This window comes from Ruegeria sp. CDSC068 (assembly GCF_059610545.1).
On the sequence record NZ_JBXWNV010000009.1, the window covers coordinates 1 to 57,671 of the forward strand.

At 57.2% G+C, this 57,671-nt stretch carries 53 protein-coding genes, 1 other RNA gene and 1 riboswitch (1 of these 55 running past the window's edge); of the genes, 19 read left to right on the plus strand and 35 right to left on the minus strand.

Translation table 11 applies throughout. The features are described from left to right. Positions 1–137: 137 nt before the first annotated feature. From fusA to rpsL, 3 genes are read right to left on the minus strand one after another with little or no spacing between them, the layout of a single operon-like run. Positions 138–2,255 (minus strand): elongation factor G, encoded by a 2,118-nt coding sequence (gene fusA / locus AC2FID_RS17160; RefSeq protein WP_282120247.1) that lies wholly within the window; start codon positions 2,253–2,255, stop codon positions 138–140. Between the two features lie 18 nt (positions 2,256–2,273). Further along, positions 2,274–2,744 carry a 30S ribosomal protein S7 gene (gene rpsG / locus AC2FID_RS17165; RefSeq protein WP_008756926.1) on the minus strand — a complete coding sequence of 157 codons (471 nt, stop codon included), beginning with the start codon at positions 2,742–2,744 and terminating at the stop codon, positions 2,274–2,276. Between the two features lie 15 nt (positions 2,745–2,759). Next, positions 2,760–3,131, minus strand: a complete 372-nt coding sequence (rpsL, locus tag AC2FID_RS17170; RefSeq protein WP_005621086.1) for a 30S ribosomal protein S12 — start codon at positions 3,129–3,131, stop codon at positions 2,760–2,762. A gap of 385 nt (positions 3,132–3,516) precedes the next feature. On the opposite strand from rpsL, the gene AC2FID_RS17175 reads away from it, so the two are divergent. After that, positions 3,517–4,323, plus strand: coding sequence for a putative rhamnosyl transferase (locus AC2FID_RS17175; protein WP_496837902.1), 807 nt, complete (start codon positions 3,517–3,519; stop codon positions 4,321–4,323). On the opposite strand, the gene AC2FID_RS17180 is transcribed toward AC2FID_RS17175, so the two are convergent. The 6 genes from AC2FID_RS17180 to rplJ form a co-directional block, all read right to left on the minus strand. Next, positions 4,308–5,177 carry a DMT family transporter gene (locus tag AC2FID_RS17180; RefSeq protein ID WP_496837904.1) on the minus strand — a complete coding sequence of 290 codons (870 nt, stop codon included), beginning with the start codon at positions 5,175–5,177 and terminating at the stop codon, positions 4,308–4,310. The genes AC2FID_RS17175 and AC2FID_RS17180 overlap by 16 nt on opposite strands. Positions 5,178–5,263: 86 nt before the next feature. Continuing rightward, positions 5,264–5,719: a macro domain-containing protein gene (locus AC2FID_RS17185; RefSeq protein WP_496837906.1), complete on the minus strand. Its 456-nt coding sequence runs from the start codon at positions 5,717–5,719 to the stop codon at positions 5,264–5,266. 135 nt (positions 5,720–5,854) lie between these two features. Then, positions 5,855–10,096 (minus strand): DNA-directed RNA polymerase subunit beta', encoded by a 4,242-nt coding sequence (rpoC, locus tag AC2FID_RS17190; protein ID WP_496837908.1) that lies wholly within the window; start codon positions 10,094–10,096, stop codon positions 5,855–5,857. 49 nt (positions 10,097–10,145) lie between these two features. Further along, positions 10,146–14,279, minus strand: a complete 4,134-nt coding sequence (gene rpoB / locus AC2FID_RS17195) for a DNA-directed RNA polymerase subunit beta (protein WP_282120251.1) — start codon at positions 14,277–14,279, stop codon at positions 10,146–10,148. A gap of 252 nt (positions 14,280–14,531) precedes the next feature. Continuing rightward, positions 14,532–14,906, minus strand: a complete 375-nt coding sequence (gene rplL / locus AC2FID_RS17200) for a 50S ribosomal protein L7/L12 (RefSeq protein ID WP_037314964.1) — start codon at positions 14,904–14,906, stop codon at positions 14,532–14,534. A gap of 79 nt (positions 14,907–14,985) precedes the next feature. After that, complete coding sequence (rplJ, locus tag AC2FID_RS17205) at positions 14,986–15,504, minus strand: 50S ribosomal protein L10 (RefSeq protein ID WP_058272482.1); 519 nt, start codon at positions 15,502–15,504, stop codon at positions 14,986–14,988. Between the two features lie 481 nt (positions 15,505–15,985). Between rplJ and AC2FID_RS17210 the strand changes: the two genes are divergently transcribed. After that, a complete protein-coding gene (locus tag AC2FID_RS17210) occupies positions 15,986–16,960 on the plus strand; it encodes a phosphotransferase (protein WP_496837910.1) in 975 nt (324 codons plus the stop codon). 160 nt (positions 16,961–17,120) lie between these two features. After that, complete coding sequence (locus tag AC2FID_RS17215) at positions 17,121–18,161, plus strand: Hint domain-containing protein (protein ID WP_282170440.1); 1,041 nt, start codon at positions 17,121–17,123, stop codon at positions 18,159–18,161. Between the two features lie 161 nt (positions 18,162–18,322). Here the strand turns inward: AC2FID_RS17215 and rplA are convergent, their stop codons facing one another. Beyond that, positions 18,323–19,021 (minus strand): 50S ribosomal protein L1, encoded by a 699-nt coding sequence (gene rplA, locus AC2FID_RS17220; protein WP_113791693.1) that lies wholly within the window; start codon positions 19,019–19,021, stop codon positions 18,323–18,325. Position 19,022: 1 nt separating this feature from the next. Then, positions 19,023–19,472, minus strand: coding sequence for a 50S ribosomal protein L11 (gene rplK / locus AC2FID_RS17225; RefSeq protein WP_037314971.1), 450 nt, complete (start codon positions 19,470–19,472; stop codon positions 19,023–19,025). A 312-nt stretch (positions 19,473–19,784) separates the two neighbouring features. Between rplK and AC2FID_RS17230 the strand changes: the two genes are divergently transcribed. Both AC2FID_RS17230 and AC2FID_RS17235 read left to right on the plus strand, forming a co-directional pair. Beyond that, positions 19,785–20,645, plus strand: a complete 861-nt coding sequence (locus AC2FID_RS17230; protein WP_496837913.1) for a hypothetical protein — start codon at positions 19,785–19,787, stop codon at positions 20,643–20,645. After that, the gene (locus AC2FID_RS17235; RefSeq protein ID WP_496837915.1) at positions 20,642–21,406 is read left to right on the plus strand and encodes a hypothetical protein; all 765 of its coding nucleotides are present in this window, start codon (positions 20,642–20,644) and stop codon (positions 21,404–21,406) included. Before AC2FID_RS17230 ends, AC2FID_RS17235 begins: the two co-directional genes overlap by 4 nt. Before the next feature lie 133 nt (positions 21,407–21,539). On the opposite strand, the gene nusG is transcribed toward AC2FID_RS17235, so the two are convergent. The 11 genes from nusG to ccoN all read right to left on the minus strand — a co-directional run bounded on the left by nusG (position 21,540) and on the right by ccoN (position 31,614). Beyond that, the gene (gene nusG / locus AC2FID_RS17240) at positions 21,540–22,073 is read right to left on the minus strand and encodes a transcription termination/antitermination protein NusG (RefSeq protein ID WP_058272488.1); all 534 of its coding nucleotides are present in this window, start codon (positions 22,071–22,073) and stop codon (positions 21,540–21,542) included. 200 nt (positions 22,074–22,273) lie between these two features. After that, complete coding sequence (gene secE / locus AC2FID_RS17245) at positions 22,274–22,471, minus strand: preprotein translocase subunit SecE (RefSeq protein ID WP_058272489.1); 198 nt, start codon at positions 22,469–22,471, stop codon at positions 22,274–22,276. 68 nt (positions 22,472–22,539) lie between these two features. Further along, on the minus strand, positions 22,540–22,698 hold the full coding sequence (gene ccoS, locus AC2FID_RS17250; RefSeq protein WP_058272490.1) for a cbb3-type cytochrome oxidase assembly protein CcoS: 159 nt from the start codon (positions 22,696–22,698) through the stop codon (positions 22,540–22,542). 5 nt (positions 22,699–22,703) lie between these two features. Next, a complete protein-coding gene (locus AC2FID_RS17255) occupies positions 22,704–24,881 on the minus strand; it encodes a heavy metal translocating P-type ATPase (protein WP_496837917.1) in 2,178 nt (725 codons plus the stop codon). 3 nt (positions 24,882–24,884) lie between these two features. Then, positions 24,885–25,343 carry a FixH family protein gene (locus AC2FID_RS17260; protein ID WP_496726646.1) on the minus strand — a complete coding sequence of 153 codons (459 nt, stop codon included), beginning with the start codon at positions 25,341–25,343 and terminating at the stop codon, positions 24,885–24,887. 1 nt (position 25,344) lies between these two features. Further along, positions 25,345–26,772 (minus strand): cytochrome c oxidase accessory protein CcoG, encoded by a 1,428-nt coding sequence (gene ccoG / locus AC2FID_RS17265; RefSeq protein ID WP_058279818.1) that lies wholly within the window; start codon positions 26,770–26,772, stop codon positions 25,345–25,347. Positions 26,773–26,872: 100 nt separating this feature from the next. Next, a complete protein-coding gene (locus AC2FID_RS17270; protein ID WP_496837919.1) occupies positions 26,873–27,748 on the minus strand; it encodes a LysR family transcriptional regulator in 876 nt (291 codons plus the stop codon). Positions 27,749–28,156: 408 nt separating this feature from the next. Continuing rightward, entirely contained in the window at positions 28,157–29,020 is an 864-nt protein-coding gene (ccoP, locus tag AC2FID_RS17275; protein ID WP_496837921.1) for a cytochrome-c oxidase, cbb3-type subunit III, read from the minus strand. Continuing rightward, the gene (locus AC2FID_RS17280; RefSeq protein WP_282120260.1) at positions 29,017–29,253 is read right to left on the minus strand and encodes a cbb3-type cytochrome oxidase subunit 3; all 237 of its coding nucleotides are present in this window, start codon (positions 29,251–29,253) and stop codon (positions 29,017–29,019) included. Before AC2FID_RS17280 ends, ccoP begins: the two co-directional genes overlap by 4 nt. Before the next feature lie 11 nt (positions 29,254–29,264). Then, a complete protein-coding gene (gene ccoO / locus AC2FID_RS17285; RefSeq protein WP_282120261.1) occupies positions 29,265–29,993 on the minus strand; it encodes a cytochrome-c oxidase, cbb3-type subunit II in 729 nt (242 codons plus the stop codon). Between the two features lie 13 nt (positions 29,994–30,006). Continuing rightward, complete coding sequence (gene ccoN, locus AC2FID_RS17290) at positions 30,007–31,614, minus strand: cytochrome-c oxidase, cbb3-type subunit I (protein WP_108861216.1); 1,608 nt, start codon at positions 31,612–31,614, stop codon at positions 30,007–30,009. A 195-nt stretch (positions 31,615–31,809) separates the two neighbouring features. On the opposite strand from ccoN, the gene AC2FID_RS17295 reads away from it, so the two are divergent. Then, on the plus strand, positions 31,810–32,649 hold the full coding sequence (locus AC2FID_RS17295) for a universal stress protein (RefSeq protein WP_496837922.1): 840 nt from the start codon (positions 31,810–31,812) through the stop codon (positions 32,647–32,649). A 44-nt stretch (positions 32,650–32,693) separates the two neighbouring features. Here the strand turns inward: AC2FID_RS17295 and AC2FID_RS17300 are convergent, their stop codons facing one another. Together AC2FID_RS17300 and fnrL are read right to left on the minus strand one after the other, a co-directional pair. Beyond that, on the minus strand, positions 32,694–32,948 hold the full coding sequence (locus tag AC2FID_RS17300; RefSeq protein ID WP_496837924.1) for a GlsB/YeaQ/YmgE family stress response membrane protein: 255 nt from the start codon (positions 32,946–32,948) through the stop codon (positions 32,694–32,696). Between the two features lie 64 nt (positions 32,949–33,012). Further along, entirely contained in the window at positions 33,013–33,753 is a 741-nt protein-coding gene (gene fnrL / locus AC2FID_RS17305; protein ID WP_282120264.1) for a transcriptional regulator FnrL, read from the minus strand. 64 nt (positions 33,754–33,817) lie between these two features. Here fnrL and hemN point away from each other — a divergent pair, with 64 nt between their 5' ends. Beyond that, complete coding sequence (hemN, locus tag AC2FID_RS17310; RefSeq protein ID WP_496837925.1) at positions 33,818–35,173, plus strand: oxygen-independent coproporphyrinogen III oxidase; 1,356 nt, start codon at positions 33,818–33,820, stop codon at positions 35,171–35,173. Positions 35,174–35,350: 177 nt separating this feature from the next. After that, positions 35,351–37,279, plus strand: a complete 1,929-nt coding sequence (locus tag AC2FID_RS17315; protein ID WP_496837927.1) for an elongation factor G — start codon at positions 35,351–35,353, stop codon at positions 37,277–37,279. A gap of 20 nt (positions 37,280–37,299) precedes the next feature. Here the strand turns inward: AC2FID_RS17315 and AC2FID_RS17320 are convergent, their stop codons facing one another. The 5 genes from AC2FID_RS17320 to AC2FID_RS17340 form a co-directional block, all read right to left on the minus strand. Then, positions 37,300–38,877, minus strand: coding sequence for an ABC transporter ATP-binding protein (locus tag AC2FID_RS17320; RefSeq protein ID WP_282170449.1), 1,578 nt, complete (start codon positions 38,875–38,877; stop codon positions 37,300–37,302). Then, complete coding sequence (locus AC2FID_RS17325; RefSeq protein WP_496837929.1) at positions 38,874–39,980, minus strand: ABC transporter permease; 1,107 nt, start codon at positions 39,978–39,980, stop codon at positions 38,874–38,876. The genes AC2FID_RS17320 and AC2FID_RS17325 overlap by 4 nt, the downstream gene beginning before the upstream one ends. Next, on the minus strand, positions 39,981–41,066 hold the full coding sequence (locus tag AC2FID_RS17330) for a microcin C ABC transporter permease YejB (RefSeq protein ID WP_058279808.1): 1,086 nt from the start codon (positions 41,064–41,066) through the stop codon (positions 39,981–39,983). Between the two features lie 9 nt (positions 41,067–41,075). After that, on the minus strand, positions 41,076–42,980 hold the full coding sequence (locus AC2FID_RS17335; protein ID WP_496837931.1) for an extracellular solute-binding protein: 1,905 nt from the start codon (positions 42,978–42,980) through the stop codon (positions 41,076–41,078). A 174-nt stretch (positions 42,981–43,154) separates the two neighbouring features. Further along, on the minus strand, positions 43,155–43,661 hold the full coding sequence (locus tag AC2FID_RS17340; RefSeq protein ID WP_058272647.1) for a c-type cytochrome: 507 nt from the start codon (positions 43,659–43,661) through the stop codon (positions 43,155–43,157). Positions 43,662–43,780: 119 nt separating this feature from the next. On the opposite strand from AC2FID_RS17340, the gene AC2FID_RS17345 reads away from it, so the two are divergent. Beyond that, complete coding sequence (locus AC2FID_RS17345) at positions 43,781–44,614, plus strand: prephenate dehydratase (RefSeq protein ID WP_058279807.1); 834 nt, start codon at positions 43,781–43,783, stop codon at positions 44,612–44,614. 12 nt (positions 44,615–44,626) lie between these two features. Here AC2FID_RS17345 and AC2FID_RS17350 read toward each other — a convergent pair whose 3' ends face one another. The 3 genes from AC2FID_RS17350 to nudC are packed head-to-tail and all read right to left on the minus strand — an operon-like array spanning position 44,627 to position 46,609. After that, positions 44,627–45,094, minus strand: a complete 468-nt coding sequence (locus AC2FID_RS17350) for a GNAT family N-acetyltransferase (protein ID WP_496837933.1) — start codon at positions 45,092–45,094, stop codon at positions 44,627–44,629. A 26-nt stretch (positions 45,095–45,120) separates the two neighbouring features. Further along, positions 45,121–45,588, minus strand: coding sequence for an SRPBCC family protein (locus tag AC2FID_RS17355; protein WP_496837935.1), 468 nt, complete (start codon positions 45,586–45,588; stop codon positions 45,121–45,123). Positions 45,589–45,628: 40 nt separating this feature from the next. Further along, entirely contained in the window at positions 45,629–46,609 is a 981-nt protein-coding gene (nudC, locus tag AC2FID_RS17360; protein ID WP_282170454.1) for an NAD(+) diphosphatase, read from the minus strand. A 208-nt stretch (positions 46,610–46,817) separates the two neighbouring features. Between nudC and AC2FID_RS17365 the strand changes: the two genes are divergently transcribed. The 3 genes from AC2FID_RS17365 to rsgA all read left to right on the plus strand — a co-directional run bounded on the left by AC2FID_RS17365 (position 46,818) and on the right by rsgA (position 49,972). Continuing rightward, a complete protein-coding gene (locus AC2FID_RS17365; protein ID WP_496838062.1) occupies positions 46,818–48,647 on the plus strand; it encodes a bifunctional 2',3'-cyclic-nucleotide 2'-phosphodiesterase/3'-nucleotidase in 1,830 nt (609 codons plus the stop codon). Positions 48,648–48,686: 39 nt separating this feature from the next. Further along, positions 48,687–48,785: signal recognition particle sRNA small type (ffs, locus tag AC2FID_RS17370), an RNA gene on the plus strand. Between the two features lie 158 nt (positions 48,786–48,943). Beyond that, positions 48,944–49,972, plus strand: coding sequence for a ribosome small subunit-dependent GTPase A (rsgA, locus tag AC2FID_RS17375; protein ID WP_496837937.1), 1,029 nt, complete (start codon positions 48,944–48,946; stop codon positions 49,970–49,972). A 7-nt stretch (positions 49,973–49,979) separates the two neighbouring features. On the opposite strand, the gene AC2FID_RS17380 is transcribed toward rsgA, so the two are convergent. Next, complete coding sequence (locus tag AC2FID_RS17380; RefSeq protein WP_496837939.1) at positions 49,980–50,837, minus strand: alpha/beta hydrolase family protein; 858 nt, start codon at positions 50,835–50,837, stop codon at positions 49,980–49,982. Positions 50,838–50,981: 144 nt separating this feature from the next. After that, positions 50,982–51,201, plus strand: a riboswitch (cobalamin riboswitch). Positions 51,202–51,285: 84 nt separating this feature from the next. Here AC2FID_RS17380 and AC2FID_RS17385 point away from each other — a divergent pair. Next, complete coding sequence (locus AC2FID_RS17385) at positions 51,286–51,693, plus strand: hypothetical protein (RefSeq protein WP_496837941.1); 408 nt, start codon at positions 51,286–51,288, stop codon at positions 51,691–51,693. Positions 51,694–51,700: 7 nt separating this feature from the next. Here the strand turns inward: AC2FID_RS17385 and AC2FID_RS17390 are convergent, their stop codons facing one another. Beyond that, entirely contained in the window at positions 51,701–52,198 is a 498-nt protein-coding gene (locus AC2FID_RS17390) for a protein-tyrosine phosphatase family protein (RefSeq protein WP_496699325.1), read from the minus strand. A 157-nt stretch (positions 52,199–52,355) separates the two neighbouring features. Between AC2FID_RS17390 and AC2FID_RS17395 the strand changes: the two genes are divergently transcribed. The 5 genes from AC2FID_RS17395 (at position 52,356) to AC2FID_RS17415 (ending at position 56,665) form a co-directional block, all read left to right on the plus strand. Next, on the plus strand, positions 52,356–54,107 hold the full coding sequence (locus tag AC2FID_RS17395; protein WP_282120276.1) for a DNA polymerase III subunit gamma/tau: 1,752 nt from the start codon (positions 52,356–52,358) through the stop codon (positions 54,105–54,107). 387 nt (positions 54,108–54,494) lie between these two features. Then, entirely contained in the window at positions 54,495–54,839 is a 345-nt protein-coding gene (locus AC2FID_RS17400; protein WP_108861168.1) for a YbaB/EbfC family nucleoid-associated protein, read from the plus strand. 64 nt (positions 54,840–54,903) lie between these two features. Beyond that, on the plus strand, positions 54,904–55,497 hold the full coding sequence (gene recR / locus AC2FID_RS17405) for a recombination mediator RecR (RefSeq protein ID WP_282170459.1): 594 nt from the start codon (positions 54,904–54,906) through the stop codon (positions 55,495–55,497). Positions 55,498–55,553: 56 nt separating this feature from the next. Then, complete coding sequence (locus AC2FID_RS17410; RefSeq protein WP_496837943.1) at positions 55,554–56,033, plus strand: hypothetical protein; 480 nt, start codon at positions 55,554–55,556, stop codon at positions 56,031–56,033. A gap of 143 nt (positions 56,034–56,176) precedes the next feature. Then, on the plus strand, positions 56,177–56,665 hold the full coding sequence (locus AC2FID_RS17415; RefSeq protein ID WP_496837945.1) for a hypothetical protein: 489 nt from the start codon (positions 56,177–56,179) through the stop codon (positions 56,663–56,665). Here AC2FID_RS17415 and AC2FID_RS17420 read toward each other — a convergent pair. Continuing rightward, on the minus strand, positions 56,662–57,303 hold the full coding sequence (locus tag AC2FID_RS17420; RefSeq protein WP_496726606.1) for a ribonuclease T2 family protein: 642 nt from the start codon (positions 57,301–57,303) through the stop codon (positions 56,662–56,664). The genes AC2FID_RS17415 and AC2FID_RS17420 overlap by 4 nt on opposite strands. Positions 57,304–57,431: 128 nt before the next feature. Here AC2FID_RS17420 and AC2FID_RS17425 point away from each other — a divergent pair, with 128 nt between their 5' ends. Then, positions 57,432–57,671: the 5' end (the start) of a DUF1013 domain-containing protein gene (locus AC2FID_RS17425; RefSeq protein ID WP_108861163.1), read on the plus strand. 522 nt of this gene lie beyond the right edge of the window; 240 of the gene's 762 nt are visible here — the first part of the coding sequence; the start codon lies at positions 57,432–57,434; its stop codon lies beyond the right edge, outside the window.

Below are 57,671 nucleotides of genomic sequence, written 5' to 3' on the forward strand. Positions count from 1 at the left end.
GTCTTGCCGTGGTCAACGTGGCCAATCGTGCCGATGTTGACGTGCGGCTTATTACGCTCAAACTTTTCCTTTGCCATGATGGCCTCCTTTTTCGGTAATGAAGGGAGCCCCTGAACAGAGCTCCCTCAAATCTTCGCTTATGCGTATTTCGCCTGGATCTCGTCCGAGATGTTCTGCGGAACCGGATCGTAATGATCGAACTGCATGGTGAACTGGGCACGGCCCGACGACATCGAACGCAGAGTGTTGATGTAGCCGAACATGTTGGCCAGAGGAACGAACGCGTCGATCGCGATGGCGTTGCCACGGTTTTCCTGACCGGAAACCTGTCCCCGACGTGATGTCAGGTCGCCGATGATGCCGCCGGTGTATTCTTCCGGGGTGATCACTTCGACCTTCATGATCGGCTCAAGCAGTTTCGCGCCAGCTTTGCGCATGCCTTCACGCATACCCATACGAGCCGCGATTTCAAACGCCAGAACCGAGGAGTCCACGTCGTGGTATTTACCTTCGATCAGAGCAACTTTGAAGTCGATCACGGGGAAGCCAGCCAATGGGCCGCTATCCATGACGGATCTGATGCCTTTTTCGACACCCGGGATGTATTCCTTGGGTACCGAACCGCCAACAACGCGGGATTCGAACGAATAGCCTTCACCCGGCTCTGTCGGCGAGATGATCATCTTCACCTCGGCAAACTGACCCGAACCACCCGACTGTTTCTTGTGGGTGTAAACGATCTCGGCTTCGTGACCGATGGTTTCGCGATAGGCCACCTGCGGCGCACCAATGTTCGCTTCAACCTTGAATTCACGCTTAAGACGGTCAATCAGGATGTCCAGGTGAAGTTCGCCCATGCCCTTCATAATGGTCTGACCCGATTCCAGATCAGTTTCCACACGGAAGGACGGGTCTTCTGCAGCCAAACGGCCCAGACCCTGGCTCATCTTTTCCTGGTCAGCCTTGGTTTTCGGCTCAACCGCGATCTCGATAACCGGATCGGGGAAGGTCATGGTTTCCAGAACCACCGGATCGCCGGTCGAACACAGAGTGTCGCCCGTGGTGGTGTCTTTCAGACCTGCCAGTGCGATAATGTCACCTGCGAATGCTTCCGTGATTTCCTCACGATCATTCGAGTGCATCATCATCATCCGGCCGATACGCTCTTTCTTACCCTTAGTCGAGTTCAGAAGCGTGTCGCCTTTGGCCAGAGTACCCGAGTAGATGCGGGTAAAGGTCAGCGAGCCAACAAAGGGGTCGTTCATGATTTTGAACGCCAAGCCCGAGAACGCCATGTCATCATCCGCACGGCGGGCAATGTTACGGGTTTCTTCTTCGTCACCGGGTTTGAAGCCCATGTAATCGACAACGTCCAGCGGGCTGGGCAGATAGTCGATCACAGCATTCAACAGCGGCTGAACGCCTTTGTTCTTGAACGCCGAACCACCCAGAACCGGAACAAACGCGATTTCCAGGGTACCTTTGCGCAGCAGGGCGCGCAGGGTCGGAACGTCGGGCTCATTGCCTTCCAGGTATTCCATCATCGCGTCGTCGTCCATTTCGACGGCCGCTTCGACCATTTTACCGCGCCATTCGTCAGCCATGTCTTTCAGGCTGTCACGGATCGGTGCTTTGACCCAGCTTGCGCCCAGGTCTTCGCCCTGCCACAGCCATTCTTCCATGGTGACCAGGTCGATCAGGCCTTCCAGCTCGGTTTCTGCGCCGATCGGAATACCAACCGGAACAGCACGTGCGCCGGTACGGTCTTCGATCATTGCAACGCAGTTGAAGAAGTCCGCGCCGATCTTGTCCATCTTGTTGACGAACACCATACGCGGAACCTTGTAGCGGTCAGCCTGACGCCACACGGTTTCGGTCTGGGGCTCAACACCGGCGTTTGCGTCCAGAACGCAAACGGCACCGTCGAGAACCGCCAGCGAACGCTCAACTTCAATGGTGAAGTCAACGTGGCCGGGGGTGTCGATGATGTTCAGGCGGTGCTTGGGCGAGTCAGCAGTTTCACCGTCTTCGGTGCGTTCCCAAAACGTGGTGGTCGCAGCCGAAGTGATGGTGATGCCGCGTTCCTGCTCCTGCTCCATCCAGTCCATGGTGGCTGCACCATCGTGCACCTCACCGATGTTGTGGGATTTGCCGGTGTAATACAGGATGCGTTCCGAACAGGTAGTTTTACCTGCATCGATATGCGCCATAATACCGAAGTTACGGTAATGGTTGAGTGTATATTCGCGTGCCATTTTGATAAGCCTCTGGAATTACCAACGGTAGTGGCTGAAGGCTTTGTTCGCCTCGGCCATCTTGTGGGTGTCTTCGCGCTTTTTCACGGCAGTACCGCGGGACTGTACGGCGTCCAGCAGTTCGCCCGCAAGGCGCTCTTCCATGGTGTTTTCGTTACGGCCACGCGCAGCAGTGATCAGCCAGCGGATGGCCAGTGCTTCGCGGCGCTCGGGGCGCACTTCGACCGGAACCTGATAGGTTGCACCACCAACCCGGCGCGAGCGAACCTCGACCGACGGTTTGATGTTGTCGAGCGCTTCGTGGAACACTTCGACAGGAGCGCGCTTGATCTTGCCTTCAACGCGGTCAAAAGCGTTGTAAACGATGCGCTCTGCGACCGACTTTTTGCCGTCGATCATCAGGTTGTTCATGAATTTGGTCAGTACCTTGTCGCCAAATTTGGCGTCAGGCAGGACTTCGCGTTTTTCGGCGGCGTGACGACGTGACATATCAGCCTCTCCTTCTTACTTGGGACGCTTCGCGCCGTATTTCGAACGACGTTGCTTACGGTCTTTGACGCCCTGGGTATCCAGAACACCACGCAGGATGTGGTAACGGACACCGGGAAGGTCTTTTACACGGCCGCCACGGATCAGAACAACCGAGTGTTCCTGCAGGTTGTGGCTTTCACCGGGGATGTACGAGATGACCTCGAACCCGTTGGTCAGGCGCACTTTGGCAACCTTACGCATAGCCGAGTTCGGCTTTTTCGGTGTGGTCGTATACACACGAGTACAGACGCCGCGTTTCTGCGGGCACTGCTCCAGGTGCATGGACTTCGAGCGTTTTACTTTGGGCTGACGCGGCTTGCGGATCAGCTGTTGAATAGTTGGCATTCCGGTTTCTTCCCCGTTTTGCAACACACATGACATGCACGCGCATTGCGTGCGGCTAAACTTGCTGCGTTCGTGCGTCCACAAGCGCAAAACCCGCGAGCGTTCCCATTCCGAGGTGAACGTCGCGGTTTGTTATCAGAGGGCGCGAACGATAAAAGTGTCCGGGCCTTGACCAGTTCATTACTGGAATCGGTTGTGGGGCGGCCCCCGGCACCGAGATGACGCGCGTATATGGGGAGTCGGCCCGAGTGTCAACAGCACATACCCGACAAGCCGATTGACGGCGTTTTACCAAGACTTAGCTGCAGCTTCCAGTGCTACTCGCCCGTTGCCGGCAATTGCGGATTTCTGCATAGTGGCCGCGAAACTTTTCGATGGACGAAACATGCAAGTCATTGGCCTGTGCCGCTTTTCCTACCCCGCGATCGGCGGTTATCAGGTGGAACACGAAACTGTCGAAGAGCGTCGTCAATACCTGTATGACCCAGAGCGGCTGGAAGAACGGTTTCGACTGTTCGAAACCACCACCCTACCCGGTTTTCGGGAACAGACAGACCAGGACTTTGAGCTGGTGGTGCTGATCGGTGAATGCCTTCCCAAAAAGTCCATGGACCGGCTGTATGATCTCACCTCGGGCATCAGGCAGATCCGCATCGTCAAGCGCACACCAGCCCGGCATCGCCCTGTCGTCAAAGAGGTTCTGCACAGCGCCCGCACCGACCCGGATCAGCCATGTCTCCAGTTCCGGCATGATGACGATGATGCCGTCTCGGTAGACTTTGTCGAACGTCTGCGCCTTGCGGCGATTGACGCCAAAGGACTGACCCGGAATAGCCGGACGGTCGGGCTGGATTTCAACAGCGGGTTTCTGGCGCGGTTTGGACCGGATGGCACTCAAGCCCTCCCGGTGTTCCGATCCCTTTTGGGCGTTGGGCTGGGGATGTATATTGCCGGCGGCTGCAAACACACGATCATGAGTTTCACGCACCATAAGATCGGTCGTTTCATGCCCGTGATCAGCTATCCCGACGCGCCCATGTGGGTACGTACGCTGAACACCTTCAACGACTCCCCCCATGCCCGCGCCAGCAAGACCGAGCTGTCCCCACTGACACCGGAACAAGAAGGCGAGTTCATTGCGCGATTTGCCATTGAACAGGACAGGGTGCGGCGGGCTCACTCGGCAGGTTGAGACTGACGTTCCCGGAACAGCGTGAAAAGCCCCGCACCCACGACCAGAACAGCGCCCAACATCGTGATCGTATCGGGCCAATCGCCAAAAATTACCCAACCCAGCCCCAAAGCCCAGATCAGGCTGGAATACCGGAACGGCGCGATAAAACTGACGTCGCCTTCGCGCATGACCATGACGCTGCAAAGATATCCGGTCAGGACAAAGACCGCAGCTGAGGCCACCATTATCCCTGCCCCCAGTGTAACCGGCTCCCACCCTGTGACTGCAGTTGCGATCCCTGCGGCCAATGTAATGGAAACCGTCGTCGCCAAAGTGACCGTCAAGGAAGGAACATGCGTCGACATGCGCCGGGTAATCAGATCACGCGCGGTAACGGATGCCACGGCAATCAGAGCGTAAATCGCGTAAATACTGAACCCATCAGGCCCCGGCCGTACGATCAGCAACATTCCGGCAAAGCCCATCCCGATCGCTAGAATGCGGCGCCAGCCGATATGCTCACCAAAAAACAGTACAGCGCCCAACGTCACAGTAAGTGGCAACGCCTGAAGAACGGCCGTTACATTCGCCAGCGGCATATGCAGAAGCGCTGTCAGAAAGAAGAATGTGGCCGACAACTCGGCCAGGCAGCGTGCAGCAACAAGCCACTTGTCGTGCCGCGGGAAGTTCAGGTGCAGCGCCCCAAGATGACGCGCCATCAGAAACACCAATAACGTCGCCAAGAGTCCACGCATCGCAACCATCTGAAACAGCGGCAAGTCTGCCCCCGCAACTTTGATCAAAGCATCATTCACGGTAAAGGCGGCCATGCTGCCCATCATCAGCACCGCGCCCTTCATATTCGGGTTCATAGTGGCGGAATCCAAAACTTAAAAAAACTTGGCTCATTGGCCGTAAGCCCGTGAAAGATGTCAATATGCAACGTCGAGCCTGCTGATTAGCCAGGCAATATCACCAACGTGTGGTCCATACCCGCAAGAGCTGCGTCGATGCGTGGCGCGACCTCGGCCCAATCGCCACCGGCCTGACCAGCACCGATCATCGGATAGCCGATCCGCGATGCGGGGAATGCGCGTGCAATCTTCGAAAAACAACTCGAGATTGCGTCATATTCCACAAGCGGCCCCGGCCCCTCCCAATGAAACTGGGTATAGGCATTAACCACTACAAATTCGGTCGTGCCCCGCGTGATCTGGACCGAAGAAATCGTTCCGAGTTTTGATCGGGACCCAAGGTCCGTCTGCTTGTCGGCCTCAAGCGCATCAGGGAATTCCGCCGCAATCGCCCGTGCTATCCCGGCCCCCATCGCATGGAAGCAATTGCAACCGTGAACGATGACATCAAACTCACCGTTCAGTGCAAGCTGTATCAAATCACCCTTGATTGTAGGCATCATGCATCCCTTGGTCAGTGGGTCGCTGTCTTCGAGACTATTCAGTTGTATCACGATTGGGCGAAAGCGCACCAAGGGCAAAGGAAAAGGCCCCGCGAAATCGCAGGGCCTTTCCTTATTTCTATGATGAGAAAGTTACTCGCGGCTTTCCGGTGTTTCCACCAGAACGTCCAGCTCGTCACCGACCATGTCGTCATCCATGACCGGCGCAGCCAAGGCAGCGGCCGCTTCGGCCTCTTCCCGGCGAGCTTCGATCACGACGTTGTCGCGGCCTTGCGCAACCTGGCGCACGGCCTGAGTGGCCCCACCGGTACCGGCTGGGATCAGGCGACCAACGATGACGTTCTCTTTCAGGCCAACCAGTTTGTCCTTCTTGCCCTGAACCGAAGCCTCGGTCAGCACGCGGGTGGTTTCCTGGAACGACGCCGCCGAGATGAACGAACGTGTTTGCAGCGAGGCTTTGGTGATCCCCAGAAGGATCGGTTCGCCCTGAGCCGGACGTCCGCCGCGCGAGAGTGTCTTCTCGTTGGCCGCGTCAAACTCCTGCTTGTCGACATGTTCGCCTTTCAGCAGGGTGGTGTCGCCTGAGTCCAGGATCTCCCACTTCTGCAGCATCTGACGCACGATGACCTCGATGTGCTTGTCGTTGATTTTCACACCTTGCAGGCGATAGACGTCTTGCACCTCGTCGATCATGTAATCCGCCAGCGCTTCGACACCCATGATGGACAGGATGTCGTGCGGAGCCGGGTTACCGTCCATCAGGTATTCACCCTTCTGGATGAAGTCGCCTTCCGCAACCGGGATATGCTTGCCCTTGGGCACCATATACTCGATGGTCTCCATGGACTCGTCAGCCGGCTCGATGCTGATGCGGCGCTTGTTCTTGTAGTCGCGGCCAAAGCGCACGTAACCATCGGCTTCTGCAATGATCGCGTGATCTTTCGGACGACGGGCTTCGAACAGTTCAGCCACACGCGGCAGACCACCGGTGATGTCCTTGGTCTTGGCGCCTTCACGCGGAATACGCGCAACGACTTCACCAGCCTCGATTTTTTCACCGTCTTCGATCGACAGGATCGCATCCACCGACATCGGATAGTGAACCGGGTTGCCCGCATCATTGCGGACCGGCTCGCCATCTTCACCAACCAGAATGATCTCGGGCTTCAGGTCGCTGCCTTTGGGGGCGGCGCGCCAGTCGATCACGATCTTCTGGGTCATGCCGGTTGCATCGTCGGTCTCATCGCGGACAGCAATGCCCGAAACAAGGTCAACATACTTCGCGGTGCCGGCTTTCTCGGCGATGATCGGCAGGGTGTAGGGATCCCACTCGTACAGCTTGTCGCCACGAGCCACCTTGGCGCCATCCTTGACGAACAGCTTAGAGCCATAGCCCAGCTTGTGGCTGGCACGTTCTTCACCGTGTTCGTCCTTGATCACCAGCTTCATGTTCCGGCCCATAACCAGGATTTCGCCTGCGGAATTGGCCAGAACCTGCGGGTTCTCGAACGAAACCACACCGTCTTGGCTGGCTTCCTGGAATGACTGCTGACCACCTTGGGCAACACCGCCGATGTGGAAGGTCCGCATCGTCAGCTGTGTACCAGGTTCACCGATGGACTGGGCGGCGATGATGCCGACAGCCTCACCCGTGTTGACCCGCGTACCACGTGCAAGGTCACGACCATAGCAGGTGGCACATACACCTTCCTCGGACTCACAAGTCAGAGGCGAGCGGATGCGCATCGAAGCAACACCGGCCTCGTCAATGGTGTCGGCCATGCGTTCGTCAATCAGCTGACCCGCAGCGACCAGAACCTCTTCCGTACCCGGACGCAGAACGTCATCGGCAGAAACACGACCCAGCACACGTTCGGCCAGCGATGCAACAACCTCACCATCGTTGACCGCAGCTTCGGCGGTGATCGCACGTTCAGTACCACAGTCGATCTCACGAACGATGCAGTCCTGCGCCACGTCCACCAGACGACGGGTCAGGTAACCCGAGTTCGCCGTCTTCAGAGCGGTATCCGACAGACCCTTACGGGCACCGTGGGTCGAGTTGAAGTACTCGAGAACGGTCAGACCTTCTTTAAAGTTCGAGATGATCGGCGTCTCGATGATGTCACCGTTCGGCTTGGCCATCAGACCACGCATACCGCCCAGCTGTTTCATCTGAGTAACCGAGCCACGCGCACCCGAGTGGGCCATCATGTAGACCGAGTTTGGTTCTTGTTCGGAACCATCCTCTGCCCGATCCGAAGACGAGATCGTGCCCATCATAGCATCGGTGACGCGGTCGTTACACTTCGACCAGGCATCGACAACTTTGTTGTACTTTTCGCCCTGTGTGATCAGACCGTCCATGTACTGCTGTTCAAAGTCTTTTACCTGACTGCGGGTCTCATCAACGATGCCCCACTTGTCATCAGGGATGACCATGTCGTCCTTACCGAACGAGATGCCCGCCTTAAACGCTTCTTTGAAGCCCATCGACATGATCTGGTCACAGAAAATGACTGACTCTTTCTGACCGCAGTAGCGGTAGACGGTGTCGATCACCTGCTGCACTTCTTTCTTCCGCAGCAGACGGTTAACCAGCTCGAACGGGGCCTTGTTGTTCATCGGCAGCAAGGCACCCAGGCGCAGACGGCCCGGAGTTGTCTCGAAACGCTTCTGAACTTCGTTGCCTTCGTCGTCGATCTGCGTGATCCGCGCGGTGATCTTGGTGTGCAGGTGCACTTCGCCGGAATCCAGTGCGTGCTGAACTTCGTCGATCGAACCAAAGACCTTGCCTTCGCCCGGCATGCCTTCGCGTTCCAGCGTCACATAGTACAGACCCAGGATCATATCCTGCGACGGAACGATGATCGGCGCGCCGTTTGCAGGCGACAGAACGTTGTTCGTCGACATCATCAGAACACGGGCTTCCAGTTGCGCCTCAAGGCTGAGGGGCACGTGAACCGCCATCTGGTCACCGTCGAAGTCAGCGTTGAAGGCCGAGCAGACCAGCGGGTGCAGCTGAATCGCCTTACCTTCGATCAGAACCGGCTCAAACGCCTGAATGCCCAAACGGTGCAGTGTCGGCGCACGGTTCAGCATGACAGGGTGTTCGCGGATCACCTCGTCGAGGATATCCCACACTTCGGGACGCTCTTTCTCGACCAGTTTCTTCGCCTGCTTCACGGTCGAAGACAGACCCTTGGCTTCAAGGCGCGAGTAGATGAACGGCTTGAACAGCTCCAGCGCCATCTTCTTAGGCAGACCACACTGGTGCAGCTTGAGTTCCGGACCGGTCACGATGACCGAACGGCCCGAAAAGTCGACGCGCTTACCCAGAAGGTTCTGACGGAAGCGACCCTGCTTACCCTTCAGCATGTCCGACAGCGATTTCAGCGGACGCTTGTTGGCGCCGGTGATCACGCGGCCACGACGGCCGTTGTCGAACAGAGCGTCCACGGATTCCTGCAACATCCGCTTTTCGTTGCGGACGATGATGTCAGGTGCGCGCAGTTCGATCAGACGCTTCAGACGGTTGTTCCGGTTGATGACGCGGCGATACAGATCGTTCAGATCCGAAGTCGCGAAACGGCCACCATCCAGCGGAACCAGCGGACGCAGTTCCGGCGGAATGACCGGGATCACGGTCATCACCATCCACTCAGGCCGGTTGCCCGACTCGAGGAAGGATTCAACAACCTTCAGGCGTTTGATGATCTTCTTGGGCTTCAGTTCACCGGTTGCTTCGGCCAGATCAGCGCGCAGCTGCTCGGCTTCGGCTTCCAGATCGATCTGGGCCAACATCTCACGGATAGCTTCGGCACCGATGTTCGCGGTGAACGCGTCCATGCCATAGGCATCCTGCGCGTCCATGTACTCTTCTTCGGTCAGCATCTGGCCATAAGACAGGTCGGTCAGACCGGGCTCGATAACGACATAGTTTTCAAAGTACAGAACACGTTCCAGATCGCGCAGCGTCATGTCCAGCATCAGACCGATGCGGGACGGCAGCGATTTCAGGAACCAGATATGCGCAACGGGTGCTGCCAGTTCGATGTGGCCCATACGCTCGCGGCGGACTTTCTGCAGGGTGACTTCCACACCGCATTTCTCGCAGACAACGCCGCGATACTTCATCCGCTTGTATTTGCCGCAAAGACATTCGTAATCTTTGATCGGGCCAAAGATACGTGCGCAGAACAGACCGTCACGCTCGGGCTTGAACGTCCGGTAGTTGATGGTTTCGGGTTTCTTGATCTCGCCATAGGACCAAGACAGAATCCGCTCGGGCGACGCCAGGGAGACTTTGATCTCGTCAAAGACTTTCGGCGGCGTCAGCGGGTTGAACGGGTTATTGGTGATTTCCTGGTTCATTTTGCGTCCTTACAAATTGGGATGGGATGAGTGTGGGGCGTTGCCGCCCCTACTCTTCCTCCGCATCCAGGAGTTCCATATTCAGGCCGAGGCCACGGACTTCTTTAACCAGAACGTTGAACGATTCCGGTACGCCCGCTTCAAAGTTATCCTCGCCCTTGACGATCGACTCATAGACCTTGGTCCGGCCGGCGACGTCATCCGATTTCACGGTGAGCATCTCCTGCAGGGTGTAGGCGGCGCCGTAAGCTTCCAGAGCCCAGACTTCCATCTCACCAAAGCGCTGACCACCGAACTGCGCCTTACCACCCAGCGGCTGCTGGGTAACCAGGCTGTACGGCCCGGTCGAACGCGCGTGGATTTTGTCATCCACAAGGTGGTGCAGTTTCAGCAGGTACTTGATGCCAACGGTCACAGGACGCGCAAATTGCTCACCCGTACGACCGTCGAACAGAACCGACTGACCGCTTTCCGAGAAGCCCGCACGCACCAGCGCATCGTTGACGTCAGCCTCTTTGGCTCCGTCAAAGACGGGGGTCGCGATCGGAACACCGCGGGTCACGTTGCCCGCCGCCTCGATCAGATGACCTTCGTCCATGCCTGCAATGCCTTCTTCATAGACATTCTCGCCATAGGCCAGCTTCATCGCTTCGCGAACCGGGGTCAGGTCGCCAGAACGGCGGTATTCACCCAGTGCTTCGTCGATGTTCAGACCCAGACCGCGTGCGGCCCAACCCATGTGGGTTTCAAGGATCTGTCCAACGTTCATACGCGAAGGCACGCCCAGTGGGTTCAGACAGAAGTCAACCGGAGTACCATCAGCCAGGAACGGCATGTCTTCCATCGGAACAACCTTGGAGATCACACCTTTGTTTCCGTGACGACCGGCCATCTTGTCGCCCGGCTGCAGCTTTCGCTTCACGGCGATGAAGACTTTAACCATCTTCATCACACCCGGCGGCAGGTCGTCACCACGACGGACTTTCTCGACCTTGTCTTCGAAACGGGCGTCCAGAGCGCGCTTGAGCACTTCGTATTGCTCGTTCAGAGCCTCTACGATCTGTGCGTCCTTCTCGTCTTCCAACGCCAGCTGCCACCACTGACCACGGGTCAGCATGTCCAGCAGTTCCTCGGTGATCACCGATCCTGCCTTGACGCCTTTCGGGCCTTTGACAGCGGTTTTACCCAGGATCAGACCTTGCAGACGCGCATAGATGTTGCGGTCAAGGATGGCCAGCTCGTCATCCCGGTCACGGGCCAGACGTTCGACTTCCTCACGCTCGATCTGCAACGCACGCTCGTCTTTCTCGACGCCGTGACGGTTGAAGACGCGGACTTCCACGACAGTCCCATAATCACCCGGCTTCACGCGCAGCGAAGTATCGCGCACATCAGATGCTTTTTCACCAAAGATGGCGCGCAGCAGCTTTTCTTCCGGGGTCATCGGGCTTTCGCCCTTCGGAGTGATCTTGCCGACCAGAATATCGCCCGGCTCAACATCCGCGCCGATGTAAACGATGCCAGCCTCGTCGAGGTTGCGCAGCGCTTCTTCACCGACGTTCGGAATGTCGCGGGTGATCTCTTCCGGGCCCAGCTTCGTGTCACGGGCGGCGACTTCGAATTCCTCGATATGGACCGAGGTAAAGACGTCATCACGCGCAATACGTTCGCTGATCAGGATCGAGTCTTCGTAGTTGTAACCGTTCCACGGCATGAACGCGACGACCACGTTTTTACCCAGCGCCAGCTCACCGATATCGGTGGACGGACCATCGGCAACAACCTCGCCTTTCGTGACAGTGTCTCCCACTTTCACCAGCGGACGCTGGTTGATGCAGGTGTTCTGGTTCGAACGCTGGAATTTGCGCAGACGGTAGATGTCCACGCCTGCGTCGCCCAGTTCCAGATCTTCGGTAGCGCGAATAACGATACGCTGGGCATCGACCTGGTCGATGATGCCGGCACGTTTCGCCTGAATCGCAGCGCCCGAGTCGATGGCAACCTTTTCCTCGATACCGGTGCCGACCAGCGGCGCCTCGGCCCGCAGCAGCGGAACCGCCTGACGTTGCATGTTCGAACCCATCAGGGCGCGGTTGGCGTCGTCATTTTCAAGGAACGGGATCAGCGATGCAGCAACCGATACCAACTGTTTCGGGCTGACGTCGATCAGGTCCACATTCTCGCGCGGGGCAAGGGTGTAGTCTCCGGACTGACGGGTCGAAACTAGATCGTTAATGAACTTGCCATCCGCATCCAGTGTCGCGTTCGCCTGCGCCACAGTGTGACGCATTTCCTCGGTCGCGGACATGTAGTGAACCTCATCGGTCACCTCGGCGTCTTTGACGACGCGGTACGGTGTTTCGATGAAACCATACTTGTTCACGCGGGCGAAGGTGGCCAGCGAGTTGATCAGACCGATGTTCGGGCCTTCCGGCGTTTCAATCGGGCACATCCGACCATAGTGGGTCGGGTGTACGTCGCGCACCTCAAAGCCCGCACGTTCACGTGTCAGACCACCGGGGCCAAGCGCCGAGAGACGGCGTTTGTGGGTGACTTCCGACAGCGGGTTGGTCTGGTCCATGAACTGCGACAGCTGCGACGAGCCGAAGAATTCGCGAACAGCAGCAGCAGCCGGTTTCGCGTTGATCAGGTCCTGCGGCATGACGGTGTCGATCTCGACCGACGACATACGCTCTTTGATCGCGCGCTCCATGCGCAGCAGGCCAACGCGGTACTGGTTTTCCATCAGTTCGCCGACAGAACGCACACGACGGTTGCCCAGGTGGTCGATATCGTCGATGTCACCTTTGCCGTCGCGCAGTTCGACCAGCGCCTTGATGCAGGCCACGATGTCTTCGCGACGCAGGGTGCGCAGCGTATCGGGAGCATCCAGAGCCAGACGCATGTTCATCTTCACACGGCCAACAGCGGACAGGTCATAGCGCTCGCTGTCGAAGAACAGCGTGTCGAACAAGGCCGAGGCCGCTTCGACGGTGGGCGGTTCACCCGGACGCATAACACGGTAGATATCCATCAGCGCGGTGTCCCGGCCCATGTTCTTATCTGCCGCCATGGTGTTGCGCATGTACGGACCGACGTTGATGTTGTCGATGTCCAGAACCGGAATCTCGGTGACGCCGGCATCGACCAGCTCTTTGACTGTGCCGCCGATCAGTTCGCCGTCCTTGTCATATTCCAGCGTCAGCTCATCACCGGCTTCGACATAGATCGCACCGGTTTCTTCGTTGATGACGTCTTTGGCGACGAATTTTCCAACGATGTGGTCGAATGGAACCAGCAGGTTGGTGACAGTGCCTTCGTCGATCAGTTTCTTGACAGCGCGCGGTGTGACCTTCTTGCCTGCTTCAGCAATCACTTCACCCGATTTCGCATCAATCAAATCATAAGTCGGACGGGTACCGCGCACACGTTCCGGGAAGAACGGAGCGATCCAACCCTTCTTCTTGTCCAGCTTGTAGGACACGGTGTCGTAGTACGCGTCCATGATCGCTTCCTGATCCAGACCCAGCGCATACAGCAGGGTCGTCACAGGCAGTTTGCGGCGACGGTCGATACGGGCGAACACGATGTCCTTGGCGTCGAACTCAAAGTCCAGCCAGCTGCCGCGATACGGGATGATGCGGCAAGCAAAGAGCAGTTTACCCGAAGAGTGGGTCTTGCCCTTGTCGTGGTCAAAGAACACGCCGGGCGAACGGTGCATCTGGGACACGATCACACGCTCGGTGCCGTTCACGATGAACGTACCATTGGGCGTCATCAGGGGCATGTCGCCCATGAATACGTCCTGTTCTTTAATGTCTTTGACGGATTTGGCGCCGGTGTCCTCATCAACATCGAACACGATCAGACGCAGAGTGACCTTCAGCGGCGCGCTGTAGGTCATGTCGCGCTGCATGCACTCTTCGACGTCATATTTAGGTTTTTCCAGATCGTATTTCACGAACTCCAGAACGGAGGTTTCGTTGAAATCCTTGATCGGGAAGACCGATTGGAACACGCCTTTGATGCCTTCGCCGTCTGTGGGCACATCTGCATCGCCGGAGCGCAGGAATAGATCATAAGAGGATTTCTGGACCTCAATGAGGTTCGGCATCTCCAGCACTTCGCGGATTTTGCCGTAATATTTACGAAGACGTTTCTGGCCAAGGAACGTTTGAGCCATGTCAGATGTCACCTTTCGATGTTCTCAGCGGACAAAGACACCGTCGGGCCCCGGTGCCTTGCACATTAGAGACGACACGTCCGGATCAATTCGTGGCCACCGTCCCGAATGGCAGCCTCCCGATCCGCGAACCGCGTCTTAGAAAACACCCCAATTTTCAGAGGCCCTTTCTAAGACAGGTTCGGCTGGACCCGGATTTCTCCGGATCCAGCCAAATTCTGCGGCACATCAGCGATGCACCTGTCGAATGGCTTAGGCCAGCTCGACTTCGGCGCCAGCTGCTTCCAGCTTGCCTTTGACTTCTTCGGCTTCGTCTTTCGACACGCCTTCTTTGATCTTGCCGCCAGCTTCGACCAGTTCTTTGGCTTCTTTCAGGCCCAGACCGGTGATGCCGCGAACTTCTTTGATCACGTTGATTTTCGAAGCGCCGGCGTTCTTCAGAACGACGTCGAATTCGGTTTTTTCTTCCTCAGCTGCGCCACCGGCGTCGCCACCGGCTGCCATGACAACTGCGCCGCCTGCTGCGGGCTCGATGCCATATTCGTCTTTGAGGATGGTTTTCAGTTCTTGTGCTTCCAGCAGGGTCAGACCCACGATGCTTTCTGCGAGTGCTTTCAGATCAGCCATTTTATCAGCTCTTTCCGTTTACAGTGTGTGTTCCAACGTCAGGGTGGTTACCCTACGCAGATCATTCAGTGCCAACCGCTTACGCAGCTTCCGCCTTCTCTTCGATGGTGGAAAGGATGCTTGCGATGTTGCTTGCAGGTGCGCCAATTGCGCCAGCGATGTTCGAAGCAGGTGCGCCAAGCATGCCCGCGATAGTAGCAATAAGCTCCTCGCGCGAAGGCATTTTCGACACGGCTTCGACGCCGGCACGATCCAGAGCGTTCTCACCCATTGCACCGCCAAGAATTTCGAACTTTTGGTTCTCTTTGGCGTAGTCCTGGGCCACTTTGGCTGCTGCCACAGGGTCCTCGGAATAGGTCAGAACGGTCATACCCGTCAGCAGGTCGGCAATGCTTTCACATGGCTTTCCGTCGAGGGCGATTTTGGCGAGCCTGTTCTTGGCAACACGCACGGAGCCACCCGCGTCACGAGCACGTGCGCGAAGGTCCTGCATCTCGGCAACTGTCAGACCGGCGTAGTGCGAAACCACTACGACGCCAGAGCTTTCGAAGATTTGGCCGAGTTCCTCGACCACTTTCTCTTTCTGGGCTCTATCCACAGTTCTCTCCAAGTTTGGGGCGATATCTCACCCCGGCTCATATTAGCCGCAGCTTTCGCTCCGGCGTTTAGGTCCGTTGTTACGGGATTGGCCAAAATGCGCCCGAGGGTTGGACCCCCCAGAATTCTTTGGTCTTACCCGTCTCAGGCAGGGAATTAAGGGGCCATATGACACCACCCACCGTCTTGGACGAAACAAAATAAAGCGCACGACGAATCGCACGCTTTACTTCGTAGCCTTACTTAGGGCAGATGGGGCCGGTTTCCAAGGGGTAAATTGCGGTTTCCGCAGGTTCGCAACAGCATCTGTCGAAAACGATTTCCACCCCGTTTGGAGCTTAGCATGTATATAGGCGCGGATTTACGCAGCACAACGCGCAAACGCCAATTCAAGCAGCTCCAAGCATCGACTTTCCGTTGACACGGACATCGCACTGTTATCCTGTCCGGGGACTGGACAATAGCACTCAGGACTTGGCCCGTTGGCTGGAACGCTGCCCCTTTCAGACGAAGAAAATGCCCGCGTCGCCTTGTATATCGACGAGTTTTCAAACCAGTTCCTGAAAGTGCCCATCCGCCGCTATGAATGCATCTACCGATCGCATGCGTTCGACGACACGCGATCCGTCGTGATCCTGCATACCGCAGCGCAGGCCTTCGCCCTTAAGATCGACACGCAATCGCCAGACACCGGGCGATTGCGGAACGAATATGACCTGCTCGTCGAACTGTACCGATTTTTTGAGGGCAATGAGACTTCGCGCGTTGTCCGGCCCGTTTACCTCTCGTCAGGTGGCGCTTTTCTGGTGACCGAATACATCAATCGGCCAACCGCCGTTGATCTGATCTACAACAGCAAAGACGATGATCAGGTCGCCCAGGTGTACCGTCGCGCGGGGTCGTGGCTGAACGATCTCCACAGTCGCAACCCGCCTGTTCGATACGCCTTTCGCCCCAGGTGGATGACAGACAGCTTGAAAGAGCTGATGACGGCCGTACCTAATAAAATCGCGAACCAAAGCCGGACGATGGTGAACCTGATGCTGTCCGAAGGGACCCGCCTGAAGGGCACCGAGGACCTGCGCGTGTTTTCACATGGCGATTATCACGGGCAGAACCTGATTGTGGGACAGGGGAAAACGATCGGACTGGATTTCACCGAAGCCCGCGACAAGCTGGCGGTCTACGATATCGTCGATTTTCTGAAGGCGGATATCTTTCGGAATGGCGGCGCATCGGGTGTCGACCGAAGCGGTATACTTAAAAGAAACAAAGACATGTTCTTTCGCCTTTACCGACATCCTGTCAATGTTGAAGTCTTGGATTATTGTCTCCGCGGACGGCTATTGAAAGACTGGTTGGCCTTGTGGCGGAACGACCACGAATGCAGCGATTTCGAAAGAGACAAGCGGCAAAGACTGGGCGATCGCCTGCTGGTCGCGTTCCAACACCGTTGAGCTGGATGGATGGTCAGCGTAAATGACGAGATTGTGAGCGACATCGCGCAAATCTTAGTTGACCGAACCATCCCAAGAAACGTTATCCCAAACCATAACCCACGCGGCGTTTGTCAGTTTAGGCCGACAATAACCGCCACACAGAAGGTAAGTCGCTTACATGGTTCTCCGCAGTTTTTTTGCTCAGGACAGCTCCAGCCTGGTCGCTACATTCGTCCCGGATACAGCTGACGCGAACGATATCGTGGTCGGAGGCTCGATCATCAACAATTCGGACACACCGGATGGCACCATCTTTACCTACTCGGGCGGCACCGGTACCACCATCACACTGGATGACACTGCTGGCAGCCCTGACGTTTTCGACGATGACCTGCCAGCTGGCCACGTCATCACCGATGGTGGCGGCATAGTGACAAACGGCATGCAGGTAGAATCCGAGTCAATTATCACTGTGCGAGCCCTGGATGACGATCTCAACCCGACCGGACCAGAAATCACCATCTATGTATTTTCCCAAGGTGGGGTGACGCAGAACGTTTGGGGCTATGCTACATCTGCCCCGCTAGAGTCTGGAACGTCGTATGTCAAAACCGGTGGTTCGAATGCCGGGTCGTCGGCTTATGCAGACTATGTTACCTGTTTTGGGCCGGGAACCCTTATCGAAACTGCCGACGGAATTGTTGAGGTTCAAGACCTCACCAGAGGTCAACGCGTCTGGACACGGGACAGTGGATTTCAACCTATCCTCTGGATCGGAACGACCGAGGTTCATGGTCATGGGCCGTTTGCTCCGGTGGTGATCGAGGTCGGCGCTATCGGGAACACGAAAGAGCTGGTGGTTTCGCAACAGCATCGAATTCTGATCGGCTCTCCTGCCACTGACATGCTTTTTGGATCATCCGAAGTGTTCGTGGCCGCCAAGCACCTGTGTGGCCTGCCGGGGGTTTCGATCCGCCCGACGGATTGCATTACCTACACCCACTTCATGTTCGACCGACACCACATTGTCCGGTCCAACGGCGCGCTGACAGAAAGCTACTATTTCGGCGAAAATGCAAAATACGCGCTGTCGTCCCCGCAGCGGTCGGAAATTCTGGCGCTGTTCCCTTCGGCCGAGGATGTTAGCGATGCGTTTCGACACACCGCAGTCCCAACAATCAGCGCGCGTGAGGCCGGTGTATTGCGCGCATATATCTAAGCCGTAGAGGTCAGACGCGCGCAGTCTTAAACCGCAGCTTCCGCCTAGCGCAGGCCACTTGAATGCCGCCTTCACGCGGACAGCCTGATCATCTTTAAGTAAGAAAATCCCGGGCGGTTCGCACCACCCGGGATTTCATCTTCGCGGTATTACAATTGGGCTTATTCGCCCGATGCCGCAGCAACATCCAAAGTCACGCCAGGGCCCATTGTCGAGCTCAGCGCGATTTTCTTCATGTAGGTGCCTTTGGCACCTGTCGGTTTGGCCTTGGCCACGGCCGAGATAAAGGCGCGGACGTTTTCGACCAGCTTGGCTTCGTCGAAGGACGCTTTGCCAACACCGGCGTGCACAACGCCGCCTTTTTCTGCCTTGAACTGAACTTCACCACCCTTGGCTGCTTCCACGGCCGCTTTCACGTCCATGGTCACGGTCCCAACTTTGGGGTTCGGCATCAGGTTGCGGGGGCCCAGAACTTTACCCAGACGACCGACGATCGGCATCATGTCCGGGGTGGCAATGCAGCGATCGAATTCGATGGTGCCGCCCTGAATGGTTTCCATCAGGTCCTCTGCGCCAATGATATCCGCACCTGCTTCTTTCGCTTCGTCAGCCTTGGGGCCACGAGCGAACACAGCAACGCGCATGGTTTTGCCGGTGCCATTTGGCAGGCCGACAACACCACGAACCATCTGGTCTGCGTGACGGGTGTCAACACCCAGGTTCAGAGCGATCTCGACGGTTTCGTCAAACTTCGAAGTTGCGTGGGCTTTAACCAGTGCAACCGCTTCTTCCACCGACAGATCTGTCTTGCCAGCGAAAGCTTCGCGCGCGGTACGCGTACGTTTACCGAGTTTTGCCATCTTACTTCACCTCGATGCCCATAGAGCGGGCCGAGCCCAGGATGATCTGCATTGCGCCTTCGACGTCGTTGGCGTTGAGATCTTTCATTTTGGCTTCGGCGATTTCGCGAACCTGCTTCGAGGTCACGGTTGCCACGGTCTCACGACCTGGGTTTTCCGCGCCACGGGGGCGGTTACGCTTACCAACCGGCTTCAGACCAGCGGCTTTTTTCAGGTAATAAGACGCGGGCGGCGTCTTGATGTCCATGGTGAAGGACTTGTCCTGATAATAGGTGATCACGGTCGGGCAAGGTGCGCCTTGCTCCATGTCTGCGGTCTTGGCGTTGAACGCCTTGCAGAATTCCATGATGTTGATGCCGCGCTGACCCAGCGCCGGACCAACTGGCGGCGACGGGTTCGCCTGACCTGCAGGAACCTGCAGTTTCATTGTACCAGCAAGCTTCTTGGCCATTTGGTTTTCCTTTCAACGTAGGCAGGACGCGTCCCACCCGGTTTATGTTGCGTGGTCCGATCCGGGATCGCGATCCCAGCAACCTCCCACGAGAGAATCTCGCCCAAAGACGATAGAGGCGGCATGTATAGGGGAATGGTGGGGTTGGCAAGTAGCTCGCACCTTATTTCAAAAGGGTGCGTTTGTGTCCTGGACGAGCCTCTGTGACAGTTGAAGACAGCAAAACAAAATAAATAAATTGAATACATAAGTTGCTTAAGAAACGCAGGCGGGTATCTTGGTACGGCTTGGACACAGAAGAGGTGGTCAGGGATGGCATCATCTCGACTGAACAAGGGACTATTGGTCTGCATTCTTTCTGCTATGCTGCCGGGCTGTGGTAGCAAAGCGCAGGATCAGGGTACAGAGCCGAAGGCGGTCACCCAAACCGACGGGTCCAACAGTTCTTCTTCATACTCTTCGGCGGGAATTGATCCCGCCACCTATGCCGGTCAGTTTCAGATCAAATTGACTAAAGAAGTCCCGCTGCGTGAAATTCCGGTTCCCTTCACTGTCTATGGTGGCCTCGAAGAAGCCAGCCCAACCCGATTGCAATTGCGGGCCTTTATGGATTTGCGCGGATTGCAGGAAAAAGCGCCTCAAATACTGACCGGTCCCCTGGAAGAAAGCTGTAAACGCCAGATCTATCTTGAGGTTCGCGAAGTCACCGCCATAGACGACACCATAAAGATCGAGGGTTCAGCCCGTGCGCAGTTTACGAGATGTAACCGCAATGAAGAAGCGGGCTTTCGGTATTTTGGGGCCACGGTAGACGCGGTCGCGGTCGCCAAGGCCGAGGTGAAGGGCCAATGCCTGACATTCAGCATCGAAGGCGTTGATCTAGATCCGCGCGGTTTTATTGGCGCTGTCTCCAATCTTTTCGGACTGACCAATCGCATCAACGAAGCCGTCCTCGAAAAAGGCGGGGAATTTTTGGCTGCGCACCCGGTCTGCCCGCCATTGCCCGCGGAGTTCACTGTACTCGACCCGATTTACGAGTCCGGAGGCACTCGGGAAATTGCGCCTGGCGGGATGGGTGCTGCCATTGTCGGGTCTGCCGATGTCAGCGCTGAGACAATTGTCGAAGTCCTTGGGGGACTGAAGGAGATTGGCGTATTGGAGTTTGCTGAATGAGACTTTGGTTAATTTTTCCAGTCTTAATGGCAGTTGTTCTGGGAGCCCGAGCACCCAACGCGCAACAGGTAGATTTTGTCATCGACGCAACGCTGCCAGTTCGAGATACGGAATTGCCATATACGCTTGATCTGAACCTCTCCGCTGCTGCCCCGACGCGGATCGGTGTGGGTGCCCTTCTTGATCTGCGCGAAGTACAGAAGACTGTTCCTGAGCGACTGGCTGAAAACGCAATAGTCGACAATTGCGGCCTGCAAGTCCGACTGGATGAATTCAGCTTTAAGGCTCAAGACGACGCGATAGATCTGGATGGCCAAGTTACCATCACAATCTTTGAATGCAGCCGAACCGGTGAGCGCGACTTTCAGCGGGGTGAACAAAAAAATGCTGTCCAGGCAAACATGTCCACTGAAGCGACCGTAGAGTTGCGGGATAACTGTGCCTATTTTGAACTTATCGACCTCGTACTCACGGCTCCCGAAGCGCAGCGCGAAAAACTCCTTGAGGACGATACCCTCGAATCCGTTAAGAAGCTGATGTTGGCCGCCGTAGACCTTGTTTTGAACGAAACCCCTTTGTGTCCGGTGCTGCCGGCAGAGCTCGCGTCTCTTGATCCGGTTTATGACACTGGCGGCCCGCGAGAGATCGGAGAGGGTGGACTTGGTGTATTCTTGGACGGTTCGGTGGATGTCAGCCCGTCGACAATTCTGGACATCCTAACAGTTCTTCAACAACAAGAACTAATTCCCGGTCCGCCCTAGCTGCAAAGCTCTTTCATTCCGGTCGATATCTTCTGCTTTTCGTCCGCGAACCTAAAAAGCCGATGCGATAAAAGCAAAAAACGCCGCGTTGCTCCAAGCATCGCGGCGCTCCAAAATTCGCTGAAGTGGGGTTTTAGCCCTGCTTCGTAACCTGCGTAAAGTCCAGCTCGACCGGGGTTTCGCGACCAAAGATCGAAACCGAGACTTTCAGCTTCTGGGCTTCGTCGTCCACACCTTCGACCATACCGTCGAAATCTTCGAACGGACCGTCGTTGACCTTGACCTTCTCGCCCACTTCGAACGAGATCATCAGTTTCGGTGCGTCTTCACCTTCCTGAACACGGTTGAGGATCTGGTTCACTTCGGCGTCGCGCATCGGCATCGGGCGGCCCTGCGGACCCAGGAAGCCGGTAACCCGGTTGATCGAGTTGACCAAGTGATAGCCCTGATCCGACATTTCCATATGCACCAGCACGTAGCCGGGCATAAAGCGGCGTTCGGTCGTGACCTTCTTGCCCCGGCGCACTTCGATCACCTCTTCGGTGGGCACCAGTACTTCGTCGATATCGTCCTCAAGGCCTTGCTCAGCCACGGACGTGCGGATCTGCTCTGCGATCTTCTTTTCGAAGTTCGAAAGAACGCTGACCGAGTACCACCGTTTCGCCATGAACCTGTCGTCCTTGTTTGCCTTCGGTGCGTTCGGAATGCCGCAAGCACCGTCATTGAAATTCTGTCACGTCACCCGGAATAAAAAGCGGCGCACAGCCCGAATCGCCGCACGCCCATTCCGAATAGTACTGTGTCAACTACTCTGACATCCCGCGTTGTGCAAGGGGGCTGTGGCGTTTCCACCCGGCCCAATCCGGTTTAACCGAATGCGCCCAGGATCAGTTGCAGACCGCCGCGAATACCCAGATCGACCAGCGCAAAGAACACTGCGGTCAGTGCCGCCATGATGAACACCATGACCGTGGTCAGCAGAACCTCACGACGCGTGGGCCAGACGACCTTTGCGACTTCTGCGCGGACTTGCTGAATGAACTGGATCGGATTCATTGTTGCCATTTGGCTTGGTTCTCTCTGCTAGCGGATGGGCCGGACATAACCGGGCATTGCGGCAATTTCAAGAGCGGTCAGGACTTGGGTTTGTCATCCCATTCATCGCTGAGGATACGCCGCGCGTCACCTTCGGGATCATCATACTGGTTCGACCGCACCGTGTAGATAAACGCCACAAGGCCAACCCCGCCCAAAAACAGGGAAATCGGTATGAGATAGGCCAGAACTTCCATATCAACTACCTCAGTCGCAGGGCATTCAGGGACACGGTAATGGACGAGGTCGACATCGCCAATGCCGCGATCAGCGGTGTGGCAAACCCGGCCACGGCCAAGGGTACGGCTATTATATTGTAAACCGTAGCGATGCGAAAGTTCTCGCGAATCCTTTTGGTCGCCTTCACCGCTGTGTCACAGGCATCTGCAATCGGGGACAAGTCGTTGCCGAGTAATACGATATCCGACGCCACCCGCGCCGCGTCCAGCGCCGAGGCGGGCGAGATTGACACATGCGCCGCTGCAAGCGCCGCCGTATCGTTCAGCCCGTCACCAACCATCAGGACACGGCGGCCCTGGTCGCTGAGCTTCTGCACATGGGTGGCTTTATCCTGAGGCAGAGCCTCGGCAATCCATGTTTCAATCCCAAGCTTGTCTGCCAGCGTTTGAACCGCGCCTCGTGTATCACCCGAGATGAGAACGACGCTCTTTCCGCCGTCACGGAACGCCTGCACGGCCTCAGCCGCGCCCGGACGCAGTGAATCCGAGAACAGGAACGCAACCGGTGACTGCCCCGTGACCGCCAACCAAGCTGCCGTCTGATCACCTTCGGTCGCGCCAGTCCAACCGGCGCGCCCAAGGCGCACGCGCTGACCACAGTAGGTTCCTTCGGTACCATACCCCGGAACCTCGACCACATCCTCAAGTCTGGCAGGCTTGATCCCGGCATCTCTGGTGGACTTGGCAAGCGACACCGACAAGGGATGCGAAGACGCCTCGGCCAGCGCCAGTGCAATCTCAAGATCCGCGCGGGAATGATCCTCAAGATTGGTCAATTCCGGAGTGCCGGATGTAAGTGTGCCGGTTTTATCAAAAACGACCGTATCAACCTCGGCCAGACGTTCAAGCGCAGTAGAGTGTTTGATCAGCATCCCCTTGCGGAACAGTCGCCCCGAGGCCGCCGTCGTCACCGCAGGCACGGCAAGCCCCAGCGCACAGGGGCAGGTGATGATCAGAACCGCCGCAGCGATGTTCAGCGCGGTTCGGATATCGCCGGAATAGATGTACCAACCCAAAAAACTAAGCGCGGACAGTATATGCACCCCCGGCGCGTATAGCTTGGCCGCCTTGTCAGCCAGCGACGTATAGCGCGATCGACCGGATTCTGCGATTGCCACCAGATCCGCCATACGGTGCAGTGAAGTATCCTCACCGACCGCTGTGGTCCGGATCGTCAGCGGGCCGGTCAGGTTAACCTCACCCGCGCTGACGGCAAGACCAGCTTCGGCAAAGACCGGGAGGGTCTCGCCCGTCAATAATGACCGGTCGAGCTCCGATTTGCCCGATACAATCTCACCATCCACAGGCATACGCCCGCCGGGCCGAACTAGAATCAAATCACCAACGGCCAGGCTTGCGACGGACACCTCTTCTTCCGCCCCATCCACCAAGCGAATTGCACGCGGCACTTCCAGGGCCGTCAGTTCTTCGGCTGCTGATCGCGCTGCGGCGCGGGTGCGGTAGTCCAGATATCGGCCCGCGAGCAGGAAGAAAGTCAGCGTCAGTGCGGCGTCGAAATAGGCATGCTCTCCGCTAAGCGCGGTTTCCCAAAGCGACGTCATGAGCGCCAACAGAATGGCCAGCACAATCGGCACATCCATGTTCAATCGTTTGACGCGCAGCGCACTCCAGGCGTTGGCAAAGAAGGGCTGCGCTGAAAAGGCAATCGCAGGCAGAGCAATGGCCGCTGAAATCCAGTGAAACAGGTCCCGCGTTGCATCCGTAGCCCCTGACCAGACCGACACAGACAACAGCATCACGTTCATCGACGCGAAACCAGCCACCGCCAATCGCATCAGCAGATCACGCCCGGCCTTGTCGGATTGGGTTGCCGACAAAGCGCCCGGGTCCAGCTCATGCGCCTCGTACCCGGCGCGCTCCAAAACGGGGATCAGGTCGGCAGCGTGTGTCTCAGCGGCTGCTTTGACCATTGCACGCTTGAGCGTCAGATTGACCCGCGCGTCCTCGACACCCGGATGGGCGTTCAGCGCGCGTTCAACATTCGCAATACAGGCCGAGCAGTGAATGCCGGGCAGGGATAGGGCAATCTGCACATCTTCAGGAACGGGTCGCGCTGGTTCCGCCGGTGCTGCGATGCAACCGGGGCATGCCGCCGTACCTGAGCTGAGCTGAGCGGTCATCCCCTACCCTTTCACATACAACGGAACCCGCTGCGCAAATTCGGCACCGCTGTTGTCTTTGGCCACCAGACGGATGTTCCAGTTCCCCTTGCCCAGCGCTGCGGGCGTGGAATAGGCGGTCCCGTCAAAAGTGAAATCCGGGGTGAAATCCTCTTTCACATGCGTCGCCCGGCCAACAACTGCCTGCAGCTCGGCCACCTGGACCGGCGCGCCGGTTTGGTCGGTGATGTGCAGGATCAAAAGACCGCCATTGGTCTCAGCCCGAATTTCCCAACCCAAGGCCTGTTGCACTTTCAGGCGCTCGTTGAACTCCTGACTGGCGACGTAAGAGTTTTTGACCTCGAGCCCGGGAAAGGTTTGGACAGCTTTGTAGGCCAGCACGAGATTCACGGAAATGATCACCCCGAAAGCAGCGACAAAGATCGCCAGAAAGTGCTTTCCAGTAAATTGACGCTCGGCCATCTCAGTTTCCTCGTCCGTTGAACGTCGTGTCCTTGTAGGCGCGCTCACCGCTTTCGATATCCTCGATCCAGATCCGAACCGGTGTCGCGTCCGCCGCTGCCGGATCCGTGTCTTTCGAGGCGATAATATAAACCCGCTGCAATTGCGCAGTATCCGCCGTGACATTCACCGTATCAAGTGGCGTGCCTTCGATCACGATCCGCATCGCCGGATCACCGGACAGAGACAGCTTGAACAGCCGTTCCTCGCCATGTTTGTTCCGCACGCGCACGTCATAAGTATTGCGGATCGTGCCGTCGGACAGGGTGACAAAGGTCGGGTTGCGAACCGGGGCCACGGTAACTTCGATGTCGGACCGGATGAACAGGGCAAACAGCAGCCCAAAGCCGACAAGTGACCAAAGGGCCGTATACAGGATGGTCCGGGGCCGCAGGATATGTTTCCAGACATTTTTGGGCGGCTTACCTGCCCGCTCGTTGGCTTCGTCGCTCAGCGCCATATAGTCGATCAAGCCACGCGGCTTGCCGATCTTGGCCATCATGTCGTCACAGGCGTCGATACACAACGCACAGGTGATGCACTCCAATTGCTGTCCGTCGCGAATGTCGATCCCAACCGGGCAGACATTGACGCAGGCCATACAGTCGATGCAGTCCCCCAGCTCGGAATCCGCAGTTCGTTTGCCCTTGCCGCGCGGCTCACCACGCCATTCGCGGTACCCGACGACGAGCGTATCCTCGTCCATCATCGCCGCTTGGATCCGCGGCCATGGGCAGGCATAGATACAAATCTGTTCACGCGCGAAGCCACCGAACAGGAAGGTCGTGCCCGTCAAAATCAGTATTGTCGTATAGGCAACCGGATGGGCGTTCCCGGTCACAAGGTCCCGCAGAAGCGTCGGCGCATCGGCGAAATAGAACACCCAGGCACCACCGGTCGCCAGACCGATCAAAAGCCAGGCACCCCACTTCGTCAGCCGCAACCGCGCTTTGCGAAAGTCTAGCTTTTCCTGCCGATGCAGACGCAACCGCGCGTTCCGATCCCCTTCAATCCAGCGTTCGACAAGGATGAACAAGTCAGTCCAAACCGTCTGCGGGCAGGCATATCCGCACCACACGCGCCCCAGCGCCGAGGTGAAAAGAAACAGACCGAGCCCCGCCATGATCAACAGACCGGCAACAAAGTAGAATTCATGCGGCCAGATCTCGATCCAGAAGAAATAGAACCTGCGGTTGGCCAAATCCAACAACACCGCCTGATCCGGCAGGCTGGGCCCCCGGTCCCATCTGATCCACGGAGTGATGTAATAGATTCCCAATGTAACCGCGAGGATGATCCATTTCAGATTTCGGAACGGCCCGGACACGCGCCGCGGAAAGATGGGTTCTCGTGCGGCGTATAGGCTGGGTGCGGGGTCGGAATCGCTCACGGGCTGGCTCCAGATGTGGCTATATCACGGCGTCTTCTTCCAGATCATAAAGGTAGTCACTTTGACATGGGTCAAAAGCGCATCGCGCAGACACCTTTTGTCACATCTTACCAGCTTGCCGCCTGAGCCATGCAATAAAAGTTTTTGCCGCCGGTCGCAGAGGGAAATCGCCAGTAACAAGGTGATATCCGCTGATTTCGGGCTCGCGAAACAATTCGATGATTTGGCCCGACGTGATTTCTGCTTCGACAAAATGCCGCGCCGTGACGGTTACGCCCTGCCCCGCGCGCAACCCTTCCAATAGCAGATTGCCGGGCAATGAGATTCGCCCTGCATTTGGCCCGTGCCCGACACCACGTCGGGCCAGCCAGTTGGTTGCCTCGGTGGTGCCGAACTCTTCTAGCCAGGGCAGTTCGCTGAGCTCGTCTGGCGTCCACGACGTTTTTTCCCCCACCAGATTGTGGGCCGCGACGATCACCATAGGGCTTTGCAGCAACATTTCTGTACGGACACCGGGCCATGTGCCTGCACCATAGCGGATGGCCACATCGACACCGCCGGGATCTAGGCTGACCAGTGCAGGTGACGGATCAAGCGCCAATTGGATATCCGGGTGTTCGGCCTGAAATGCTGGCAGGCGGGGCATCAGCCATGACGCGGCAAATGACGACGTCAAAGAAACATGAACCGGACGATCCTGTTTGGATTGGGTCAGTTCGACCAAGGCATCGCCAATCGCACCGAACCCAAGATGCACGGCGCGCGCCAACCTTTCACCTTCTGGCGTCAAGGTCATGGATTTGCCGGTGCGGTCCAACAGCGCAATTTCGAGGTGCTTCTCAAGCGCTCGCAATTGCTGGCTGATGGCAGCGTGGCTGACATTCAGTGAGTTGCCCGCTTCCACCACATTCCGTGTCGCGGCAAAAGCGGAAAAAGCTCTGAGCGATGCGAGCGGCGGCATTTCCATCCAGTTCATATGTAAGCCCTGATTACATATAGAAATGCTAATTGAGTCGCATTTTGCATTCCGAAAATCAATCCTGATGACAGAAGAAACAAAACTCAGGAGATGTCAGATGCTCTCAATTCTTGCAAAGTCATTCATGATCGCCACCCAGACACATGAGTTGGATGAACCAAAATCATCGGATCGATCTGACAGACAAAAGCAACGCTGGTTGCCGGAAAGTCATTGGTGGAGGCAGCACAAACGCGCCAGTTTTTCGCAATGCGACTAGCAAACCGAAGCCCGCGTCTGGACCGCCTCGGTGTTGATTTGTAAGGTAGAGAGGCAGCACCGGCTGTTCAGGAAACGCGCGAACAGATGGAACAGCCGGTGCCTCAACCTTCGGACGGCGAACCGTCCGAAGGTATTCTTTTGCGGTTACTGACCTCCACCCAACTGGTGAACATATGCGGTGACAGCGCGGATTTGCGCGTCGCTCAGGCGATTTTCCCATGCAGGCATCACACCAAAGCGGCTGTTGGTCACCGTTTCTGTCAGGGCTTCCTGGCTGCCGCCGTATAGCCAGATCGCGTCGGTCAGGTTCGGAGCACCTTGGGTGACATCGCCCTTGCCGTCTTCGCCATGGCAAGAGGAACAGTTGTCCTCAAAAACAACTTTGCCCGCCTGCGCCGCCGCATCGTCGCTTTGCGCATTGGTCAAAGACATGACGTATTGCACGACTTGGGTGACCTCTTCTTTTTCGAGGATTTCACCGAAGGCTGGCATCTCGGAATAGCGCGCGTCGTCGCTTTCTTCATTCCGAATACCATAGGCAATGGTGGTCTCGATATCTTCCAGCGAACCGCCCCAGAGCCATGCGTCATCCAGCAGGTTCGGGAAACCCGGCGCACCCTGCGCGCCCGAACCGTGGCACTGCGCGCACCATGTCCGGAATACCGCGCCGCCCGCGTTGACCGCATATTGCTGCAGCTCGGGATCTTTCGAGACATCCTCAAGCGAGGTTTCAACCAGTTTGGCGTTCCACGGCGCATTGGCTTCTTCGAAAGAAACGATCTCTTCCTGCACTAATTCTCGCGATGACCAGCCAAGAACACCGGCGGTTGCGGACTGAACCAGCGGCCAGGCCGGATACATGATCGTATAGATCACGCCCCAGATAATGGTGACGTAAAAGGTCCACAGCCACCAGCGCGGCATCGGATTGTCGAACTCTTCGATGCCATCCCAGGAGTGTCCGGTTGTGTTTGGATCGCCCGGCTGTTTTTCAGGTGTCTTGCTCATTGCCGCGCCTCCTTGGATGTGGCGGGTTTGTCGCCCCCATGGGGCGCAGCTGTTTCGTCACCCTTGAGGGGCGCAGGGGCATCTTCGTGCCGGAACGGGATGTTGGCGGTGTCCTTGTATTCTTTGCTGGCTCCGGGACGGAAAACCCAGATCACGATGCCAACAAAGAAGACAAACAGTACCAACAGCATCCAGCTATCCGCGAATTGCCTCAGGATTGTGTATTCTTCCATCACACCCTCCTTTAGCGGTTCGGGTCTGGGGTGAAGGTCGAGAAATCGACCAACGTTCCCAGCATCTGCAGATAAGCAACCAACGCATCGGCCTCGGTCAGTTCCGGCTGACCGTCGAAGTTACGAATGCTGACCTTGTCACCGTACCGTTCCAGCAGACCGTCATAGTCGCTGTCCGGGTCGGCCTGCGCACGGAAGTCCGCCTGCGCGTTTGCCAGCATCTCTTCGGTATAGGGCGTGCCCACAACAGCATTCGCCGCCATGACATCACCGATATACTTGCCGTCGATCTTGCGATGCTCGAGGAAGCCATATTTTGGCATCACCGATTCCGGCACCACAGACTGCGGATCACGCAAGTGATCCACGTGCCACTGGTCGGAATAGCGGCCACCAACGCGCGCCAGATCAGGTCCAGTACGCTTGGACCCCCATTGGAACGGGTGGTCGTACATCGACTCGGCCGCCAGCGAGTAGTGGCCATAGCGTTCGACCTCGTCCCGCATCGGGCGGATCATCTGGCTGTGGCAGGTATAGCAGCCTTCGCGGATGTAAATATCACGGCCCGCCATTTCGAGAGGGGTGTAAGGGCGCATGCCCTCCACTTTCTCGATGGTGTTCTCAAGATAGAACAGCGGGGTGATCTGCACGATGCCACCGATGGTCACGACCAAAAAGCTGAAAATCAGCAGGAGGGTCGCGTTGGTCTCGAGGATCTTATGTTTGTCGAGAATTGCCATTGCTCCGGCCCTCCTATTCAGCCGGGACCGCGACGGTCAGGCTGGCCTCTTTGGCCGGCGCTTTCCGCACAGTCATCCACAGGTTGTAGCACATGATCAACGCACCAGCGACGAACATGACGCCACCCAAAGCACGCACCACATACATCGGGAATTTGGCAGCCACGGTGTCAGCGAACGAGTTCACCAGGAAGCCGTTTGCATCAACTTCACGCCACATCAGGCCTTCCATGATACCGGTGACCCACATCGACGCTGCGTACAGAACGATACCGATAGTGGCGAGCCAGAAGTGCCAGCTGACCATCTGCAGCGAGTACAGGCGCTCACGTTTCCACAGGACCGGCACCAGGAAGTACAGCGCACCAAAGGTGATCATTCCGTTCCAGCCCAGCGCGCCCGAGTGCACGTGTCCAATGGTCCAGTCGGTGTAGTGGCTGAGGCTGTTGACCGCACGGATCGACATCATCGGCCCTTCAAAAGTGGACATGCCGTAGAACCCGACCGAGATCACCATCATCCGGATCACCGGGTCAGTACGCAGCTTGTCCCAGGCGCCCGAAAGGGTCATCAGGCCGTTGATCATGCCACCCCAGGACGGCATCCACAGGATGATCGAGAACACCATGCCCAGCGTCGACGCCCAATCCGGCAGCGCGGTATAATGCAGGTGGTGCGGACCGGCCCAAATATACAGGAAGATCAGAGCCCAGAAGTGGATGATCGACAGCTTGTATGAGAATACCGGACGCTCGGCCTGTTTTGGGATGAAGTAATACATCATGCCCAGGAAACCAGCGGTCAGGAAGAAGCCCACTGCGTTGTGGCCATACCACCACTGGATCATGGCGTCCTGTACGCCCGACCAGACGATGACCGATTTAGAACCCCAGATACTGACGGGGACGGTCATGTTATTTACCAGGTGCAGCATGGCGACTGTGACGATGAAAGCCAGATAGAACCAGTTTGCCACGTAGATGTGAGGTTCTTTCCGTTTGACGATCGTCCCCAGATAGACGGCCAGATAGGCCACCCAGACGATAGTCAGCCACAGGTCGACGTACCATTCGGGTTCAGCGTATTCCTTAGATTGGGTCCCACCCAGCACATAGCCGGTGGCGGCGAGCACGATGAACAGCTGATAGCCCCAAAATACAAACCATGCCAGATTTCCGCCCCATAGGCGCGCGGCGCTTGTGCGCTGTACGACATAAAACGATGTCGCGATTAGCGCGTTGCCGCCAAAGGCAAAAATCACCGCCGAGGTGTGCAGCGGGCGCAAACGGCCAAAGTTCAAATAACCTTGCGCCCACTCGAAGTTCAGCACCGGAAAGGCGAGCTGAAAGGCGATAAAGGTCCCCGCAAGGAACCCGACCACCCCCCAGAAGGCAGTTGCGATCACGCCATAGCGGATCACGTCATCCATGTACTCGGCCGAACGGTCGACGAGGATATCTGGCTCATCCGTATTTCTCAGCGTCCAGATGAACAAACCACCGGCGATCAGCATCACCAGAATTGCATGCACCTGATACGCCAAATCGCGTGCGTAATTGGTTCCGATCGCCGCGAATATCGCGATCAGACCAAGCACGATCAGCTTGATGTAATTTGACATATTGCGTCCCTTTGCCATGCTCCGCGCGATTCTTATTTGTCGCGGAACCCTTTTGACTGGCCGTTGTTTTGTCGGACAGCGGCCAATCTCGCTTTGATCTGTATCAAGACAATAGCCCGAAATCTGTGACAATCCTAAGCCTTAGACTGAGTTGCATGGCCGCATGCCACTTAGCCCTGAAGACAAGAGGTCAAAATGGCGTACAAATCTCTTCTCACAGTCGTAACCGACTCGGAACAATCACAATCAGCCTTGGCGCAAATGGTTGCACTGGCAAATGCACAGGATGCGCATGCTGAAGCGCTATGCCTTGGCGTCGATCGCAGCCAAGCGGGCTATTATTACGCAGGTGCAAATGCTCTGGTCCTGCAAGAAACGCTGAGCCGGGCCAACGCAGACGCCGACGAACTGCTGACGCAAACTCAGGATTACATGGGTAAGTCCGGTATTCGCTGGTCTGCTGAAAGCGGGGTCGCTCAGATCGCTGATATTGGTCGCCACGTGGCGCATCGTGCCCGGTTCTCGGATCTGGTTGTCCTGCCTAAACCTTATGGCAAAGACCGCAGCGCCGAAGCCGAACCAATTGTCGAAGCCGCCATGTTCGAGGGTCACGCGCCAATTCTGGTCACACCCGACAATGCAGCGCCCTTTGAGCGCCCCGGTACTGTGCTGATCGGGTGGAATGAAAGTGTCGAAGCCATGCGCGCCATCCGATGCGCCCTGCCTTTCCTGACGCAAGCCGATCTGGTTCGGATTGTCGTCATCGACCCGCCGCGCCACGGCCCCGACCGTTCTGACCCAGGTGGACTGCTGTCTCAGATGTTGGCCCGTCACGGGGTCAAATGTGAGATTGATGTGCTCAGCAAAACCATGACCCGTGTGTCAGACATCCTGAACAGGCACGCCGAAGATAGTGAGGCGGACATGATCGTTATGGGTGCATATGGCCATTCTAGGTTCCGCGAAGCCATTCTGGGTGGTGCAACCCGCAACATGCTGGAACAAGCCTCGGTCCCAGTGTTTCTGGCACACTGATCGGGCGTTTTTCCTATTCAAGGCCTTCCGTTCGGACGGATGGCCTAACCGCGTTTTATGAGACCAATCACAAACAACAGTATGACCGCGCCGATGGTTGCGAAGAGTATTGACGAAAACACGCCGCCGCCAACCGAAAAGCCCAGCGCCGGGAAAATCAGACCTGCAAGAAAGGCGCCCACGATCCCGACTATTATGTTTCCGATCAGGCCGAACCCGCGGCCTTCCATAATTTTGCCCGAAAGCCACCCGGCGATCGCACCGATGACCAGCATTGCCAAAATGCTACTGAATTCCATGCCTTACTCCTGCGCGGTTCATTCACGTATTCAGTAAATCACGGCTGCAGGCAGCAGAACAGGCTTAAACCAGAAAACCGCCATCGGAGTCGTCGCCGGCCTCGTCCATCAGACGCCGCATGTCGGGGATTGTCACGTGGCGTTTGCCTTCCAACTCGATAACCCCTTCTTTCTTCAGGGCCGAAATCTGGCGACTTACGGTTTCAAGGGTTAATCCCAGATAATCTGCCATAGCCTCACGCGTCAGCGGCAGGTCAAAGACAATCGGGCCAGGTTTTTGCTTGGGCGCAATTGAAGCATCCCGCCGGGCAATGATTGACAGCAGGCTTGCAATCTTCTCGCGCGCGGTTTTGCGCCCGAGAACCAACATCCATTCACGCGCCGCGTCCAGCTCATCCAGCGTCATCTGCAGCAGTCGATGGGCGATGTGCGGCGTGCTGCCCATCAGGGTTTCGAACGGTTTCTTGCGAAAACAGCACATGACCAAATCGGTTGTGGCCAACACGTCGTAGGGCGCTGTTTCCCGACCGGGTCGTCCAACAAAATCGCTGGGCAATAGCAGGCCGACCATTTGCGTCCGACCATCTTCCATCGTCTGGGTCAACGAGGCGATGCCCGACACGACAGAGCCCACAAAATTCATCTGATCTCCCGACCAGATAACCGTTTGGCCCGCCTCAAAGGTCCGGTAATACTTGATGCCTTCAAGCTCTTCCAATTCATCGACATCACAATGTGCACAGACGGCTCGGTGCCGAATGGGGCAGTCGGAACAGTTGGTATGGTCAAATTGCGCTTTTAACATCGTTCGCGGTTCCACTTGATCTCAGTCAAGGTTTCATAGACGGCCGTGGCTTAACGGTATCGGTATGATAGTGAAACCGCAATTGGCACAGCTTGGACTATTTGACGCGAAAGTCCCGCGTTACACAAGCTATCCCACCGCCCCACATTTCAGCAACGATGTCGGGCCAAGTCTTTTTGGTGATTGGATTTCCGGGATCAAGCCCGGCAGTTCCGTGTCGCTGTACGTCCACGTCCCGTTCTGCCGCAGGCTGTGCTGGTTTTGCGCCTGCCGGACGCAAGGCACTCAGACCGACAACCCGGTGATCGCCTATGTGGATGTCCTCAAGGCCGAGCTGGACCTACTGGCCGCCCACCTTCCTGCGGGGGTAACCCTTTCGCGCTTGCATTGGGGCGGTGGTACACCCACCCTGCTGAACCCCGATCTGATGCGCGATCTGGCCGCCCGGATTCTTGAGATTGTCCCGCTGGGGCCGGATGCAGAGTTCTCGGTCGAAATCGACCCGAACGAGATTGACGAGGGTCGGCTCGATGCATTGGCCGAGGCTGGCATGAACCGTGCGTCTATCGGAGTGCAGGATTTCGACGACGAAATCCAGAAAACCATCGGGCGCATCCAAAGTTACGACACCACCCGCAAGGCCATAGAAATGATCCGCGCGCGCGGCATCGCCAGCCTGAATGCCGATATTCTGTATGGTCTGCCGCACCAGACCAAAGCGCGGATGACTGAAAGCGTGCAGAAATTGCTGTCGCTCAGCCCGGACCGGGTGGCGTTGTACGGGTATGCGCATGTGCCGTGGATGGCCAAGCGGCAACAGCTGATCCCAACGGATGCCCTGCCAACGCCCGAAGACCGCCTGGATCTGTTCGATACGGCCCGGCGCCTGTTCCTGTGGGACAAGTATGCCGAAATCGGCATCGACCACTTTGCCACGCAGGATGACGGACTGACGCACGCACTGAACACGGAAAAGCTAAAGCGCAACTTTCAGGGCTACACCGACGATCAGTCCGACGTTTTGATCGGGATTGGTGCAAGCTCGATCTCACGATTCCCGCAAGGATACGCCCAGAACGCACCCGCGACGTCAGCACATACCAAAGCGATCCGCGAGGGCGGGTTCTCAATATCCCGTGGGCATTTGTTCAAAGGCCAAGACATCTTGCGCGCCCGATTGATTGAAGCGTTGATGTGCGATTTCCGGATAGATACCGCCGAGATTCTGCGCGACCACAACATCACCGCCGCGGAATTGCAGGAGATGTATCAGACTGCAAACGCAACCTTCGACGGGTTGCTAAGCGTTTCAGAAGACGGCCTGTTCATCCCGCCCGAGGCGCGCGCGCTGACCCGAATGGTCGCCCGCACCTTTGATGCCTATGATCTGAGCAAGGCGGGACACAGCTCGGCGATCTGATACCAACGCAGGACAGGACTTGACGCGGAGGGTGGGTTTTCCCCACACTTGTAGGGCGGGTGGAAATCCGCCCCGTGCCTGAGGCAGGCAGAGTACCAGACAGTATGTGCCGACGCGTTCGCGCTCGACCGCCTTTTTCGTGCAGCCGTTCTGCAACTTGAAAGAGGGACTGCATTCATGCGCGTTTTTTCTGTCCTCGGCCCCAGCCACTCGGGCAAAACAACACTGGTCGAGGCCATCAGCCGCCTTGATGGCCGGCCAACCACATTCGACGTTTCCGGAACCGTGCATTTGCACGGTTTTTCTTACTTGGACGAACCCTGGTGTGCCATCGACGTGAATGGTGGCAGCGACACCATGGCTTATGTAGGCCCTGCCATGGCGATCTCGGATGCTGCTGTCGTTGTTGTACCGCCCGACCCGGACGCCGCCGTGCTTTGCGCCCCTTATCTGCGGCTGGTCGAAGAGGCGGGTATTCCCTGCTTTCTGTTCATCAATCGCATGGACACCCCAAACGGACGTATCCGCGATATCATCGCCGCTCTGCAAACCTACTGCACACACCACATCGCATTGCGGCAGGTTCCAATCCGCGATGGCGAGGCGATCATCGGCGCGGTCGACCTGATCTCGGAGCGGGCATGGAAGTATCAGGAAGGGCAACCCTCGGCCCTGATCGAACTTCCGCAGTCCGTCGAAGACCGGGAACAGGAAGCCCGAACCGAATTGTTGGAGACGCTTTCAGATTTCGATGATCATCTGCTGGAACAACTGATCGAGGACAAACAGCCGCCCAGCGCAGAAATCTATGATCTGGCCGCGCAGGTTCTGCAAAGCCACCAGTTGATCCCGGCCTGCCTGGGGTCTGCCAGCCACGGCAACGGGCTGACCCGTTTGATGAAAGCGCTTCGTCACGAAGCCCCTGAATTCAATATCGCCGCCGGGCGGGACGAAGCAGCCGAAAACGCGCGCGCAATTGCCGGGTTCGCGGATGTCAAAAAGCACATCGGAAAAATCATCGTGCTGCGCGGTCTGGGCAAGGGCGTCAAAGCGCATGAAGCTTTAGGCGGCGAATCGGTTGGCAACCTGACGACACTGGATGCCAAAACCCAAATTTCGGAATTGGAAGCTGGTCAGATCGGGCTGGCCGTGAAATCCGACCACCTCAACCCCGGCAACCTGTACGACAGCACCGGAACCACACCGTTACCGGAGTGGGCCGAGGCCCATCCGGCCGCCCATCGGCAAATTGTGTCGCCGGCACATGAGCGTGACGATGTACGCCTGTCCAACGCGTTATCCCGACTGGTCGAGATTGACCCCGGACTGCACCTGCAGCACGATGAACTGAGCGGTCATGCCGTTCTGGGATCGCAAGGACCGCAGCATATGCGCCGCGTCAGCGCCAAGCTGGCTGAAGACTTCGGTATCGAGATTGAGACCCAGACGGTTGAGACGGCCTATCGCGAGACCATCCGCGCACCGATCGAACATCGTCATCGCCACCGCAAACAATCCGGCGGCGCAGGACAATTTGCCGATGTGGTGATCTCGATCGCACCGACCCCACGTGGGGCCGGGTTCGAATTCGAAGAGATCGTCAAAGGGGGCGCCGTGCCCAGAAACTATATCCCTTCGGTCGAACACGGGGCCAAGGATGCGCTGGTGCAGGGGCCTGAAGGGTTCCCGGTTGTGGATGTCAAAGTCACGCTCAGCGATGGCAAGCATCACAACGTCGACAGTTCCGACTATGCGTTCCGCACTGCGGGCAAGAACGCGGTTCGAGAGGCTTTGCCGCAGGCGAAACCGGTGGTCCTGCAACCCATCCTGAACGCCGAAATCCACTTGCCCTCGGATTTCGTGGGCGACCTGGTGCCTACGATCAGTTCGCTGCAGGGTCAGGTTCTGGGCTTTGAAGGCAATCCCAACGCGTCTGGATGGGAGATTTTCAATGCCCAACTGCCTGCTGTGGCCGAAGACGAGTTACACCGCACCCTCGCCAGCGCGACACGCGGCACGGGGTGGGTAAAACTGCAATTCGACCATTACGAAGAGCTTCGCGGCCCGGTTCCAAAATCCGCGGCACGCGAAACAGCGAATGCCTGAAAGCCCCGGGCGGGCTGGTTTCAGCCCGCCGCCGCAATCAGTTCGCGGGTATAGTCTGTCTGGGCGTTTTCGAACAGATCTTCGGCTGACCCCATTTCGATCACGTCACCGTTTCGCATGACAATCACATTGTGGGACATCGCACGCACGACTTTCAGATCGTGGCTGATAAATAGGTAGGCCAGTCCGTACTTACGCTGCAAATCGCGCAACAGGTCGACGATCTGAACCTGCACAGTCATATCCAGGGCGCTGGTCGGTTCATCCAGAACCAGCAATTTGGGCCTGAGGACCATGGCTCGTGCAATGGCAATACGCTGACGCTGCCCGCCCGAGAATTCGTGCGGATAGCGGTCCATCGCAGCCGGGTCCAAGCCCACTTCGGTCATCACTTCGGTCACCAGCTCCCGTGGCGAGCGGTGCGGGTCGACCTTGTGGATCGCCAGCCCCTCGGCAATGATCTGCTGGCAGGTCATCCGGGGACTGAGGCTTCCGAATGGGTCCTGAAACACAATCTGCATATCCTTGCGCAAGCGCCGCAACTCTCGCGTCGACCAGCGGCGTACATCCTGATCGCGGAAGGTTATCGCCCCTTCGGACGCAATCAACCGCATGATCGCCAGCGCCAGCGTTGTCTTACCCGAGCCGCTTTCGCCCACAATCCCTAAGGTTTCACCGGCGCGTACGCTGAGCGTTGCATCGTTCACCGCCTTAACATGGCCAACTGTGCGTTTCAGGAACCCGCGCTGGATCGGGAACCAGACCTTAAGGTGATCGGTGCGCGCCACTTCTTCGGCGTCGGGTGCCACAGGATCGGGGTGACCAGATGGTTCGGCCGCCAGCAGCTTGCGGGTGTAGGGGTGTTGGGGGTTGTCAAAGATCTCCTGGGTCGCGCCAGTTTCGACAATCTCGCCATCCTTCATCACACAGACCCGGTCGGCGATACGGCGCACGATCCCAAGGTCGTGGGTGATGAAAAGCATCCCCATATTCTCAGATTTCTGAAGCTCGGCCAGCAATTCGAGGATCTGCGCCTGAATGGTCACATCCAGGGCCGTTGTCGGCTCATCCGCGATCAGGATATCGGGCTTGTTGGCAAGTGCCAGGGCGATCATGACGCGCTGGCGTTGGCCACCTGACAATTGATGCGGATAGCTGTCCAGGCGCTCCTCGGGATCGCGAATGCCAACCTTGGTCAGCAGTTCGACGATCCGGGCCCGTGCTGCATCACCTGTCAGACCCTGGTGCAGGGCCAGTGACTCGGCCATTTGTTTCTGGATCGTGTGCAGCGGGTTGAGCGAGGTCATCGGCTCCTGAAAGATGAAGCTGATATCGTTGCCGCGCACATCCATCAGGCGCTGGTCAGACGCGCCGATCATCTCTTGCCCTTCATAGGTGACCGAGCCTTCGACAATTGCACTGTCACCCAATAAAGACACTGTCGACAGCGCAGTGACTGATTTGCCAGATCCGGATTCGCCCACCAGCGCAACCGTTTCGCCCCGATCCACAGTAAAGGACACGCCCTTGACTGCTGCGCTCACCTGCCCGTCCTGACGGAACGAGACCTTGAGGTTGTTCACATCCAGCAGGCTCATGAAAAGGTCTTTCTGGGATCAAATGCATCGCGCACGCCTTCGAAGATGAAGACCAGTAGCGATAGCATGATGGCAAAGGTGAAAAAGGCGGTGAAGGCCAACCAGGGTGCCTGGAGGTTCTGCTTGGCCTGCAGGGTCAACTCACCCAAAGATGGGGCCGAAGATGGCAGGCCGAAGCCCAGAAAATCCAGCGAGGCCAGGCCGCCGATGGTGCCCGTAACGATGAAGGGCATGAAGGTCAGCGTAGCGACCATCGCGTTGGGCAGCATGTGGCGGAACATGATTGTCATATTGCCCACACCCAGTGCCCGCGCAGCGCGCACATATTCCAGATTTCTCGCCCGCAGGAACTCGGCGCGCACAACGCCCACAAGCCCGGTCCAGCTGAACAAGATCATCAGCGCCACAAGCAGCCAGAAACTTCGACCCAGAATGGCAAACATGATGATGATGACGTAAAGCGAAGGCGTCGCTGACCAGATCTCGATGATCCGTTGGAAGATCAGGTCCAGCCAGCCGCCAAAAAAGCCTTGAATAGCCCCGGCAAAAATTCCCACAAGACTGGCCACACCCGTGACCATAAGCGTGAACAAAATCGACAGTCGGAAGCCATAAATTACACGGGCCAATACGTCGCGCTTGGTGTCATCCGTGCCCAGCAGGTTTTGTCCGTTGGGTGGCAGCGGCGCTGCACCGGGGCGATCAACACTGGTGTTGAAGGAATACGGGATCAACGGCCAGACGGCCCAACCACGCTCGTACCCATCTGCCTGATATGTATCCGCCTTGATTTCGTCGATAATCCCTTCGGGGTCGTCAAAACAGTCTTCGATGCCACCGCTGTCGATCAGGCACTGCACCTCTGGGTCGCGATAGATCGCCTCGGTCTGGAAATCACCGCCGAATTCGGTTTCCGCGTAGAAATTGAAGATCGGCGTGTAAAGCTCACCCCGGTATTTTACGAGGATCGGTTTGTCATTCGCGATGAACTCGGCGAACAACGACAAACCAAATAGCACGGAAAAGACCATCAGCGACCAGAATGCACGCCCATTACGACGAAAATTGCGCCAGCGACGCTGGTTGAGAGGGGAAAGTGCCATTTACCCCTCCCGCTTTTCGAAATCGATGCGCGGGTCGACCAGCACATACATCAGGTCACTGATGATGCCGACAACCAACCCCATCAAGCCAAAGATGAACAGAGTGCCGAAGATCACCGGATAGTCCCGCGCAACGGCTGCCTCGAACCCCAGACGGCCGAGACCGTCAAGCGAGAAGATCGTCTCGATGATGATCGACCCCCCGAAGAAGACGCCGATGAAAACCGCAGGGAATCCGGCGATTACGATCAGCATCGCGTTGCGGAAAACATGGCCGTACAGAACCTGACTTTCGCTCAGACCCTTGGCGCGGGCGGTCATGACATATTGTTTTTTGATCTCGTCCAGGAATGAGTTCTTGGTCAGCAGAGTCAGCGTCGCAAAGGCCGAAATCGTCAGCGCGATAATCGGCAGGGCAATGTGCCAGAAGTAGTCAACGATCTTACCAAACAGGCTGAGGCTGTCCCAGTTGTCCGAGGTCAGCCCCCGGAGCGGGAATATCTGCCAATATGATCCCCCGGCAAACAGAACCAACAGCAGGATCGCAAACAAGAAGCCGGGAATAGCATAGGCTACGATGATCGCGCCACTGGTCCAGGTGTCGAATTGTGACCCGTCCTTAATCGCCTTGCGAATGCCCAGCGGGATCGACACCAGATACGCGATCAGCGTGGACCACAGACCCAGCGAGATTGACACCGGCATCTTCTCTAACACCAGATCGGTTACGCTGATCGACCGAAAATAGCTCTCACCAAAGTCCAGCGTCAGGTAATTGCCCATCATGTTGAGGAACCGCTCAACCGGCGGTTTGTCGAACCCGAATTCCTTTTCCAGTTCTTCGATAAACTCGGGCGGAAGGCCACGCGCACCAATGTAGCGGTCATTCGTGCCGCCGGTCTGCTGCTCGATGTCACTGCCGCCGCCGGCGATCCCTTCGAACACATCACCGCCACCTTCCAACTGGGCGATGATCTGTTCAATCGGTCCGCCAGGAACGAACTGAACCAGCGTGAAGTTGACGATCATAATCCCAAGCAGGGTTGGGATGACCAGCAACAGTCGTCTAAGAATATATGCTCCCATGGGGGCGGATTACCTCAAGGCGCCGGAGGATTTCAACTCGGCTTCTTTCTCTTCGTTGATCCACCAAAGGTCTTCAACACCCAATGCGTAAGGCGGCAGATTTTCCGGGAATTCGTACATGTCCCAGTAAGCAACCCAGTGCTTGCCCAGATACCACGTGGGAACCATGATCCGCTTGGCGCGCAGGACGCGGTCCAATGCGCGGACATTTGCAAACAGCTCTTCGCTGTCTTCGGCAGAGGCAATGTTATCGATCAGCGGTTCGATATCCGGGCCATGCACACCCGACGGGTTGAAGACCGAGTAAGAGGCCGCTTCGGTTCCGAACTGCTGATACAACCCTGTCGACGGCTGCAACGACCTCGGGTACCCGCCAACAATCATGTCGAAATCACGGTCCCGGCGGCGCAAGGTGAACTGGGCGTTGTCCACGCGGTTGTAGCTCGCATCAATCCCCATTGCCCGCAAATTGGCGACGAAGGGTTGAATAAGCCTGTCCAGCGTTGGCTGGTCGGACAGAAATGCAACAGACAGCACTTCGCCCTTGTCGTTGCGACGAATGCCGTCATCCCCAACAAGCCAGCCAGCTTCGTCCAGCAGTTTCATCGCCTTGCGCAAGTTGCCACGGTCATTTTGGCGGGCGGCCCGGGATTCATGCGCCGAGACCGGTTCTTCGGTCAGGATGGCCGGGTCCAGCGCGTCACCCAATTCCTGCAACACCTCAAGCTCGCGCCCTTCGGGCAGGCCGGTCGCCTCAAGATGCGTTCCTTCCCAGAAAGAGCTGCGCTGCTGGAATAATCCATATTGCAGGCTCTCATTTGTCCATTCGAAATTATATGCCAGCTGGATAGCTTCGCGAACGCGGGGGTCCTGAAACTTTGGCCGGTCAAGGTTCATGATGAAGCCCGACGCCGACGGCACATTTCCGTCTGCCAGTTCAGCCCGCACGACAGAACCATTCGCAATTGCCGGGAAATCATAGGCCGTTGCCCAGCTTTTCGAGTTGTTTTCCTGCCGAAGGGTAAACGTGCCCGCCTTGAACCCCTCCATCGCAGCAATGGAATCGGCGAAATACTCGACGCGGATGGTGTCAAAGTTGTTGCGGCCCACGTTGACGTTGACATCGTTGCCCCAATAATCGGGGTTGCGCTTATAGACGATGCGCCGGTTGATATCATAATCATCCAGAACATATGGCCCCGAGCCGATACCCGGATCGAGCCGCGACTTGTCCAATCGGCGGTTTTCAGGGTCTTCCTCGAACCATTTCTTAGAGAAAATCGACGTGGCCCCAACTTGAGAAATCCGGCCTCGGCGGGGGAAATCTGGCGAGAAGTAGAACTTTACACGATGGGTATCCAGCGCCTCGGCCTTGGGGATCCGCTGGCGAATTGCGTCGGCATAAGATTTCAGCCCTTGATCCAGCAGCAGATTATGGGAAAACACCACATCTTCGGCCGTCACCGGTGTGCCGTCGGAAAACCGCGCCTCGGGGCGGATGTTGAAGATCACCCAATCATAGCTTTCGGGGTACTCCAGGCTTTCGGCTAGCAGGCCATAATAGGCCGCCGGTTCGTCATAGGATGGAACCAGCAGGCTTTCGTAGTGATCTGCCGACCTCGCACCAGCCCGGCCCTGCCTGGTATAGGGATTAAAGCTGTCGAACGTGCCTTGCGCCGCATAGGAGAGTTCTCCACCACGTGGCGCATCCGGGTTCACATAGTCGAAATGCGCAAAGCCGTCCGGATACTTCAAATCACCGAATTCCGAGAACCCGTGTGATTTGATGATCTTTTCCTCAGCAAAAAGCTGAGTTGCAGCGGCTGCACAGAGCAATGCCCCCAAAGCTAGAATGTGAACTAAGCGTCCGAAATCCCTTGTTCGCGCTAAAGCGGTAACTCGATTGGATTTCATGTGGTTCATCCCCTGCTCGTTGACGTCTTTAATATTGTTTGCGGCAGCTAAAAGACCAGCACTGCCAGTTTCAAGTTTAGAGTGCGTGAACACTTTGTGAAGATTTACTTAGACAAAAAATAAAGCCGCTGCACGGGGCAGCGGCTTTTGAATGCGTCAAAACTGAGCGAAAGATCAGTTGATGGTCTGCAGGTAGGCAATCAGGTCGGCCCGTTCCTGCGGTTTTTTCAGACCCGCAAAGCTCATGGATGTACCTGAGATATAGGCACTGGGGCGGGTCAGGAACGCATCCAGCGCTTCGGGTGTCCAATTGCCGCCATGGGCTTGCATCGAAGCTGAGTAGCCAGTGAAACCTTTGGCTGAAGCAACCGGGCGATCCACGATTGCAAACAGGTAGGGGCCAGTGCCGTTGGCGCCGTCTTCCAGCTTGTGGCAGGCAGTACATTTACGGAAAACCCGCGCGCCCTTATCTGGGTCTGCGGCGGCCAGCATGTCTTCGAACACCACTTCTTCGCCGTCAGCACTTTCACCGGAGCTTTCGGTTTCGATAATATACGAGGCCGTCTCACCATGCCCATCCGCATGGTAAAGCACTTCGGCACCCCATTTGGCCAAAAGCAGCACCAGGAAGGTGCCAAACAGGCCTGCTGCGGCCTTGGTAACTGTCATCGTGTCGAACATTGATCGCGAGTCCATTTCAGCTGTCTGCGGGGTGTCTAAGGCTTCCCCTTACAAGAGGCAAGGTATAGACACCGCGACTAAACGCCCAATTATCGAACTTGTTGCACGGAATCGACCAAATGACCAAACGTATTGCATTTCAGGGAGAACCCGGCGCCTACAGCCACGAGGCCTGCCGTAATGCCCGCCCCGATATGGAGGCCCTGCCCTGCCGGACTTTCGAAGATGTGATCGAATCGGTGCGCGCAGGTGAGGCTGAATTGGCAATGCTGCCGGTCGAAAACACCACGTATGGCCGGGTCGCCGATATCCACCGTTTGCTTCCCCACAGCGGGCTGCACATCATCGAAGAAGCGTTCGTACGCGTTCACATCAACCTTCTTGCCGTTCCAGGGGCCAAAATCGAGGATGTCACCGAGGCACACTCGCACCTGGTTCTGCTACCGCAATGCGCCGGGTTTTTGAAAGAACACAACATCAAGGGACGTGTCAGCCCCGACAACGCGCGTGCGGCCCGCGAGGTCTCGGAACAAGGCGAGGTGCATTCAGCAGCATTGGCCAGCGAGTTGGCCGGCGAAATCTACGGCTTGAACGTTCTTGCCCGGCACATTGAAGACCGCGACAACAACACCACGCGCTTTCTGGTGATGTCACAGCAGGCCGACATGTCACGCCGCGGAGAACATGGCATGATCACCAGTTTTGTTTTTCAGGTGCGCAACATTCCGGCTGCGCTTTACAAGGCGATGGGTGGGTTTGCGACCAACGGCATCAACATGACCAAGCTGGAAAGCTACATGGTCGATGGGTCGTTCACTGCGACCCAGTTTTATGCCGATATCGTGGGCCACCCGGACGACCGGAACGTACAGTTGGCGATGGAAGAACTGGAACACTTCACCACGAATGTCGAGATTTTGGGCGTCTACCCAGCGGCTCAACCGCGCGGCTGAAGCCACCTCGGCTCAAATCACGGAAAAGCTTTTGCACTGGGCACCCTCGTGCTCCCGATAATCCACAAAGCCCATCGCCGAATAATAGGCCAATCCTTCGGCGTTTGTGGCCGAAATGGTCGCATCAATGGCCGGTAGGCCACTTTCCCGTGCCGCCAAGAGCGTCGCACGAAACAAGGCACGCCCGACACCGCGCCGTGCGGCAGACGGGCGAATATGCGTTCCAATGACGCCCCACCCGACCGGAGCGCCATATGGGTTGTTTTCGACCGCCCATTTCAACGATTGAAATCCCAGGACCTGCTCCTCCTGAAAAGCAACAGAGCATCTGATCCGGTCGGGATCGGCCACGTAATGCTCGCGGGCAAAATCAACGTCGCAGCGCTTGTTACGCTTTCCGGCCGCTGCGATGTCCCACAGTACCTCTGAGATACCTTGGGCATCCGTCAACACCGCCTCACGAACACTAAAGCTATCCATCTCGTTCCCACCACAGCTTTGGGCAATCAACCACCATGAATGTGACGTTGTTCCATTTCCCGTGCGAATTCGGTCAGGCGGAACTGAAACTGTCGCCGAAACCGGGATTGCCCAAGCCTTAGTGATTGTAACAGCAGCCGCGCAGGGAGGGATTTGGCTGACAGGGACATATCAACGCTTAGGCGCGTGCGGCGCTGCGACAGGGCCAAAAGCTCCACCGTCGTTACCCCGTTCATCCCCTTGCTTGCCGCTTCGAACCGCATCAGCAAAGGCGGGTCGCATTCGGCCATCTGCACAGAAATCTGACGTGGCTTTCCGCGTAACCTGAATTCTGTCTCCCAACTGGTGCCCGGAACAACGCCCAATTCGCCCGAAATCCGCCGGACGTCGATCCCGCGCCGCATTGCGATCCGTTCGAATCGGTCGAAGTCGGCCACCATTTCAAACACCGAGTTGATGGGAGCTTCGATATCTTCGCGCACTGTAAACTGCATTGTGGTTCGGGGTTCTCTCGCTTTTCAGAACAGTATTTTGTCAGTCCAATGTATCCGCAAGCCAGTTTTGCAAAAGAAAATGCGCAATCGCTCCCTTGCGGGCTGGCAGCAAAACGGGGTGTTCGCCGGCAAAGGCCTGCATCATCTCGGATTTGGTAACCCACATCGCATCTTCGATTTCAACCGGGTCGATGGTGATGTCGCGCGACAACGCCTCGCCCGCGCAGCCGAACATCAACGAGGCCGGAAATGGCCAGGGTTGGCTAGACAGGTAACGGACCTCACCCACTGGCACGCCCGCCTCTTCCATCACTTCCCGACGGACTGCGGCCTCAAGCGTTTCACCCGGTTCAACAAACCCTGCCAACAGCGAATACATCCCTTCCGGCCAACCCGGTGAACGTCCCATCAGCACAGAATCGCCAAGGGTAATCAACATGATGACGACCGGATCGGTACGCGGAAAATGCTGCCCGCCACAGGACGGACAACTGCGCTGCCACCCAGCCTGCGCAAGTTCGCTGGCTGCGCCGCACCGGGCGCAAAACCGATGCGTTTCGTGCCACGCGGTCACCGCTTTGGCCGAGGCCGCCAGTTCGGCGTCACGCGCCGACAAACGGGTCATGATCCGGCGCAGCTCGGCGAAGACATGGCCGTGGGGCAAGTCCGGGTGCTGTTGCTCTGACTTATCGATAAAGCCTCCGACACCGGACACGTCCAACCCATCAGCCGTCCAGCCCGAAATATCAGTGGCAAACACCGGCGCGTCGTCTGAAAGCCCCAGGAATACAGGCTGCTCGACGGAACCGCCCGGCCCGGTTTCGACCAGTTTATGTGACATCGAGATCAGTCCCAACTGATCCAGCGCCTCACCCTGAACTAAAACTTTACCGCGCCACAACAGCAGGCATTTTGCATCGGGATGCGATCGCGCTCGCGCGACCGCATCAGCATCCCCACGAATATGCGCCGCACGATCCAGCCCCGAGCTACCAAACGTCACATATTCCGCATTTTTCATAAGTTATCCTTAGGCTTGCTCCGCACAGGGCTGCCATGTCGGCCAATCAGTTGCAACGGTATTCCACCCCCAAAACCACAGGTCGCTATCGAATGAACACAGCTAAACCTTGCAATTCACTGTGATTAATCTTTTTGTTGAAAATGACTAAAACAAAACTGCCAAAAGTAGAAATTTGAAACCTTCCCCTTCTCTGCCTTCGCAGACCGTGCAGATCCGAATACTGGCCACCACGGATCTTCATATGAACTTGAGGGGTTTTGATTACTATTCTGACACCCCTGAACCCACAATTGGCCTGACCCGAACCGCCAGCCTGATCCGTGAAGCCCGAACTGAGGCGCAGGGGGAAGGCTCAACCGTGCTGCTTTTTGACAACGGCGATTCGCTGCAGGGAACTCCGGTTGGGGACCTCGCCGCCGAGCAAGCTGACAAGCCGCATGCGCTGATGCAGGCCTTTAGCACGTTAGAGTATGATGCGATCGGGTTGGGCAATCATGATTTCGGGTTCGGTCAAGATATACTGGACAGCATCCTTTCGCAGGCCCCCTGTCCGGTGGTTTGCAGCAATGTTCATCGATCTGGTGTCAAGGTCGTCTGGCAGGATCTGGCAGTTCTAACCCGCCGGATTGAGGTCGCGGGGCACCAAGCCTCGCTAACCGTCGGCGTCTTCTCGGTGGTTCCGCCGCAGACCCGGAATTGGGAATCTCATCGGCTGGGTGATGACGTCCGGATAGACGACATTCTGACCTGCGCGCGCACTAAAGTGTCTGAGCTTCGATCCCACGGCTGCGACGTGATCATCGCGCTTGCCCATACGGGGCTGGGGTCCGTCGACCCCGCGCCCGATCTTGAAAACGCGATAATCCCCCTGGCCGCGATTGAGGGTATAGACGCCATCATCGCCGGGCACACGCATCTGACCCTGCCGGGGAAGTCGCACGCTGGGCTAGAACACGTCGATGCCACTGGCGGTATGGTGCATGGCACACCTGTTGTCATGCCGGGATCTGCCGGATCTCATCTTGGCGTGATTGATCTGACGCTGGTTGCCACGACAGAAAAGGGCTGGTCGGTCGTGGCGCGTCGTTCTGAACTGCGCCCGGTCACAGGTGTTGAGCCGGCACCCGAAGACCCGTCATTGGTGGCGCTGTTTTCGGATGTGCATTCCGCAACACGAAAACAGGCCGAGGAACCAATTGGGCATACGGATCAGCACCTGCACAGCTATTTCAGCTTTTGCACCAGGGATCGCGGGCTTGCGATGGTGGCCGCAGCACAGGCTTCGGCCGTGCGCTACAACCTGAAGGGCACACCCCATGAAGCGACACCTTTACTGTCCGCCGTGGCACCTTCAAAATTCGGTGGTCGTGCCGGGCCTCGTTTTTACTCGGACATTCCTGCGGGCGTGATGCGCATGCGACACGTGGCTGATCTGAACATCTTTCCAAACGAACTTCGTTCGGTCGCGGTGACAGGAGAGCACATCAGAGATTGGCTTGAAATGTCTGCGGGCGTATTCAATCAGGTGAAACCCGGCGTGCAAACTGAATTGGTCAATCCTGATCGAGCCGGACACAATTTCGATGTACTATTCGGGCTAAGCTACGTGATCGACCTGAGCGTACCGCCTCGGTTCGATGCGGAGGGGCGACTGGTAAATCCAGCATACCGACGCATCTCAGATCTTCGTTTCGACGGCCGCGCGATAACGTCCGAACAACGCTTTGTCGTTGCACTGAACAATTATCGGGCCAGCGGCGGAGGGCATTTCCCGTTCATACGAGACGCCGAAATCATCAACGTTCCGGCTTTGCCGATCCAACACGCGCTGAAGGATTACCTGACCGGAGCATTGCCCACGGAATCGCTGGAACAGGGCCCCTGCCCATTCCGTTTTGCGCCCATGCCGGGGTCCTCTGTCCTGTTGAAGACCGGTCAACAGGCACAACGTCACCTCGCGGACATCACAGAGTTCAGCCCAACGCTGGCTGGCACGAATGCCGAAGGGTTCTTGCGCATTCAACTCTCACTGTGACGGGTTGTCATTTCTGCGTGTCTTCCCTATATCGATTTTCGAGAGGTTGGCGCGGGCGAGCGCCTCGCCAACCTGGTCAGGTCCGGAAGGAAGCAGCCACAACGAGCCCCGCTTGGGTCGATGTCCAACCTCTCACTTACTTGAATCGTTAGCCGCAGGAGGGCTTTTATGATTGTAGCAAAAACCCTTTGGGCAGAGCGTTTCTGAGGCCGACCCTCACACCTGCCTGAACACATTACCGCTGGATACGCGACCGCCATCCAGACGGCTTGCTGTACCTGAACACAGGCAGAACAATGTCTTTTACACTTTCGGACCTGGGATGGTCCTCACACTTTGCCGCACAACATGCGGCCAATCCTACATGCGCTCCCTTTCGCATCACAGCCGTTCACCGTGATCGCCTGATCGGCGCAAGCATCAACGGTGAAACACCTCTGCTCACCCTGACCCAACCGACGGGCGACTTTGCCGTCGGAGATTGGGTATTGGCGGATGATCAAAACCGGGTTCAACACCTGCTGGAACGCCGCAGCCTGTTGAAACGCCGCGCTGCCGGAACCGCGGCCGAGGTCCAGTTGATCGCCGCCAATGTGGATGTGCTGTTCATCGTCAGTTCCTGCAATGCCGACTTCAATCTGGCCCGGCTGGAACGGTATTTGGCTTTGGCACACCAGGCCGGGTGCTATCCGGTGATAGTTCTAACCAAGGCCGATACCTGTACCGATCCTAGTAATTTCTCCAAAGCAGCCGAGTCGCTGGCTCCGTTTTTGACCGTACTGGCAATCAATGCTTTGGATGCCCTGGACGTGCAGCAAGTACTGTCCTGGTGCCCTGCTGGACAGACCGCTGCACTGGTCGGCTCATCCGGTGTCGGCAAGACAACATTGGTCAACGCCATGACTGGTCTGGAGGAGGCAACGTCCGGCATTCGCGAGGACGACGCGCGCGGGCGGCACACGACAACGGCGCGCGCGTTGCATCCGATGCAGAACGGAGGCTGGCTGGTCGATACACCCGGCATGCGGGCTTTGCGGTTGCTGGATGCACAAGATGGCGTCGATGAGGTCTTTTCCGACATTCTGGAATTGGCCCAAACCTGCCGCTTTTCCGATTGTCAGCATCAGGCCGAGCCGGGATGCGCTGTGCAGGATGCGATTTCCACCGGATCCCTTGACACAGAGCGGCTAGAGCGTTGGCGAAAGCTGCGGCGCGAGGATGAGAGGAACTCGGAAACCGTGGCGCAGTCTCGTGCGCGCGACAAGGCCTTTGGTAAGATGGTACGATCGGTGATGCAGGACAAGAAATCCCGCAAAAAGCTGTAAGTCCGGCTCAGGCGATCAACCGGGGCCATATGGCCGCATTTCGGCGCGCAAATGCGCCGATGTGACCGATCTCGGCCAATCCAATGTCTTTCGGCGACAACTGATGCCGGCGGGCTTTGGGACCGTAAAGATCGGCCAGGCGCCAAACCGCGTTCGGGGGCACCACCTGATCATCGTCCATTGTGAACAGATCGACGGGTGTTTCCGACGCAGCCCAACGGGCGTCTGGAAGGCTTTTGCCGATATCCGGCACGTAGCTCAGCGCAGCGGTGCACCATTTGCGCCACTGCCAGTAGACACGTGCCGGAAGGTCCGAGCCGAACCCAAGTGCCTTGCCCGGCAGGTATCCCAATGCCTTAACCAGCAATGGCGGGTGGGCATACCAAAACATTGTCGCCAGTGCGCGATACGGCCAGGGGTGGTCGGATACCGTCACCAAACCTGAACAGACACAGATCATCCGGTCGATCTGTTCAATATCGGGCTGAATTGGCCCCAGCATTCCACCCACCGAATGGCCAATGCTCCACTGCTGGGCGGCGGGAAATCTGCGCCGCATTTCAGCGCGAGCAGCGGGCATGTCGATCAACGCCCAATCGGCCATCGTGGCCTGCGAATCGCGTAGGCGCCCGCGTAGAGAGTGGCCAAAATCGCGATAGTCATAGGTCAGACAGGCCATACCCTGTTCTTCCACCAACCACCGCGCAAAATGCTGGTAATAGTCGCGCGGTACGCCTGTGGCTGCATGGACTACAACCGCCACATCGGGTGCCGAGGCAGGCATATACAGCCGTGCCGACAGTTCGGCCTCTCCGGCAGAAAACGTGAAATCCTCGGTCAAAACGACCGGAGTGTTGTCCAACATGGTGCCCTCGCAAGCATCTGAACTATTCGGTTCACATATGGCATATCGGCGCTTTTGCGCGACTAGAGTCAACAGATTTTCAAAGTGACCAAGCGTCCACTTGAACGGTGGGAAACAGCCCGCTTGACTCAAGCCACCTACAACCGCTAGCGATGAGGTGATGGTTCTCGTCCTTATATTGGGGCGGGATGAAAAGGGAACTCGGTGCGGTCCAGCCCGGCAATGCCGGAACGGACCAAGGCCGCGACTGCCCCCGCAACTGTAAGCGGTAAGCAATGCCGAAATACCACTGGCCGAAAGGCTGGGAAGGTCGGCAAAGCAATGACCCGCAAGTCAGGAGACCTGCCATCAAAGTAAAAACCGAAACTCGGGCGGGGTGTCCGGGCAGGTCTTCAGTGCGCTGAGTTCCCTGTTCCACGTCCCCCGTTCACCGCGCGGAGGGCGCATTATGATCTGGAAGACAACGACCCACGAGTTCACCGCCACACTGTGCCAGAAAACGGGGAAAACCTGCCCCGCATTGGCCCAAATGGCTCGAGCCTTGGCCGAGGCGATGGCAACAGCACAACCGATGACGACCAGCGGATTTGAGGTGGACGGCTCCAGCGAACTGACCCATTGCGATGAGGGCTGCACCGCACGGTTTCGCGCCAGCCCGGCCCGGATCAGGGTCTATTGCGGAGCAAACACGGGCGACTCAGCCGACACACTGGACGAATACGCCGATATGATGTTCGACCCTGACTTTTCCACTCTGCCTGCTGGTGTTTTGGCGGCCTTGCCTTGCGCCATGCTTCAGGCATCGGCCCTTGCACCGCGTCCATCGCATCAGGTTGTTCAACAAGCCACGGTCTGATCCTAGTTCACCGATCGCTCTGGGCCGGTTTCATGGCCCAAGCCATCTGCTCATCCGTTTCCACCGCACATGGTCGGGCCAAGCGCAGCCGGTTTAGCGCGTGGTTTGGATCTTCACCGCTTTCCACCATGAGCCTCAGCGCGACCATCCCCGACCGCCCACAACCGCCCCGGCAATGCACCAGCACGCGTCCACCGTCGGACAGAACCTGCCGGGCGGCTGCGCTGGCTTGGGGCCAAAGAGTTTCGATTGGCAGGGGCGGCGTGCCAAAATCCTCGACCGGAAGATGCACCCAGGTAGCGGACCTGCTTTGAACGTCTCGACCAAAACCGCCTGCGCCGATCTGCTGCATCTCGGCCTCGGTGGTCATTGAAATCACCAGATCGGGGTTCCAGTCCTGTATCACCCTCAAATCGTCCACATACCCACCGCCGCCGCCAGGCAAAGGGGACAGCGCCATGGTGCCTGAGCCAACAGGCAGCGCGTAGATTGCAAATTTTGCCAAAGCTTATGCTCCTACTGCCACCGGCCCACCAAATTTTGACAGCCGGTTTATCCCGCTTACAGACGCGGTCCAAACCGAAATTCCACAAAGCCTGCTGTGGACGCGGGCGGCCCGGGTCTCTACGCTGCATTTCTGACACGAATCTGACAGAGCAGACATGACCGAAACGCCCAGCCCCGCCTATCAGGTTCTTGCCCGCAAGTACCGCCCTGAAACCTTTGCAGATCTGGTTGGACAGGACGCAATGGTGCGCACGCTGAAAAACGCGTTCGAAGCGGATCGGATCGCGCAGGCCTTTATCATGACCGGTATTCGCGGCACCGGCAAAACCACCACCGCCCGGATTATCGCCAAAGGTATGAACTGCATCGGTCCCGATGGTGAAGGCAAACCAACGACCGAACCTTGTGGTCAGTGCGAGCATTGCGTTGCCATCATGGAAGGACGCCATGTCGACGTGATGGAGATGGACGCCGCCAGCCGGACCGGTGTGAACGACATTCGCGAGATTATCGACAGTGTCCGATATCGTGCCGCCAGTGCGCGTTATAAGATTTACATCATCGACGAAGTTCACATGCTGTCGACCAGCGCCTTCAATGCGCTGCTCAAAACGCTCGAGGAACCGCCCGAGCATGTGAAGTTCATCTTTGCGACGACCGAAATTCGCAAGGTGCCGGTGACCGTACTGTCCCGCTGTCAGCGGTTTGACCTGCGCCGAATCGAACCCGAAGACATGATTGGCCTTCTCAACAAGATCGCAGCGGCTGAGAATGCGCAGATCGCAGAAGACGCGCTTGCTTTGATCACGCGCGCGGCCGAAGGCTCTGCGCGCGATGCAACATCGCTGTTGGATCAGGCGATCTCACATGGTGCAGGGGAAACAAGCGCCGATCAGGTTCGGGCAATGTTGGGCCTTGCAGATCGGGGGCGCGTTCTGGATCTGATGGACATGATTTTGCGTGGCGATGCGGCTGGGGCATTGACTGAGTTGAGCGGCCAGTATGCCGAAGGGGCCGATCCGCTGGCTGTTCTGCGCGATCTGGCCGAGATCACCCATTGGGTTTCCGTGGTCAAAATCACTCCCGATGCCGCCGATGACCCCACCGTCTCACCGGATGAACGCGCACGGGGTCAACAGATGGCCGAGGCGCTGCAGATGCGGGTGTTGACACGCATGTGGCAGATGTTGCTGAAAGCGCTGGAGGAGGTCTCTGCAGCACCCAACGCGATGATGGCCGCCGAAATGGCAATCATTCGTCTGACCCATGTGGCCGATTTGCCAAGCCCCGAAGAGCTTATCAAACGACTACAGGATGCGCCTCCACCCCCACCAAGCGGGGGACCTGGCGGTGGTGTGGCTGTGCCAACTCATGCACCTGCACAGGCGACGTCCTCTGCGCATCTCTCGGCGCAACGCGGGCCTGCAGGGGCGCCCACCGCAGCGCTTGCCCAGGACGTCCAGACCGCGCTGGCACACTATCCAACCTTCGAATACGTGGTCGAACTGATCCGCACGAACCGGGATGTAAAACTGTTGGTTGAGGTCGAAAACGGCGTGCGTCTCGTCTCGTATTCCCCGGGACGAATCGAGTTCACGCCGACGGACAAAGCGCCGACCGATCTGGCGCAAAGGCTTGGTTCGGCCTTGCAACGCTGGACCGGAAACCGATGGGCCGTCTCAATTGTGGCCGACGGGGACGCAGCAACAATCGCCGAGGTACGAGACGCGGCTGATCTGGCGTTGAAAGCGCAGGCCGAACAACACCCACTGGTTCAAGCCGTTCTGATGCAGTTTCCAAAAGCGCGCATCAAGCGGATCGAAACCCCGGAAGAACGCGCCGCCAAGGTCGAAACCGAAGCCCTGCCTGAGGTCGAAGACGAATGGGACCCGTTCGAGGAGGATTAACAGCTGCACTTTGCACACATCGATGCGGTCTACTACGAAGCATGCGAAGTATTTAACCCTGGCTGGGATGGCGAACCGGTTAGCGAATTGGTCGAAGCAGTTGCTCTCACCTTGCATCCGGTATCCATGGTCTTGCTGGTGTTGTCTGCTATAGCAATCTGGCGCGGAAACCCATGGATCGCATTGGCTACGTCCTTCGCTTGGGCAATTTGGGCGGCTCACATTTTTGTCGACGACATGATGGATGACTCGCGTAGAACGGCGGCAGACATCGGGTGCATCGGTCATTCCACCCTATTCATAGGGCTGACAATTGCGCTATGTGCGTCGATAACACTTTACGCTGTATATGTTCGCCTAAGGCGATCACAATTTAGGAGACAGTAAATGCTCAAAGGACTCGGCGGTCTGGGCGATATGGCCAAGATGATGAAATCCGCACAGGATTTGCAGACCAAGATGACGGACATGCAGGAAGAGCTGAACAACCTGATGGTTGTAGGCGAATCCGGTGCAGGGCTGGTGAAGGCCACCGCCACAGCAAAAGGCGAGCTGAAGGGTCTGGACATCGATCCGTCGATTTTCAATGGCGACGATAAGGAAGTTGTCGAAGATCTGATTCTGGCCGCTATCAAGGACGCGCAAACCAAAGCGGCCGAGCGCTCTCAGGCAGAGATGGCAAGGCTGACCGAAAGCATGGGTCTGCCCGCAGACATCAAGCTGCCGTTCTGATAGACACTCCTGACGACCCAAAGGCCGGGCACAACTGCCCGGCCCTTTTGCAGGAGCGCACGCCGTGAGTTCGAACAGCGATATCGACAATCTGATCGACCTGATGGCCAAACTGCCGGGCCTCGGCCCCCGTTCGGCTCGCCGCGCGGTGCTGCACCTGATCCGAAAACGCACCCTGCTGCTGACGCCCCTGTCGGACGTAATGCAGCAGGTGGCCGCCACCGCCCGCGAATGCCTGAATTGCGGCAACGTGGGCACCACCGATATCTGCGACATCTGCGATAGCGAGGATCGCGCGACCGGAGAGTTGTGCGTGGTCGAAGACGTCGCCGACCTCTGGGCGATGGAACGCGCTGCAGTTTTCAAGGGTCGCTATCACGTCCTGGGCGGCACGCTGTCTGCCTTGGACGGCATCGGCCCGGACGAGCTTCGCATCCCCCGTCTAAAGGATCGAGTGATGGCCGAAGGGATTTCTGAGGTCATTCTGGCCCTGAACGCCACCGTCGATGGACAAACCACCGCCCACTACATCGCCGATCAGCTCGAGGGACAGGTCCGCCTGACCTCACTGGCGCAGGGTGTTCCGATTGGGGGTGAGCTGGATTATCTGGATGACGGGACGATTACTGCGGCGTTGCGGGCCAGGAAGGAAATTTAGTCCTTCTCGCGCCGCTTGTTACACTAGTTGGGGATATTCTTATTTTGAGGGTGTTTATGAAGCAAAAACTCTATCTGATAATACTGGCAGCAATGATTGTCGTCCAAAGCTTGGCCGGGACAGCAACCGCCAAAAATTCGAATAAACTAAAACTAATGGTGCTGTCCGAATTGGATAAACACAAACTAGATAAGTTTTACAATGAAATCGCACTTAGCAACCCTATGTTCGACCCGAATGCGAGGCCCGAAGAGATAGAAGATGCAGACTTCGTTGCGTTTCTGTTGGAAGATTGGGGCGATATCAAACTCTATTTTGATGGAGCACTTCCATTCATTTTAGAGACAGTTCGAAGCGCCCCACCAAACGCGACAAGATTCTACGTACAATCACAAAAACGAGATGGCTCCCTTGTTCATTTTATCTTCTATTCCCGCGGCGGCACAAACGGCAAAAGCCTAGCCTGCTATGCGGAAGACATTGCCGCAATGCCAAACGGTGACGCAGGAATGGCGACTTCCGAAAGCTGCCATTGACGCAAAAAAAAATCATGAACTAACGTGATGTCCAGAATGTGGACCGCCAGGTTACATGTAAACAAGTAGTATTGTAGATTGTTCGTTGCCCTTACGGCTTTGCCAGGGCTTTCCCATTAGATCTGATTTGCAGGAACGAACCAATGACACGCCTTCTCGCCTTCACATTCGCCGCCTTCACCGCCACTTCTGCCCTGTCGCAAGAACTCGTCGACAAGGGCTTTGTCGAAGGCTGGAACATCATGATGGACCCTGCGCTTGGGAACGGGTGTCTGATCCAGACGGTGTATCAGGACCTCTCGGTCGTGCGGCTGGGCTATGATGCGCTGAACAATCGCGGCTATTTCGCCGTCTACAACAAGGCGTGGGGCGACATTAGGCAAGGTGAGAGCTATCCGATCCGGTTCGATCTGGACGGCAAAAGCTATGACGCCGCTGCCATCGGCTTCAATCAGCGCGACGTGCCAGGTGCAACGGTGTTTTTCACAGACCGAAGCTTCGTGGATGCGATTGCCCAGAACAAAACCATGACCGTCTATAACCCGGCGGGTGAGGTGGTCATGGCGATTGATCTGAAAGGCACGGCCAAGGCGCTGGAATATGCGCGCGACTGCCAGAACAAGAAACTCTAGCGAATCGGATCAAACAGGGCGTCTTTGGCGGTGCAATCTCGGATCACGTCTCGCCCACAAGGCACGGGTTCAAGGTCGCGCGACAGGCACAGGCGGACCTCTTCTATATAGCCCTGCTTGCAGGTCACAGTGATCATGTCGCGCTCAAGGCCGGGGTTGGCTTTCAGAAAGGCTTCCTCCACGACTGATGCAGGCAGTTTGACCGAGGCGTCCAGCTTGCGGAATACCTGAGGACGCTCAACCGCCTCATACGCCTGCCGGGACAGCGCATAATAGTCGGACGCGCTGAGGCCCGAGCAGGTCCCGTGCTTTTTCCACTGATGCCACGCCAGACCGGAACTGCCCTGAATATCCGTCATTTTGCGTGACATAGCGCGCGATGGCGGTGCCTCGGGCGTGCGGCAGAAGGCGGGCCAGCCCTGATGGTACTGAGGCCACAGACCATGCAGGATCCAGCCATGGTCATGCCGGGTGTCGCATTGATCCGATCCGCGCGCATCGCCTTCGCGGGCGCACCAGTTTGGCGACCAGCTAAGCGACAAGACGTAGTAGTCAAACTCGCCCGCTTTTTCGCCATCGCCCAGCGCCGCCATTGCACCGAAAATCCACGAAACCAGCCCCAAAACAACCCAGCGCATTCGCCTCTTCCCTTCTTGCCTTGGCGCGACTATATACGGACCAAGTTCCCCGACAACGGAAACCTGCCCCAAAAAAGGGGCCGCCGAATTCCGGCGACGGGAAAGATGTATTTATAGGAGACGGGCTGATGGCAAAACCGCTTATGGCCAAGGCAACAGCCGTATGGCTGGTGGACAACACCACGATCAGCTTCAAGCAGATCGCGGATTTCGTAGGCATGCACGAGCTTGAGGTGCAGGGCATCGCAGACGGCGATGTGGCCGCTGGCGTGAAAGGCTTTGACCCCATCGCCAACAACCAGCTGACCCAGGACGAGATCGATACCGCGCAGAACAACCCGCTGCACAAACTGAAGCTCAAGTTCAAC

What these genes read in the sequence shown, in the direction of transcription:
- rpoB (WP_282120251.1), bottom strand. Translation starts at nt 14,279, where the DNA reads ATGGCTCAAACGTTCCTTGGCCAGAAACGTCTTCGTAAATATTACGGC.
- AC2FID_RS17420 (WP_496726606.1), bottom strand. Translation starts at nt 57,303, where the DNA reads ATGCGCTGGGTTGTTTTGGGGCTGGTTTCGTGGATTTTCGGTGCAATG.
- AC2FID_RS17300 (WP_496837924.1), bottom strand. Translation starts at nt 32,948, where the DNA reads ATGGAATTCAGTAGCATTTTGGCAATGCTGGTCATCGGTGCGATCGCC.
- rsgA (WP_496837937.1), top strand. Translation starts at nt 48,944, where the DNA reads ATGTCTTTTACACTTTCGGACCTGGGATGGTCCTCACACTTTGCCGCA.
- AC2FID_RS17185 (WP_496837906.1), bottom strand. Translation starts at nt 5,719, where the DNA reads ATGCCTACAATCAAGGGTGATTTGATACAGCTTGCACTGAACGGTGAG.
- AC2FID_RS17260 (WP_496726646.1), bottom strand. Translation starts at nt 25,343, where the DNA reads ATGGCCGAGCGTCAATTTACTGGAAAGCACTTTCTGGCGATCTTTGTC.
- ccoP (WP_496837921.1), bottom strand. Translation starts at nt 29,020, where the DNA reads ATGAGCAAGACACCTGAAAAACAGCCGGGCGATCCAAACACAACCGGA.
- AC2FID_RS17325 (WP_496837929.1), bottom strand. Translation starts at nt 39,980, where the DNA reads ATGGCACTTTCCCCTCTCAACCAGCGTCGCTGGCGCAATTTTCGTCGT.
- AC2FID_RS17400 (WP_108861168.1), top strand. Translation starts at nt 54,495, where the DNA reads ATGCTCAAAGGACTCGGCGGTCTGGGCGATATGGCCAAGATGATGAAA.
- fusA (WP_282120247.1), bottom strand. Translation starts at nt 2,255, where the DNA reads ATGGCACGCGAATATACACTCAACCATTACCGTAACTTCGGTATTATG.
- rpoC (WP_496837908.1), bottom strand. Translation starts at nt 10,096, where the DNA reads ATGAACCAGGAAATCACCAATAACCCGTTCAACCCGCTGACGCCGCCG.
- ccoO (WP_282120261.1), bottom strand. Translation starts at nt 29,993, where the DNA reads ATGGCAATTCTCGACAAACATAAGATCCTCGAGACCAACGCGACCCTC.
- AC2FID_RS17340 (WP_058272647.1), bottom strand. Translation starts at nt 43,661, where the DNA reads ATGTTCGACACGATGACAGTTACCAAGGCCGCAGCAGGCCTGTTTGGC.
- AC2FID_RS17330 (WP_058279808.1), bottom strand. Translation starts at nt 41,066, where the DNA reads ATGGGAGCATATATTCTTAGACGACTGTTGCTGGTCATCCCAACCCTG.
- nudC (WP_282170454.1), bottom strand. Translation starts at nt 46,609, where the DNA reads ATGAAAAATGCGGAATATGTGACGTTTGGTAGCTCGGGGCTGGATCGT.
- AC2FID_RS17410 (WP_496837943.1), top strand. Translation starts at nt 55,554, where the DNA reads ATGAAGCAAAAACTCTATCTGATAATACTGGCAGCAATGATTGTCGTC.
- AC2FID_RS17355 (WP_496837935.1), bottom strand. Translation starts at nt 45,588, where the DNA reads ATGCAGTTTACAGTGCGCGAAGATATCGAAGCTCCCATCAACTCGGTG.
- secE (WP_058272489.1), bottom strand. Translation starts at nt 22,471, where the DNA reads ATGGCAACAATGAATCCGATCCAGTTCATTCAGCAAGTCCGCGCAGAA.
- AC2FID_RS17295 (WP_496837922.1), top strand. Translation starts at nt 31,810, where the DNA reads ATGGCGTACAAATCTCTTCTCACAGTCGTAACCGACTCGGAACAATCA.
- nusG (WP_058272488.1), bottom strand. Translation starts at nt 22,073, where the DNA reads ATGGCGAAACGGTGGTACTCGGTCAGCGTTCTTTCGAACTTCGAAAAG.
- ccoS (WP_058272490.1), bottom strand. Translation starts at nt 22,698, where the DNA reads ATGGAAGTTCTGGCCTATCTCATACCGATTTCCCTGTTTTTGGGCGGG.
- AC2FID_RS17385 (WP_496837941.1), top strand. Translation starts at nt 51,286, where the DNA reads ATGATCTGGAAGACAACGACCCACGAGTTCACCGCCACACTGTGCCAG.
- rplK (WP_037314971.1), bottom strand. Translation starts at nt 19,472, where the DNA reads ATGGCCAAGAAGCTTGCTGGTACAATGAAACTGCAGGTTCCTGCAGGT.
- AC2FID_RS17335 (WP_496837931.1), bottom strand. Translation starts at nt 42,980, where the DNA reads ATGAAATCCAATCGAGTTACCGCTTTAGCGCGAACAAGGGATTTCGGA.
- AC2FID_RS17215 (WP_282170440.1), top strand. Translation starts at nt 17,121, where the DNA reads ATGGTTCTCCGCAGTTTTTTTGCTCAGGACAGCTCCAGCCTGGTCGCT.
- AC2FID_RS17255 (WP_496837917.1), bottom strand. Translation starts at nt 24,881, where the DNA reads ATGACCGCTCAGCTCAGCTCAGGTACGGCGGCATGCCCCGGTTGCATC.
- AC2FID_RS17395 (WP_282120276.1), top strand. Translation starts at nt 52,356, where the DNA reads ATGACCGAAACGCCCAGCCCCGCCTATCAGGTTCTTGCCCGCAAGTAC.
- ccoN (WP_108861216.1), bottom strand. Translation starts at nt 31,614, where the DNA reads ATGTCAAATTACATCAAGCTGATCGTGCTTGGTCTGATCGCGATATTC.
- rplA (WP_113791693.1), bottom strand. Translation starts at nt 19,021, where the DNA reads ATGGCAAAACTCGGTAAACGTACGCGTACCGCGCGCGAAGCTTTCGCT.
- rpsG (WP_008756926.1), bottom strand. Translation starts at nt 2,744, where the DNA reads ATGTCACGTCGTCACGCCGCCGAAAAACGCGAAGTCCTGCCTGACGCC.
- AC2FID_RS17350 (WP_496837933.1), bottom strand. Translation starts at nt 45,094, where the DNA reads ATGGATAGCTTTAGTGTTCGTGAGGCGGTGTTGACGGATGCCCAAGGT.
- AC2FID_RS17175 (WP_496837902.1), top strand. Translation starts at nt 3,517, where the DNA reads ATGCAAGTCATTGGCCTGTGCCGCTTTTCCTACCCCGCGATCGGCGGT.
- AC2FID_RS17180 (WP_496837904.1), bottom strand. Translation starts at nt 5,177, where the DNA reads ATGAACCCGAATATGAAGGGCGCGGTGCTGATGATGGGCAGCATGGCC.
- AC2FID_RS17415 (WP_496837945.1), top strand. Translation starts at nt 56,177, where the DNA reads ATGACACGCCTTCTCGCCTTCACATTCGCCGCCTTCACCGCCACTTCT.
- AC2FID_RS17230 (WP_496837913.1), top strand. Translation starts at nt 19,785, where the DNA reads ATGGCATCATCTCGACTGAACAAGGGACTATTGGTCTGCATTCTTTCT.
- AC2FID_RS17270 (WP_496837919.1), bottom strand. Translation starts at nt 27,748, where the DNA reads ATGAACTGGATGGAAATGCCGCCGCTCGCATCGCTCAGAGCTTTTTCC.
- fnrL (WP_282120264.1), bottom strand. Translation starts at nt 33,753, where the DNA reads ATGTTAAAAGCGCAATTTGACCATACCAACTGTTCCGACTGCCCCATT.
- hemN (WP_496837925.1), top strand. Translation starts at nt 33,818, where the DNA reads ATGATAGTGAAACCGCAATTGGCACAGCTTGGACTATTTGACGCGAAA.
- AC2FID_RS17315 (WP_496837927.1), top strand. Translation starts at nt 35,351, where the DNA reads ATGCGCGTTTTTTCTGTCCTCGGCCCCAGCCACTCGGGCAAAACAACA.
- AC2FID_RS17235 (WP_496837915.1), top strand. Translation starts at nt 20,642, where the DNA reads ATGAGACTTTGGTTAATTTTTCCAGTCTTAATGGCAGTTGTTCTGGGA.
- AC2FID_RS17380 (WP_496837939.1), bottom strand. Translation starts at nt 50,837, where the DNA reads ATGTTGGACAACACTCCGGTCGTTTTGACCGAGGATTTCACGTTTTCT.
- AC2FID_RS17280 (WP_282120260.1), bottom strand. Translation starts at nt 29,253, where the DNA reads ATGGAAGAATACACAATCCTGAGGCAATTCGCGGATAGCTGGATGCTG.
- rpsL (WP_005621086.1), bottom strand. Translation starts at nt 3,131, where the DNA reads ATGCCAACTATTCAACAGCTGATCCGCAAGCCGCGTCAGCCCAAAGTA.
- rplL (WP_037314964.1), bottom strand. Translation starts at nt 14,906, where the DNA reads ATGGCTGATCTGAAAGCACTCGCAGAAAGCATCGTGGGTCTGACCCTG.
- AC2FID_RS17320 (WP_282170449.1), bottom strand. Translation starts at nt 38,877, where the DNA reads ATGAGCCTGCTGGATGTGAACAACCTCAAGGTCTCGTTCCGTCAGGAC.
- AC2FID_RS17345 (WP_058279807.1), top strand. Translation starts at nt 43,781, where the DNA reads ATGACCAAACGTATTGCATTTCAGGGAGAACCCGGCGCCTACAGCCAC.